The organism is Plantactinospora sp. CA-294935, from assembly GCF_050936445.1.
In the GTDB taxonomy this organism is placed as follows: domain Bacteria; phylum Actinomycetota; class Actinomycetes; order Mycobacteriales; family Micromonosporaceae; genus Plantactinospora.
The window spans coordinates 8,956,001-9,013,671 of sequence record NZ_JBNJMU010000001.1; the positions used below are offsets into that span (position 1 = coordinate 8,956,001).

The window sequence follows — 57,671 nt, forward strand, 5'->3', positions numbered from 1 at the left end:
CACCGAGGCCAGGGTCAGCACGTTGTTCACCACGGTCGGCTTGCCGAACAGGCCGGTGATCGCCGGGATCGGCGGCTTGGCCCGGACCATGCCGCGCTTGCCCTCCAGGCTCTCCAGCATCGCGGTCTCCTCACCGCAGATGTACGCACCCGCGCCCACCCGCACGTGCAGGTCGAAGCGGAGCCCGGAGCCGAGGATGTCGCCGCCGAGCCAGCCCTGCTCCCGGGCCACCGCGATGGCCTGGCGCATCGTCCGCACCGCGTCCGGATATTCCGAACGGATGTAGACGTAGCCCTCGGTGGCGCCGACCGCGTGCGCGGCGATGGTCATCCCCTCGATCAGGGTGAACGGGTCGCCCTCCATCAGCATCCGGTCGGCGAAGGTGCCGCTGTCGCCCTCGTCGGCGTTGCAGCAGACGAACTTCAGTTCGCCGGGAGTGTCCAGCACGGTCTTCCACTTGATCCCGGCCGGGAAGCCGGCACCGCCCCGGCCGCGCAGCCCGGACTCGGTGACCTGGGCGACCACCTCGGCCGGGGTCAGTTCCAGGGCGCGGCGCAGCCCGGCCAGGCCGCCGTGCGCGAGATAGTCGGACGGGGAGAGCGGGTCGGTGACTCCGACCCGGGCGAAGCAGAGCCGGGTCTGGTCGCGCAGCCAGGGCAGTTCCGCGACGACCCCCTGGCACAGCTCGTGGTCGGCGCCGTCGAGCAGCCCGGCCGCGACCAGGTCGGCGACCGCCTCCGGCTCGACCGGGCCGTACCCGATCCGGCCGCGCTCGGTGACCACCTCGACCAGCGGTTCCAGCCAGAGCATGCCGTGCGAGCCGTTCCGGACCACCCGGACCGACCGGCCCGCCTGGGCCGCGACCCGCTCGATCTCGGCGGCGACCAGGTCGGCGCCGACCGAGAGCGCGGCCGCGTCGCGGGGTACGTAGACCGTAACCGGGGCCGTCATGCGTCCACCGCCTTCGTCACCAGGGCGTCCAGCCGGGCGGGGGTGAGCCGCCCGTGCACCCGTTCGTCGATCTGACCGGCCGGGCCGAGCGCGCAGTTGCCCAGGCAGAACACCTGCTCCAGGGTGACCGAACCGTCCGATGTGGTCTGCCCGACCTTGACGCCCAGGGTCCGCTCCGCGTACGCCACGAGCTGTTCGGCGCCGACCGACTGGCAGGCCTCGGCCCGGCAGAGCTTGACCACCGTCCGCCCGGCCGGCTCGGCCCGGAAGTCGGTGTAGAAGGTGACCACGCCGTGCACGTCGGCGCGGGAGATGTTCAACTCGCTGGCCAGCACCGGCACGACGTCGGAGTCGACGTAGCCGAACTCGGCCTGGATCCGGTGCAGGATCGGCAACAGCGCACCGCGGTCACCGCGATGCGCGGCGACCAGCGCGCGCACCCGATCCGTCACCGAGGGGTCCGGACTGGCCACGGCGATCCCACCTCCACTCGTGCCGACTGGACCTCCACCATACGTCGGCTTGGATACCGTATGCAATATCGCCGCGACGGCCTCCGCGACCTGGACGCCGAACCTCTTCAACCTGAACGCGCGGCGCTCACGCGCCGCCTCCGACCCTGCGGTCCGTCGCACCGTAAGGGGAGGTTGAAGAGGTTCACCAGTTGATCAATTTCCAGTATCGCCTGCGGAGAGGCGTTCCGACAGGGGGTGTTCCACTCGGGACAGCGGTGCCGGCGTACCGGCCCGGGCCAGAATTCCGGCGGCGGCGACACAGCAGACGGCGCCGACCGTGGCGAGCATCGGCGGGTAACCCCCCGACGACCTGGAGCAGCCCCGCCGCGCCGAGCGGCGCCACCGCCCTGACCAGGGTGACCGGGGTGGCGAGCAGGCCGGCGACGCTGCCGTACGCGACGGTGCCGTACCGGTCGGCGAGCAGCGCCGGGGCGGCGAGGCTGGCCACGCCGAAGCCGAGCCCGAACGCGGTGACCGCGAGGGCGGCGCCGACCCGGGTGGCGGCGGCCAGCGGCAGGCAGAACGCGGCGGCGGCCTGGATGCCGAAGACCGCCGCCACCAACGTGGTCAGCCGGACTCCACGCTGGGCGGCGGCCAGCAGCAGCCGGCCGGTCACCGACATGACGCCGAGCAGTCCGGCCACGGTAGCCGCGAAGGTGGCGGGATGGCCGCGTTCGACGAGGAAGCCCACCAGGTGCACCGTCATGGTGCTCATCGCCCCGCTGTGCGCGACGAACGCGACCGCGAGACACCAGAACCGGCCGTCCCGTAGCGCCGCCCGGACCACCGCCGCCCGCACCGCCGGATCATCGCGCGGGGTGGGGTCTCCGGCGGAGGCGGCCAGCGCCGAGGCGCCGGACTCCGCAGAGGTCGCCGCCGACCGGGACGGCCGGCGCAACACGAGCGCGTGCAGCGGTACGGCGACCAGACCGTAGCCGCCGGCGAGCACGAGCAGCGCGGTCCGCCAGTCGTACCGGGCGACCAACTGGCCGGTCAGCGGCAGGAAGATGGTGCTGGCGAAGCCGGCCACCAGAATCATCCCGAGCAGTGCCCGGGATCGGCGAGCCGGGTCGAACCAGGAGATGATGACGGCGGTGGCCGCCTCGTACAGCACCATCGCCATGGTCAGGCCGAGGCCGATCAGCACCAGGTAGAGCTGGGCGACGGTACGTACCTGGGACCAGGCGACGAGCAGGCCGGTGGCCAGCAGCGATCCGACGGTCATCAGGCCCCGCCCGCCGTACCGGTCCAGCCACCGGCCGACCGGCACCGCCAGCACCGCCCAGCCGAGCAGGGCGCTGGTGAAGGCGCCGGTCAACACCGTGGTGGAGGCGTCCAACGACGCGGCCATCGGGTGCAACAGGACGGCGAAGGCGTAGTAGAGGGTGCCGTAGCCGACGGTCTGGGTGACGGCCAGCGCCGCGACGATCCGCCAGCCGGGGAACCCGCTCCGGCGACCGGCACGGAGCCTGCTCCGCCGACCGGTGCGCGGCAGGTCGGTGCCGGCCACCTCGCGGGATCAGCCGACCGTGGGACTGCGCCGCTCCAGCAACACCACGTCACGCCACTTGCCGTGGTGCCGCCCGACCCGCTCCCGTACGCCGACCACCCGGAAGCCGGCCCGCTCGTGCAGGGTGAGGCTGGCCGCGTTCTCCGGGAACACCCCGGACTGGATCGTCCAGATCCCGGCGGCCTCGGTCGAGGCGATCAGCGTGTCCAGCAGGGCCCGCGCCACGCCCCTGCCCTGGGCGGCGGGTTGGACGTAGATGGAATGTTCGACCACTCCGGCGTAGACGGCCCGGGCGGAGACCGCGCTGACCGCCACCCAGCCGAGCACCGTACCGTCGTCCACCGCGACCAGCCGGTGCGCGGCGATCCGGCCGGCGTCGAAGGCCGGCCAGCTCGGCGCCACGGTCTCGAAGCTGGCCTGCCCGGTGTCCAGCCCGGCCTGGTAGATCGCCAGCACCGCGGTGGCGTCGCCCGGCTCCATCGCCCGGATCCGCATCAGCATCCTCCGATCGCCGTCGGGGCGGGCCTGCCCATCACCACATCGGCGGCGGACGGGAAGCAGTCGACGCAGGTCTGGTTTATCCGGTAGTGCCGGGCGGTGCCGACCTGTTCGACCAGGACGAACCGCACCTCGGCGAGGATCTTCAGGTGCTGGGACACCGTGGACTGTGCCAGTCCCACCGCGGCGACGAGTTCGCCGACGCTCATCGGCCGGTCCTGCCGGGCCAGGTACGCCACGATCTGCACCCGGCTCGGGTCGGCCAGCGCCCGGAACCAGGACGCGTACTCGACCGCGACCGACCGGTCCAGCAACTCGGCCACCAGCCTCACCTTCATCGTCGGTCGGCGATTGACGGTGCCACTCTATCCGAGCCCGAGCCGGGCGTCAGTCGGTGAAGTGCGGATTTCCGGCGGTGAGCCGGAGGGTGAAGGCACCCTGGCTCCGGTTGAGCACCACGTGGTTGCAGGACTGGTAGGTGATCCACAGGCCGAGCCCGCCCGCGCCGCCGTCGGCCACCGGCAGCAGCCCGGCGAAGGGATCCTCCGGGCCGCCACCCCCGTCGCTGACCGCGACGACGATGCGGTCCACGCCGGCCCAGAGCCGGAACCGGACCGGCGGACGGCCGTGCCGGAGCGCGTTGGTCACCGTCTCGCTGACGGCGACGACCAGGTCCTCGACCTCGTCGGTGCGGAGCAGCCCGGAGTCGGCCTCGTAGACCGCCTGCCGGGCCCGGTTCGGGGACGGATCGACGAGTTCGACGAGCGGCGGCGTCCGCTGGAGCGGATCGGGCAGCGGCGACCGCTCCTCCGTCAGGTACGCCTTCGGCTCGGTGTACGTCTCACTCGGCCGGCGGCCGTCCGGCGTGACCACCCGGGGGTGCGTACGCAGCACGTCCGCGAGCACCGGCGCCGGAGTGATCCGGGTGTCGTACGCGCACATGCTCCAGAGCGGGAAGCTGTCGTACGCATAGTTGATCGCCGATTCGTAGCGGGCCCACCAGTCCCAGGTCGCGCCGAGCGCGGCCGGCGGCACCTCCCCGATGATCCGGATCTGCCGGGCGCCCTCGGCGACGTATCCGGCCAACATCCGCTGGTAGGAGCGGATCGCGACGGCCGGACGGGCATAGAGGTCGCCTCCGGGCAGGAAGGTGACGCCCGAGCCGGCCGGCAGCGCCGCCCGGACCAGCGCCCCCGTCCGCTCGCCGAGGGAGACCACCGTCGGCTCCCCGGCCGAGACGCCGCCGAGCAGGAACGGCAGCACGACGGCGAGCAGCTCGTCGTCGGAGCGGTACGGCACGGCCTCGTGGTAGTAGCCCTCGTGGCCGGCGGCGGCGCCTGTCCTCATCGAGCCGCCTCGACCCGCACCGCCGCGCCGTCACCGGGTCGGCAGGCGTAGAGCCGGAACAGGGCATCCGGGACGTTGCTCAGCGGGTGCGGGCGGGCCAACTCGGCGACCGTCCGGTCGATGATGCTGACGCCCACATCCGAGAGTCTAGGCCGCGCCAGCTCGCCGGTCACCCGACGGGTAACCGGCCCGTCGCCCTCGGGTCCGGCCGTGACCTGGGCCGGTCCGGGGGTTTGCCGGGGCGACGCCCGGGTAGGCGCCTGTCTCCTGTCACCGTCGCCGGTCGGAAGGGGCGTGCGATGAGCGGTCCGGGGCAAACCGTCGGAAGTCAACCGTGGCTGCACCAGCACGACGGGCGGATCCAGGAGTTCGGCACCGTACGGCAGTTTCCGCTCGGGCTCTCCTCGGACGCCCGGATGTACTCCTGCCAGCGGCTCAACCGGGTCCTGGCCGACACCCAGATCCTGTACGCGCTCTACAAGAAGCATCACTGGTTGATGCGCGGGCCCACCTTCTACCAGCTCCACCTGCTGCTCGACAAGCACGCCGGCGAGCAACTGGCGCTCGTCGACATGCTCGCCGAACGGGTGCAGACGCTCGGCGGGGTGGCGGTCGGCGACCCCCGGCACGTCGCCGAGATCACCCGGATCCCCCGGCCGCCGGACGGGGCCGAGCAGGTGCCGGTGATGCTGTCCCGGCTGCTGGAGGCACACGAGATCATCCTGATCGAGGTACGCGACGCCGCCCGGCGGGTGGCGGAGCTGGGCGACGACGGCAGCAACGACCTGCTGGTGTCGAACGTGCTGCGGACCGGCGAGCTTCAGGCGTGGTTCCTCGCCGAACACCTGGTCGAGGTGCCGCTGGCCCGGACCTGACCCCGGCGCGCTAGCTCGGATAGACCTCCAGCTCGGAGAGCTGGCCGGCGGGCCAGCCGGTGTTGCCGGTGAACTCCAGTCGGACGTACCGGGTCGGGGTGGCCGGGAAGGTGACCGTGGCGGTGTTGCCGCTGGCCGGGTTGAACTGCCGCCCAGCCGACGCCGACAGGGTGGTGAAGGAGCTGCCGTCGGCGCTGCCGCGTACCGCCAGGGTCTGGGTGCGGGTGCCCCAGGCGGGCGAGGGCGGCAGCTTCAGCACCACCCGCCCGACCGCCGTGCTGGCCCCGAGGTCGACCTGCACCCACTGCGGGAAGACGTGGTTGGGACTCTCCCAGTAGCTGTCCGGGTTGCCGTCCACGACGTTGCCCGAGCCGTAGTTCTGGGTGTGCCCGCTCTCGGCGGTCGGCCGGCCGCGCGCCAGGTTGGTGGCCGGGGCCGGGTCGGTGGTCACGGTCACCGGATTCGACGGCGCGGAGACGTTGCCGGCGCCGTCCAGGGCGACCACCGTGAGGGTGTAGCTGGTCGCGGGGGTGAGCCCGGTCACCTGGTACGACGTGCCGGCCGGCGAGCCGAGCACGGTCGAGCCCTGCCGGACCTGGTAGCCGGTCACCCCGCCGTCGTCGGTCGACGCCGCCCAGGCCAGCGAGACGCTGTTGGCCGTCTTCCCGGTGACGGTCAGGTTGCCCGGTGCGGTGGGCGGGGTGCCGGTGCCGCCGGCCACCGGCGGGGTCGGCCGGACCGGCGTCAGCGCGAGCTGGCCCTTGAGCATCCGGCCACCGTCGGCGGTGATCCGCAGGTAGTAGTCGGACGAGCAGAACGTGCCGTCCTCGTCCAGTGCCCGGATGCCGGCTCCGGCCGGGGTGGTCGCCTGGGTCTCGCTGGTCTTGGCGATCTGGTTGCCCTCGTTGAACTCGTCGAACATCGAGACGTAGAGGCCCTGGGCACCGAGCCGGATCATGTTGTAGAGGTGCCGCCAGTAGAAGTCGCCGTGCCGGCGGTGCCCGGAGGACAGGTCGCCCGGCATCACGCACGGCTGGTAGTCGATCCCCCGGGCGTTGCAGTCGGCCTGGTCCGGCTGGTTGACGTTGGTGTAGAACCAGTCCAGCCCGTCGAGGGTGCCGGTGCGGCCGACCATCCACGGCGAGATCATGTTGAACGCGTGGTAGACGTCGAGGAACCCGGGCCGGGAGTCGTTGATCCCCTCCCGCCAGTACGTCGGCACCCCGCCGATCACGTAGCAGCCCTGTGCCTTGAACCAGTTGACCACGTCCAGACAGGGTGCCGGCGGAAACGGGCGACCGGGGTCGTTGAAGCCGAAGCCCCAGACGCAGACGACCGGCTTGCCGTTCTGCCGGGCGTACGCCGCTGAGGCGGTGTGCGCCGACATCTTCGTCGACCAGTCGGTCTTGATCTCCGTCTGGAAGTTCGTCCAGCTCGTGACGTCGTACATGATGTAGTACTTCCGACCGAACCGCTCGGCCGCGTCCCGGACCTTGGCCGCCATCGCGTCCCGGGTCGGCCCCTCGTCGCCCATCGGGTTGAACCGTTGCAGCGCGGCGGTGTCGCAGTTGTGGTCCCGCATCCACCGGAAGTGCGTGTCGACGGTCTGCTGGTCGTACGAGGAGAACAGCTCGGCCGGTGCCCCGTTGCCGAGGTTCGGGTACGCCGTCGGGTAGCCCCGGCTCAGCTCGCGCATGTCCGGCCAGGAGACGATGGTGGTGTTGCTCGGCGACGGCGGCTGGAAGCGGTCGCGGCTCCAGTGCCACCAGCCGCCGATCGGCGCGCCGTCGCCGGGGCAGGCGAACCAGCCCTGGTAGCCGACCGAGATCTTGCCGACCACGTCGCCGGGCGGACTCGCCGCGCCGGCCGGGCCGGTCATCGCCACGAGCAGTTCGGTGGTGGAGACGGCGGCCAGGGCTGAACCGGCCGCTGCGGACATCAGGAATCGTCGGCGTGGTACCGCCATGGCTGCCGCTCCTCGGGGGGAAGGGATGCGGATCGATGCCTTAGCCTGCCAGGACCCGACACATTCTCGCAATACTCCGACACCTGACTGAAAGATTATGAGTCTAATGCGGAAGAAGAGAACTCGGCGCGAGCTCAGTCCCGGCCCGACCGCCGGTCCCGGCGCGGCTCGATCCGGGCCCGCGCCCGGGCCACCTTGACCGCCCGGGTCAGCGTCTCGATGTCGTACGCCCCGTAGTGCCGGCGGTCGTTGATGAAGAAGGTCGGGGTGCCGGAGACTCCGCTGACGTCGGCCGAGTCCACGTCCTTGGCGACCCGGGCCGCGTGCTCGTTGGTCATCAGGTCCGCCTGGAACTGCTCCTGGTCGAGGCCGAGTTCACCGGCGTACCCGACCAGGTCGTCGACGCGCAGCCGGTCCTGGTGGTCGAGCAGCAGGTCGTGCATCTCCCAGAAGGCGCCCTGGGCGGCGGCCGCCTCCGCCGCCTCCGCCGCGAGCTGTGCCTGCGGGTGCACGTCGGTCAGCGGCAGGTGCCGCCAGACGTAGCGCAGGTCGAGGTCGGCCAGCAGCTCGCGTACCGCGGGTTCGGCCTGGCCGCAGTACGGGCACTGGAAGTCGCCGTACTCGACCACCGTGACGGAGGCGTCCGCCGGACCCCGGACATGGTCCCGGCGGGGGTCGACCGGTGGGGCGAGGTCGAGGAGCTGCTCCGCGTCGCCGAGCAGCGCGCGGGTCCGCCGCGGCTTCGGCAGCGCCGCGGTGATCCGGAAGACGACCCAGGTGAGCAGGGAGGCGACCACCGACGCGGCCAGCACCCCGATCTTCGCCTCGGCGAGTTGGTCGCCACGGAAGGCGAGCGTGGCGATCAGCAGCGACAGGGTGAAGCCGATGCCCGAGATGGTGCCGCTGGCAAGAACTCCGGCCCAGCCGACCGACGGCCGGATCCGTCCCCCGCTGATCCGCTGCACCAGCCAGGAGACCCCGGCGACCGCGACCGGCTTGCCGACGACGTACCCGAAGAAGACGCCGAGGGTCACCGGGGCGGTGACGGCCCGGGAGAGGAACTCGGCGTCGAGCATGATGCCGGCGTTGGCCAGGCCGAAGAGCGGGACGATGAGATAGCTCGACCACGGGTGGTACATCCGCTGGAGCCGGTCGTTGGGCGACAGGGAGCGGGTCAGGCCGATCGTGGCGCTGCGGGCCAGTTCGGCGGTGGGCTGCTCCCGGAACAGCTTGAACAGGCCGCTGGCGTACTCCAGGGCACCCCGGGCCGGCGAGTACGCGGTCGCGGTGAGGCCGATGGCGAGCCCGGCCACCACCGGCTCCACCCCGCTGGCCAGCAGCGCGCCCCAGAGCGCGACGCAGAACGGGAGGTAGACCAGACCGCGCCGCACCCCCAGCGCCCGCAGCCCGAGCAGTGCCGCGAAGAGCCCGACCGCCACACCCAGCGGCAGCACGTCGACGTGCTCGGTGTAGACCACCGCGATGACGACCAGCGCCACCAGGTCGTCGACCACGAAGACGGTCAGCAGGAAGATCCGCACCTGGTCGGGTACGCCGCGGCCGAGCAGCGAGATCAGGCCGAGCGCGAGCGCGGTGTCGGTGGACATCGCCACGCCCCAGCCGTGCGCCCCGGGACCGCCCTGGTTGACCAGTAGGTAGATCCCGACCGGGACCGCCATCCCGAGCACGCCCGCCGCGAGCGGGAGCACGAACCGCCGCCGGTCCCGCAGGTCACCGAGGTCGAACTCGCGGCGCGCCTCCAGACCCACCACCAGGAAGAACAGCGTCATCAGGCCGCTGTTCACCCAGGTACGCAGGTCGTAGGCGACGCCGACGCCGTCGAGCCGGATCGACAGCTCGGTGCCCCACACCGCCTCGTACGACGAGGTGTCGATGTTCGCCCAGACCAGCGCCGCGGCGATGGCCGCCACCAGTACCCCGGCGCTGGCCGACTCGGTACGCGCGAACCGGCGCAGCGGCGCGGCGATGTCCTGAGCCCAGGCCGTCCGGCCGGAAAACCGGGACGAAGGCGGATCGGTCACCGGTATCCCCCGTCCGGTCAGCCATCTCCACCCGGGGCGCGAACCCGACACGCGGGTCTTCCGGGCGGAAACCCGGCTGCGCCTCGTCCGCGCCCGCTCCGGGTCTCGACCCCCGAGATTTACCACGTTCCGGCCGGTCGGCTGGGCCGCTCCGCCGAACCGCGTCGGGGAATCCGTACCCCGGAGCGGGCGTTGTGCCCGACGGAAACCGCGGCGAAGCCGCCGGTAGGAGACGGAGGAGGAGCAGTCATGAAGGTCCGCAGCTCGCTCCGGGCGTTGAAGCAGAAGCCGGGCTCGGTGGTCGTACGCCGGCGCGGCCGGGTGGTCGTGGTCAACCGCGCCAATCCGCAGTGGAAGAGCCGTCAGGGCTGACACCGGTCCCGTCGGGTGCCGGCGGAGTTCACCGCCGGTCGTCCGGTGGCCCGTCCGCACCCGTCAGTCGGTGCTGCGGTCCGGTGCCCGGCAGGGCGGACGCGGCGGGTCAGTGACATGGGTAGATATATTGTGACGGTCCACCGCACCGAACCTCTCAACCTGAACCGCACGGCACTCCCGCACCGCCTCCGACCTTGCGGTCCCCCGGACCGCGAGGGAGGTCGAAATACGTTCACTGCGCAGTTCGATGTCCGCGAGGCATGGAGGACGCGTGACCGACTGGTCGGGCGAACGATCGCCGGGGCTGTCGCACCGGGAGCTGGCCCGGGTGGAGACCGTCGCCGAACTGGCCGCGCTGCTGCGTCAACTCCGGCGTCGGGAGGCGCGGCTGGAGGGGGCGAGCCCGCTCACCTACCGCGATCTGGCGGCCAAGACCGGCTGGTCCCGGGGCATCCTCGGCGAGTACTTCACCGGCCGGGTGCTGCCGCCCACCGACCGGTTCGACATCCTGATCCGGCTGCTCGGCGCCACCCCTGGCGAGCAGGGCGCCCTGGCCACCGCCCGGGACCGGGTCGAGGAGCGGCGCCGCTCCGCCGGACCGGCCGATCCGGTCGCCCCGGCCGTCCCGTCCCCGCGCCAGCTCCCGCCGGCCGTGCCCGGTTTCGCGGGCCGGGCCAGCCAACTCGCCGAACTCGACCGGCTGCTGGAGGCCGATCCGGCCACGCCGGTAGCACTGATCACCGCCGTCTCCGGCACGGCCGGGGTCGGCAAGACCGCGCTGGCCCTGCACTGGGCGCACCGGGTCGCCGACCGGTTCGCCGACGGGCAGCTCTATCTCAACCTGCGCGGCTTCGACCCGACCGGAGCGCCGGTCGCCCCGGCCGAGGCGGTCCGTACGCTGCTCGACGCCCTCGGGGTGCCCCCGCAGCGGATCCCCGCGAGCCTGGACGCGCAGGCGGCCCTCTACCGGGGGCTGCTCGCCGAACGGCACGTGCTGGTGGTGCTTGACAACGCCCGGGACGCCGACCAGGTACGCCCGCTGCTGCCCGGTGGCCCCGGCTGCCGGATCCTGGTGACCAGCCGCAACCCGCTCGCCGGCCTGGTCAGCACCGGAGGCGCCCGACCGATCACCCTGGACCTGCTCACCCCCGCCGAGGCCCGGCAACTGCTGGCCGCCCGGATCGGTGCCGCCCGGGTGGCGGCCGAACCGGAGGCGGTCGACGACATCGTCACCGCCTGCACCCGGCTACCGCTGGGGCTGGCGATCGTGGCCGCCCGGGCCGCGCTGCATCCCGAGTTTCCGCTCGGCGCGCTGGCCGGGGAACTCCGTGACGCACGGGGCGGACTGGCGGCGTTCGCCGGCACCGATCCGGCCTCCGACGTACGCGCGGTCTTCTCCTGGTCGTACCGGGCGCTCAGTTCCGCCGCCGCCCGGCTGTTCCGGCTGCTCTCCCTGCACCCCGGACCCAGTGTCGGCGCACCGGCGGCGGTCAGCCTCGCCGGCCTGCCGCCGCACCGGGTCCGGCCGCTGCTCGCCGAGCTGACCGACGCCAACCTGGTCGCCGAACAGGGCCCCGGCCGGTACGCCTGTCACGACCTGCTGGTCGCGTACGCGGCCGAGCTGACCGCCGGGGTCGACCCGGAGCAGGAGCGACGGGCCGCGAGCCGCCGGGTACTCGACCACTACCTGCACACGGCGCACGCCGCGGATCGCCGGTTGGATCCGCACCGCGACCCGATCCCGCTGCTGACCGCCTCGCCCGGCGTCACACCGGGGCAGATCGCCGACCACGGCACCGCACTTGCCTGGTTCGACGCCGAACTGCCGGCACTGCTGGCGACCGCGGAGGAGGCCGCCACCGCCCGGCTCGACCGACACCTGTGCCGGCTGACCCGGACCATGGCGCACGCCCTGGAACGCCGGGGACACTGGCACCGGTGGGCCGCGGTGCAGGAACTCGCCGTGGCGGCGGCCCAGCGGCTGAACGACCCGGCCGAGGAGGCACACGCCCGACGGAGTCTCGGCCGGTCCCAGGTCCACCTCGGACGGATCGACCAGGCCACCGAGCATTTCGAGACCGCACGCCGGCTCTACCGGCTGGCCGCCGACCGGCTCGGACAGGGCCGGATCCAGTTCGACCTGAGCTGGATCGCGGTCCGGCAGAACCGCCACCCCGACGCGCTGCGGCACAGCAGGGAGGCGCTCGCGCTGTTCACCGACGCGGGAAGCCGCTCCGGACAGGGTCGGGCGCTCAACAACATCGGCTGGTGCCTGAGCTGGCTCGGGCAGCACGAGGAGGCCGTCGACTACTGCCGACGGGCCCTCGACACACTGCTGGACCTCGACGACCGGTTCGGCGCCGCCGACGGCTGGGACAGCCTCGGGCACGCCCAGCACGAACTCGGCCGGTACCGGGAGGCGGCCGAGTCGTACCAGCAGTCGTACGCCCTCTGGCGGGAGTTGGGCCACCGCTATCAGGAGGCGGACCTGCTGGCCCGGCTCGGTGACACCCAGTCGGCGATCGGTGACCTCGACGCCGCCTCGGACACCTGGCACCGGGCGCTCGACATCCTGGACGACCTCGACCATCCGGACGCGGAGCAGGTGAAGGCCCGCCTCGACCGGGTCGGCCGGGCACCGAGCCGCTGACCCCCGGCATTCGGAAGCGCCCCCTCGATCGGGCTCCGCCCGGCCCGGCACGCTCGGTGCACGGCCCGCAGCTCCGGCACGTCCGGCACGTCCGACGCGTCGGCCGGGTCGCCGGGTCCGCCGGGTCCGCCGGGTCGGCCGGGTCCGCCGGGTCGGCCGGGTCCGCCGGGTCGGCCGGGTCCGCCGGGTCGGCCGGGTCCGCCGGGTCGGCCGGGTCCGCCGGGTCGGCCGGGTCCGCCGGGTCGGCCGGGTCCGCCGGGTCGGCCGGGTCCGCCGGGTCGGCCGGGTCCGCCGGGTCGGCCGGGTCCGCCGGGTCGGCCGGGTCCGCCGGGTCGGCCGGGTGGAGCGTCCGCCGGGATGTCCGCGCGGCGGTGTCGGCAAAGAGTCGGGTGCCGGCGATCATGAGGTGGATGACGTCCCTGGTGCGGCTGCCGGGTCGACGCGTGGCCACGCCGACCCGGGCCCGCCCGGACACCCCCTCGCCGTCCGGGCGGCACCCGGGGCGGCCACCGCCGCCGGCCGGGCGCGCGGCTGGCGATGGCGAATCCGCGCCGGACAGTCCGGCCGGCGGTGCCCTCCGGGGCCGCCGACGGGTGCGCGCCACCGACTCTGCCGCCCGGCGGGACAGAACTCCCCGGGATCTTGGACCGGGTTGGACACGGTTGGACATGGCGGACGGTCAGCGGCCGGGACGGGCGAACGCCCGGGTGGGCGGCGTGCCCACCGTTCGGGGTCGCGCAGGTCGGGTCGACAACACGATCCATTGAACCCTTTCCACCTGGACCGCGCGGCGCTTACGCACCGCGTCCGGCCTTGCGGTCCGTCGGACCGCAAGGGGAGGTTGAAAAAGTTCATTCGTCGAGCGACGTGCCGAATCGGTTGTCACTCCTCGCCGGCGGAGGTCGGATCCGGCATCACCGACAGCCTTCCCCATCCCGAATCCGCCGCCACCCGGCGCCCGGAATGCAAGCCGGCGCTGTGGGACCGGCGCATTAACGCACGGAATGCGTACGCCACGACCCTGCGACGGACTTCCGTTGATGTTTGCGCGGGAGCGAGTCTTGCAGGTGGCTATTGCGTGGGCAAGCCATCGGCGCCGATGTCCGTCCCTGCGCCGGAGCACTTTCCGGCGATCACCATTTCCGGCCGGTACGCCGAGCTTGCCGACACCACCGGTACGGTCAGTACCGGCCGGACGTACGGCCAGAATCGCCTTGGTCGACAGGGCGGAGCGCCCCTCACCTGCCGCTCCATGATCGACGGTCCGAACCGGACCGAGCCGCCCGGCCGGCAGCGATCGGCGGCGGTAAGGCCCCGGTCGGCCGACCGGAACAGACTTTCGGCCAACCCGTCGTACGGACGAACGAGTCGCCCGGCCGAATCGTTCCGCGACATCGACCGGACAGCCGGAACGATGGTTTTGTGTGAAAAAAAGCAGACGGTACGCTGGCCCGCACTTGAGGCCGTGGATAAGCTGCCTCCCGATTACGCGCCACCGATTGGCGCCACCCATTGCAAGCCCGCCCGAGTGCGCCAGGGATGCCGATGGACTTCTTTTCCCGCAGACGCGTCGAGAAACGTCATGATCAATCCACTACCGGCCTGCGCCGATCCGGCGACCTCCGGAGCACACCGTTGCGCAAGGCGAGGAAGCCTCGGCACTCCGGTCTGTTCGCGGCCGTCAGCCGGCTCGACACCGAGATCGACCCGGCGGCCCGCGCCGAGTTGGCCCGCTGGGTCCGGGAGCAGTACGAGACCGAGTACGGGGACATCCCGCTGGGCTTCATGGCGCGCTGCCACCTCGGCCCGCCCTACGTCGACCACCGACTCGACCTGCTGCACGACATCGTGGAGCACTTCGCCCCCGCCGACGGAGTGCCCGAGCCGTTCGCCCAGGCCCGGATGCTCGCCCGCAACGACGCGTACGCCTTCGTCGAGGTGTACGCCAGCGGCGAGATCCGCCCCGTCTTCGCCGACGGAACCGTCGTCTCCGACGGCGGCGGATCCGCCCCCGTCTAACCGATTTGGACCGCCCATGTCTGAGATAGATCACCACCTTCGCCGCCAGGTCAACGAGGTGCAGCACGCGGTCGCCGCGCTGGACCAGACGTTGGGCCTGGTCAACCAGCAGGTCTACGACATCGGCAACAAGCAGCAGGAGTCGCACGACAAGCTGCTGGAGCTGCGCGACGAGTTCCGCCGCCATGTCGCGCGGACCGAACGGATCGCCAACCTCCAGCGCGCCGAAACCCGGGTCGGGACCCTGCAGGGCGAGCTGGAGCACCAGTTCGGCCACCACAAGGTGGTCCGGCGCACCGCGGTCGGGATGCTCCAGGCCTTCGACGTGGGGCTGGTCTCCGAGGAGACCGTCCGGGAGGTCGGCGAACAGCTCATGGTGCAGACCCCCAGGTACTGGCTCGCACCCGTCCTGGTCGGCCTCGCCGCGTGGGCCGGCGACGACCAGGACCTCTGCGGGCGCGCGATCGAGGAGGCGTTCCGCCGGTCACCGGACCGGACCTCCCTGTTCATGGCCCTGGTGCTGCGCCGCCAGGGCCGCCGGGCCAGCTCGGTGCGCTGGCTGCGGCACTACCTGGCCGCGCAGGACCCGGCGGCGCTGGGCCGGGACTTCGCGGTCATCCTGGAGGCGATCTCGCACGGCGCCTTCGGCCCGGCCGGCCTCGAACTCGTCCGGGAGTTCCTCGACCGGTGCCGCCGGCAACTGCTCTCCGACGAGTCGATGCAGCGCGCCCAGGTCGACCGGTGGCGGTACGAACTGGAAAGCCTGGTCGGCACGGTGCCGGCCGCGGCCCGGTTCCCCCGGCTCGCCGAGGTGTCGCCGCAGTGGCCGCAGATGGACGCCGCGCTGGTCCGGGCCGAGAGCCACCGGTCGGTGGTGGACAAGTACGCCGCGATGCTGGCCGAGGAGATCGTGCCGAACGAACGCCTGGAGGATGCGGTCGACGACATCCTCGACCGGCTGGTCGCCGAGTACGACACCGAGGAGCTTCCACTGCGCCGGGAACTGGCCCGCAGCCAGGCGGTCATCGCGCACGACGGCGACCTCGAAGCGGCCACCCGGACCGTCGACGCCGGGTCGGCCGCCCTGGAGAGCACCCTCGACTACCTGACGATCCAGACCACCGCCGCGCTCGACCCGGCCGCGATCGGAGTGTCCCGCTCGACCCAGCGGATAGCGGTCTCCGCCTGCCACGAGTGGTTCGGCACCGCGCATGCCGAGTTCACCCGCGACTACCGGCTGGTCGTACCGGCCGACGTGGAGGCGGCCTTCGAGGGGACGCACAACCCCGGCGCGCAGGCGTTCCAGCTACCGAGGTGGACCGGCTCGTTCACCCGGCCGTTGGAGGAGCTGGAACGGTCCCTGGTGGACCACTGGGACCGGCACGGCAAGCCGTACATCGACGGGTTCGCGTTCAACTGGGGTAGGGCACTGGTGCTGCCGATCGCGGTGCTGAGCGCCGTACTGCTGGTCTTCGGGGTGTGCGGCAGCATCGGGTTCGGCCTGCTGGCGGCCGTGCTCGGCGGCGGCATCTGGGCACTGGTGCTCTACAGCCAGTCCCAGGCCGCGCAGCGCCGGCAATCCGAGGCCGCGGAGTTGATCGCACGGGCCCGGCAGGACTCACTCGCCCAACTGCGCGGCGCGCATGCCGAACTCACCGACTGGACCAGCCAGTTCAAGGCGGCCGACGGCACGGAGGCACAGGTCCGGACGCTGGTCGCCGAACTGGCCAGCGCCGGGCAGACCGTCTCGCCGTACGAGCGGCGCACCGTCGCGGCCGCCGAGCAGAACGGAGCATGACATGACCACCTCCCCCAGCACCCGGTCCGAGCCGGTGGCGCCCGCCGTACCGTGGGCCCGCCAGCCAGCCGTGCCCGAGCAGCGCGCCACCGCCCGGACCCGGCGGATCGCCGACGGGCTGCCAGGCTGGGAGCCGCTGCCGCCCGGCGAGATCCTCGTCCAGCGTCCCCGCGGGCAGTGACGCGGTGTGGGGCGGTGGCGGACAGTACGCGGCCTGGGCCTCGTTCCTCGAACGCTGGGCCGCGGGTGAGCAGGTCGATCCGGACACGCTGCCGGCGCTGGAGCCGGCGGACTTCCCCGGCGACGGCTGGGAGCGGCTGACCAACCGGATCAGCGACGCGCTGTCCCGCCGACTCCGGTCCTGGTCACAGGCGCTCGCCCGGTCGATGACCCAGTCCCGGGACGAGTTCGAGGCGGCCCGGGCACTCGGACACGCCCGGTGGAGCCTCCAGCCGATCCGGGCACTGGCCGGGCACCCCGGCCTGCCCACCGAACTCGCCGGGAAACTGGTCGAGGCGGTGGACCGGGGAGTACGGGCGGCACAGCAGTCGCTCGTCGACGACCTCGACCTGGCCCGCCGCGCCGGCCTCGACGAGCGGATCGTCCAGGCCCGGCTGCGCACCGTCCGGGACAACCCGTTGACCGTGCTGGTCGGGCAGCCCGCCGAGGCCGGGCCGCCCGGGCCGACCGGATGGTATGCCGACCCGACCCGGACCACCCGACGCCGGATCATCGCCGACTGACCTCCGCACCCGCCCCAGTGGCCCTGACCCGTTCCGGAAGGAGCGAGCGTGTCCAACTACGCCGAGTCCCGTCGGGACCTCGACAGTTACATCGCCGCCCGGGTACCCCTGATCGGGGTACGCACCATCGAGCAGGTCAGGGCGATCCGCCTGGTCAAGGACGTGGCGGCGAACCCGAAGCGCAGCCAACTGCCGTTCTGGATCTACACCCGGGCCACCGGCATCCGCGACCTGCGCAACAACTCCTCCGCCCAGGAGGACCGCTCGCTGGTCGGGGCGATGGACTTCGCCGCCGCCCAGTTCACCAGCCGGGCCAACGCCACGGTGGTGCTCGTCGACCCGGACGACCTCGGCGACGACAACGCCGCCGCCCGGCACGTCGCCGAGTTGGCCCGGCTCGCCGACGCCAACTCCGGCAGCATCATCGTGGTCACCGACACGCCACTGTGGAGCGGCTTGCAGCGGCTGGGCATGAGCGTGACGCTCGACCTGCCGGACGCCACCGAGATGTACGAGGTGATCGTCGACTTCCTCGGCGACCACCACGGGGTGGTGCCGATCGCCTGGACCGAATCCGACGCCCGGCGCGCCGCCGAGTTCCTGGTCGGGGTTCCGGAGGGGACGGCGGTCAACGTGCTGGCGACGATCGTGACGAAGGGCTCTGTGGACCGGGAGGACGTCGAACGGCTCGCCGAGTTCAAGGACAAGCACTTCGGTGACCTGGCCGGGCTGGAACGCGTACACCTCAAGGAGGCCGACCACCAGGTGGGCGGGCTGACCAGCCTGCGGAGCTGGCTGCGGCGCCGGCACCAGATCATGGTGGCCGACCTGCGCGGCACCGAACTCCGGCCGCCGCGCGGGGTGCTGCTGGTCGGGGTACCGGGCTGCGGCAAGTCGCTGTCGGCCAAGGCCGTCGCCGCGCAGTGGCGGCTGCCGCTGTACCGGATGGACCTCGCCGCCATCCTCGGCCAGTACGTCGGACAGTCCGAGGGCCGGCTCCGGGAGGCGCTCGACACGGCCGACCGGGTGGCGCCCTGCGTGCTCTGGATCGACGAGATCGAGAAGGGGCTGGCCGGGCAGAACGACAGCACCGGCGTGGGCCGGCGGATGGTCGGCCAGTTCCTGTTCTGGCTCCAGGAATCCCGATCCCGGGTCTTCCTCGTGGCCACCTCGAACGACATCCGCTCGCTGCCACCGGAGCTGCTCCGCAAGGGCCGCTTCGACGAGCTGTTCTTCGTGGACCTGCCGGACGCCGAGGACCGGGGCGACATCGTCCGCCTCTACTACCGCCGGTACGTCCGGCAGGAGCCGCCGCCCGAACTCGTCGACAAGCTCGTCGCGCTCTCGGACGGCTTCGCCGGCTCCGACATCGAGGCCGCGCTGCACGAGGTGGGTGCCGAGGTACTGCTGAACGGCGGCACCGAGACGCTGCGCCCGGAGTTCGTGCTGGACACCTTCGCCAACACGTACCCGCTGAGCCGGACGAACCCGGAGCAGATCGAGGAGATCCGGGCCTGGGGCCGGGAGCGGGCGATCCCGGCGGGGCGGTCGATCGGGGCGCCGAGCACCGACGGCGGGTACCCGAAGCGTCGCGTGCTGGTGGTGGACGAGCCGTGACCGGCGACGACGACGGCCCGGCGCCGGGTACGCCGGCGGTCTGGGACCTGCGCAGCCTGGTAGGCGACCTGGCCGACCAGCGGCCTGCGGTGCCACCAAGGATCGAGGGCGGTGCGGCGAACGAGGACGACGCGGCGATCGACGGCGGCGCGGCGATCGACGGCGGCGCGACCGCCGTCGGCCGCGCCACGATCGGGGACGGTGCGGTGGTCGAGGCCGCGCCCCGGTCGGGAAACGGACCGGCGGTCGGTGCCGCGCCCCGGTCGGGAAACGGACCGGCGGTCGAGGCCGATCCCGGACTCGTCGCCGGTCTGCTGGCCGGAGTCGGCTCCGGAGCGGGGATCGGCCGGGGTGGCGCCCTGCCCCGGATCGCCGGACTGGCCGGCGTGATGGTGCTGGTGGCACTGGCCGTCTCCGCCGCCGTGGTGCTGGCGGCCGGTGACGGCAGCGACGGCGGTGCGGAGCCGGCAGCCGAGGTGCCCGGACCGTACGCGGCCGAGCCGACCGGGTGGCGGGCCACCGAAGCCGGCCAGGCCGAACCCGGCTGGACAGAAACACCGGCACCAGGCTGGACGGAGACGCCGGCCGGACCGGGCTGGACGGAGACGCCGGCACCGGGCTGGACCACCGCACCGGCCGGTGCGGAGTCGACCACCGGGGCCGAGGCGGCCGCCCTGGCGAGCCTGCACGAGCTGCGGCTCGGCGACCAGCCACTGATCCGGCTCGACGGCCGGTACGCCGCCCAGCTCGCCTCGAAGAGCGTCGGCATCGTGGACCCGCGCCAGGTGGCGGCGAACGGCTCGCACACGTTCTATGCGGTCGACATCCTGGCCGAGCACCGCCGGATCCGGGCCGAAGCCACCCCCGACGCGCCGGTGGTGCTGCTGCTCAGCACCGACGTCGGCAAGCGGCAGTTGTACCGGGGCCAGCCGCTCTGGATCACCGTGGCGCTGGTCGCCGCCGACCGGCCGGCCGACGTGGTGGCCTGGTGCGCCGCACGCTTTCCCGAGCTGACCGGTGCGGCGCTGACGAACCGGTGCCTCCCCCGCCGCCTGGAGCCGTGACATGCCCGACGATTCCCCGTTCTCCTGTGGCTCGGCCATGCCGCCTGGAGCCGTTAAATGAGCGACGATTCCCCGCCGCCCTGGGCCCGGCCCCGCCAGCCGGCGACGCCCGGTCCCGACCGCGACCTCCCCGCGCCGGACACCACCCCCACCGCCGTCGCCGAATCCGCAGGGCAGCGGTTCGGAGCCCCGCCGCAGGCCGGAGCCGACGAATCCCCCGCCACCGGGAACGACGCGCCGCTCTTTCCCGACCGGCCGCCCGACGGCGACCCCTACCTGTTCCCGCCCACGCCGGCCCGGAGCCGGATTTCCGAGCCCGACTCCGGGCTCGCCGGCTCGGCGGGTATCGGCTCGGCCCGGGATCGGCGGCGGCTGACCGAGGCCGGCCCGCCTTCGTCGGGGTCGGGCCCCAGCCGGACCGGCGCGCGACCGCCGTCCGGTCCGCAGCCGCCACCCGGCCCGCAGCCGCCACCCGGCTCGCAACCGGCGGCCGGCGGACCGGGTGCGGGCGCCGCCGGGCCGGACCGGTCGGGGCGGCGCTCCGGCGACGTCGTCGGCGTCGTCGAGGGCGCGGTCTCGGTCGACACCGACTACCACGAGTTCTGGGGTCCGCCCGTGCTGGTGGCCGTGACGTTCCTGGTCGGCATCCTGGCCACCGGGTACGCCCTGGTCGGCGCGGCCGACACCGCGACACTGCTCGGCCGGACCCTGCTCGGGCTCGCGGCGCTGATCGTGCTCCCCCGACTCGTCCTCGGGCGGTTCACCGGGCGGCCGCCCGCCGCCACCCCACCCCGGCCGGGCAAGCGGCATGGATCGGCCGGGAAGCCGCCGAAGGCACCGGCCGGAATACGCCGCACTATCCGCCTCCCGGCCAGTGGCCACCCGCTGACCGTACGCCGGTTCCGGATCCGGACCCTCGGCCACGAGACCCTGGCCGGGGTACTGCCCGGGGAGCTGTCCGGCGCCGAACTGCGCCCCGGAGACGTGGTCCGGATCAGGGGCCGGGCCAGCCGCGACGGTCACCTGCTGCTCCGCCGCGTCGACGTACTTGCCGGGCCCGCCGGTCCGGTGGTCAGCCGGGTCACCACCCGCCGACCGGTCGGCTACCTGCTCGCCCGGTTCGGCAACCACGCGGGACTCGGCCTGGCCGCCCTGACCGTGCTCTGGGTGGCAGCGGTCGTACTCGGGCTGGTGCCGTGAGCCCGACCGCGCCGGGATGGGCGGTGTCGAGCGCCGTGTGACGGGTGCTCCGTCCCCGCCCCGGGACACCTTCTCCGGCGACCCGCTGCCCGGCTGACCGCGACAGACGATCTCCCGCATCCAGCGACTTCACCGAACGACGGTAGTAATTTCACCAATACCCCGCGCCGGGTCGCATCGGTAGGTTCGAATCGCCCCAGGACGTGAGGAGAGGCCGTGACGGTTACTGTGCCCCAGCTCGGCGACCGCGCCGGCCCGGCACCGGCGACCCTGCGGTACACCATCGACGCCCTTGCCCGCCTGGTCGGGATGTCACCGCGCAACATCCGGGCGCACCAGGCCCGCGGCCTGCTCGCGCCACCCGCCCGGTACGGCCGGACCGCCTACTACAGCGCCGGCCACGTACGCCGGCTGGAGAGCATCAAGTCGCTGCAACGGCAGGGCTTCAACCTGGTCGCCATCGAGGCGATGCTCGGGGTACGCCACCCGGCGCCCCCGCCCGCCGAACCGCTGGCGACCGCGCTGAACCGGCTGGCCGCCGAGCACCCCGCCCTGCTGCACAGCCTCGCCCGGCACGGCGTGCTGGTACGCGCCGAGGACGGCTCGGTCAGCGCGGCCCGCCCCCGGGCCGTACAACCCGCACTCGACCTGCACCAGGCCGGCGTACCGGTGCTGGCCGCGCTGCGGCTGCTCGGCGAGGTGCTGGACCGGCTCCGCCCGGTCACCGACGAACTGGTGCCGGCCGCCGGCACCCGATTGGCGCAGCTACGCCGGACCGTTCTCCCGGCCGCCTCGGCGCAGCAGCCCGAGCACGAGACGGCGGTGCTGGCGCAGAGCCTGGCCCGGCTGCTCAGCGAGGCATTCCGGGTCGTCGCGGAGAACGCCTGCACGGCGTCCACCAGCGGAATCGACCCCGCCCGCTCCCCGGCCAGCCGCCCCGGCACCGGTCGGGGCACGGCGGCTGACCACTGACCGCCGCCGATCCCCACCGCGACCGTCACGCCCGCCCGCGACGGCCACCAGCGCCCAACCCCACGACCGTCGTCAGCCTCCGTCGGGAGACCGTGAGCTGCTGCGGAGGTGTCAGCTCGCGCCGCGTCGGCCGGCGTAGCGGGCCGGGGTGGTGCCGAGGTGCCGGACGAAGTGCCGGTGCAGGTGTGCCTGGTCGTGGAAGCCGACCGCCACGGCGACGCTGGCCGGTCGCTCCCCGGCCAGCAGCAGCCGGCGGGCCCGGTCGACCCGCCGGCCGGTCAGGTACGCGTGCGGCGGCAGGCCGTAGCTGCGGGTGAAGCACCGGATCAGGTGGCTGGGATGGGCGTCCAGGATCGCCGCCGCCTCCCGCAGGGACAGCCCGACCGCGATCCTGGAGTCCAGCAGCTCCCGCAGCCGGCCTGCCAGCCGGTCCGACCGGCCGCCCGGCGGGACGGGCGCGAGCGTGTCGAAGTGTTCGTGCAGCCGGTCCCGGATCAGGGCCAGCCGGGACTCGGCCTCGAACGCGTCGCCGGGATGGCCGAGCGAGGTGTGCAACTGGTGGATCCGGTGCCGCAGCAGTTCGTCGTCCAGGACCGGGCCGTCCACCGCGCTGCCGACCAGGTGCTCCGGCAGTACGGTCGTGTCGAGGTAGAGCACCCGCTTGCGGAAGCCGGCCGGGGTGACCGTCCGGCCGTCGTGGGTGACGCCGGGCGGGAGCAGCAGCACCGTGCTTCCGGCGGTCATCCCGTGCCGGTGCCGGTCGAGAGCGAAGTCGACCGATCCCCCGTCGAGGATCATCAGGTCCCAGGTGTCGTGGGTGTGTGCCGGATAGGCGTGCGCGGTGAAGTGCGCGTGGAAGACCTCGGCGATCCCCGGCACCTTCGGCCGCCAGGCGCTGATCGTCGTCGTACCGGGCCGCTCACCTGCCATGTCAGGAACGTACAAGACCGGCGGCGGAGGAGCGCGGGACGCTCGGCGGGGCCGGTGGTCGCCGGCCCGTACCGAACCGACCCCAACTTCCGGAGGACGTCCGCGTGCCCGAGTCTCCCGTACCTGTCAACCTGGCCGAGCGGCTCGCCCGGTTCAGCGATCTCTGGGCGCAGAAGAAGGTCGCCGACCTCAACGACTACGAGATCAAGCTCGCCAAGCTGAAGGGCGAGTTCGTCTGGCACAGCCACCCGGAGACCGACGAACTGTTCCTGGTGATCAGCGGCCGGCTCACCATCAGGTTGCGCGCCGGAGACGTGGTGCTCGACCCCGGCGAGCTGTTCGTGGTGCCCCGGGGCGTCGAACACTGCCCGGTGGCGGAGGAGGAGACCGCGATCCTGCTGGTCGAGCCGGTCGGCACGCTCAACACCGGTACGGCGGGCGGCCCGATGACCCGGGCCGCCGAAACCCTCGACGGGGCCGCCGACCGCGTCACCCCCGCGCCAGCAGGCTGACCAGAGCGGTACGGGAGGCCACCCCGACCTTCCGGTAGATCCGCATCAGGTGCGCGTCGACCGTACGCGGGCTGATCTGGAGTTGCCGGGCGATCACCCGGGACGTGGCACCGGTGACCGTCAGCTCGGCCACCTCCCGTTCCCAGGCGGTCAACAGCGCCAGGCGTCGAGTCGCTGACAACTTCCGGCGGCGGCAGCTTGAGCAGGCTCGGCAGCTCATGAACCCCGTCAGCCTCCGCTGCGTGTCCGCCAGGCTTCAATCGGTCCGCACGTCAACGCCTAGCTCTGCGATGGCCAACCGAGTGAGTTCGGAGAGTTGTTCCTGGGCGAGCGTCACCCCGCGCAGGTTGACGAGTGCACCCTTGAGATTCTGGAGGCGGTTGCCCCGAAGGTCAGCGCCTTGGAGCTGGCAGGACTCAAATTCAAGGTTCGTCAACTGGCACGACCTGATGGCGACCTTGGGTAGTCGGCAGAAGGACCACGTGGCGTTGGTGAGCGTACAGTCGTTGAAGGCCGTGGCTCCGGCGGCGACGACGCGTTGAAAGGTGGCGTAGTCGAAGCGGCAGCCGTCGAAGAGGACATCTTTGAGGCGTACATCGGTCAGCCGGGTACCGGTGAACCGCGAGCCGGTGAAAGCGCAGCGTTCGACGGTGACCCCGGACAGAGTCGCACCGGAGAGGTCGGTGCGGGTGATCTCGCTGCCCCAGATGGTTCCGGATTCCCAGGCGCTCTCGCTGAGGTCCGCGCCAGCGATCCGGCTGCTACGGATGCTGACATCGTCCAGTTGCGCGCCGCGCCAGGAGACACCCTCGATGCTGGCCTCGGAGAGGTCGCTCGCCGAATCGTGGACGTCGTCAAGATCTTCCGGGTCGAGATCCGGGAGCAGAATCCTCACGTCGCCGATGGTGGTTGTCCGCATGAGTCCTCAGTCTGTTTGGACGCGGGACGGGGCACCATCCCACGTTCGAACGCCTACTCCTGTGTCAGCAGATCACTTCTTGTTCCAGTTGTCCCAACCGGGCCGGCTGTCGAACCCTCCTTTGTTGTCCCAGGTGGGGCGGTTGTCGAACTTGGCCGCGTCGATCGACGCTATCGTCCGAAGCGGCTCGACGCCGAGCCGTGCGAGGTGCGCCGGCGTGGCGTTCACGGGGCTCGCAAGGGCGTTGGTCACGGTGATCCTTTTTCTGGCGAGGCAGTTTGCGGTGGTTCCGTAGCGACCCCAGGCGCCTGTCCGGCAGTGGGGTCTCCCCGCGTGTTGATCACACTCGTGGTGAGGGCACAATCGAGAGGTGATCGCGAGCGTGTTCTTCGATGTGGGCGAGACGATTGTCGACGAGTCCCGGGAGTACGGGACCTGGGCGGATTGGCTGGGCGTGCCTCGTCACGCGTTCTCGGCCGTCTTCGGGTCGGTGATCGCTCGTGGCCTGGACTATCGGGAGACGTTTCAGGTGTTCCGGCCGGGGTTCGACCTGGCCGAGGAGCGGGAGCGTCGGACGGCGGCGGCGCAGCCGGAGTCGTTCACGGAGGAGGACCTTTATCCGGATGCTCGGCCGTGCCTAGCCGCGCTGCGTGACTCAGGGCTGCGGGTCGGCTTGGCTGGCAACCAGACGGCGCGGGCGGAGACGATCCTGCGTGCCTTGGAACTGCCGGTGGACGTGATCGGTACGTCGGATGGCTGGGGTGTGGAGAAGCCGTCTGCGGCGTTCTTCGAACGGGTGGTCGCCGAGGCGGACTGCTCGGCTGATCACGTGCTCTATGTCGGGGACCGGTTGGACAACGACATCAGGCCGGCGCAGGAGGCGGGGATCGCAACGGCGTTACTCCGTCGCGGCCCGTGGGGTTACATCCTCGGTGACAAGGCGGTCAGTGACCGCTGCCTGTTCCATCTCGACTCGCTGGCCGAGTTGCCCGACCTCGTGCGCAAGCACAACGAGTCGGCCAGTTAACTACCTGGAAGGGCTGCCCGGCCAGCGGTAAGGGCGGCCACGCGCTCGTCGATCTGGGCGCCGTGTCGGCTGTCGCCAAGCACGGGGCGGACGGTTCGGACCCGGTCGAGGCCGGTGCCGTACCAGTCGGCGCGCAGGGCGTCGATGGCCTGGTTGAGGTAGTCGGCGGCCCGGTCACCGTCGCTGCTGTAGGCGGTGGCGAGATCCGCGAGTACGACACTGCGCTGCTTGACGCCGGCATTGTTGAGACCGGTGAGTGCCTGGGCGAGCTGAACGGCGGCCGCTATCTGGTCGCCACTGGCGAGGGCCGCGTAGCCGGCGAAGGAGTGCAGCCGCCCGGCGTCGTAGAAGTCGAGCCACGCGGGAGGGGTGCCGTCACCGGTGATCGAGTCTGCCGCGAGGTCGATGTGACGGCGGCTGGCGGCGGCAGCTCCGGCACGGGCCTCGACTTCTGAGGCGACGCAGTGCAGCCAGGAACGGATCATGGGGCTGACGCCGTGCCAGGTGTGTTGGAGGGCGGCGTCAATCAGCGGTCGAGCATTGACCGGATCGTGGCCGAAGGCAGGGATGAACGCCATGTGGCCCAAGACGGCGGCGGCCAGGGCGTGGTCGCCGGCTTCGCGGGTGGCGGTGAGGGCGACGTCGTAGCAGCGTTCGGCGATGGCGGGCTGGCTGAGGTCGAAGAACGCGAGCCGGGCGGTGAGCAGTGCGGATTCTGCGAGCGCGGTGGCGAGGCTGTTTCGGCTGGTGCCGGTGGCGGCCCGGAGGAGCCCGATGCCGAGCTGGGTGTGTGCGTAGGCGGCCTCGTAGAGCGGTCTGGGCGGGCTGGTCCAGTACAGCTCCCGCTGGCAGCGCACGATCTGCCGGTACGAGTCAGGATCGACAGTCTTGCCGTCGGCGTGTGCGGCGTCGGGGTCGAGGGACAGCAGTGGCGCGACCAGGGGCAGCATGCTGGCGCCGACGAGCGCGCGTAGTACGGACGCGCGGTCCCAGCCGTTGCCGTTGTCGTCTCCGGTGAGCATGTCCCACAACCTCCTGAACTCGTGCAGTGTTTCCGCCTCCGGGCGTACGGCCAGCTCGTCGGGTGTGAGCAGGCCGAGGTCGCTCGCTGGCTTGCCGAGGATCGCGACGAGGTGTTTGCGGTAGCGCGGGTCCGGCCACCGCTCGCCGATCTCCCAGCGTCGGACAGTGTTGGCGTTCAGCCCAGTGTCGGTCTCGCCGGCGCGGCTCATCTCACTACGGATTCGTTCGGTGATCTCCTCGTACGACCACCCGCGTTGGAGTCTCTCCCACGCGAGCCGCCGGTTCGGGGGATAGCGCCGCTCCGCCATCGGACACCTCCGGGCATCGCCAATCGACGTAGATCACGCTAGCTAGTTCGGCTAAGGCTCGTCACTACCTGGTTGCGATTGGACGGGCAGTGGACGGTACCGGCCGATGGCCACAGACGGTTCGCTATTGCCGAGCCTCGAACGGTGCCGCCCGGCGGCGGCTACGGGGCCAGTCCGAATCGCCTACAGCTCAGGGGGTAGATCGTGGACACGTTGATCAGACTCGACAAGACGATCTCGGGCCCGCGCCTGGTTGCGGCGGTGGTTCATGGCTCCAATGTCGTGAGGCTGTCTCCTCGCCTGCGTACTGCCATCGGGGCTGCGCGGGCGGGTGACCGGCGGGTTGCTCCCACCCACCGCCTTGCGGTGGCGGACCCGCTGTCCCCCCGGCGGGTCCGCCGCACCGGCCGCGAGCGGACCGCCTCCGGCAAGCACCGCCGGCACACCCCATACCACCGAGCCGGCATGCAGGCGGTACGGCGATGACCGTCTACCTCTCCCGCAACGCCGCCACGACGGCTGCCAACGGCGCTAGCGGACAGGAGTGCAGGAGCCGCCGGACCGCGATCGGTCGGGCATGCGTTCCGGCGGTCGATCCTCCCCTGCTCACCCACGCCTGGCGGCTGATCTTCCAACACAGCATACGAAAGGAGGCGTGACGATCCATGTTCCGAGTCCTGGTGACCGGGGCGGCTGGGTTCATCGGCTCGCATCTGGTCGACGCGCTACTGACCCGAGGCGTGACGGTGATCGGCCTGGACCGTCGGCGACTCGGCGAGCACGCCCTCGCGGACGAGAACCTCGCCGCTGCGGTCTCCAACCCATCGTTCACGCCATGCCACCTGGACCTGGCCACCGATCAATTCGATGACGTGGTGAAGGGCTGTGACACCGTCTTCCACCTCGCTGCTCGACCCGGCGTCCGTCAATCCTGGGGCAGCGACTTCCTCGACTACGCCGAGACCAACGTCGTCGGCACCCATCGACTCCTCGACGCGTGCGTCCGGCAGGGCGTACGACGGCTGGTCTTCGCATCGTCGTCCAGCGTCTACGGCCCGACGAACCGGCCGAGCCGGGAGGGCGACCCGACCTGTCCGATATCCCCGTACGGCGTGAGCAAGCTCGCCGCCGAGCACCTGTGCCTGGCCTACGCCCGCCGCCCCGACAGCCAACTCAGCGTCGTCGCACTCCGCTACTTCACGGTGTACGGGCCTCGGCAGCGACCCGACATGCTGATCGGTCGGATTTTGTTCTCCGCATACACCGGTTTTCCGATGACCCTCTTCGGCGACGGCAGTCAGCACCGTGAGTTCACCTATATCAGCGACGTCGTCACCGCGACCATCGCCGCGGCTCATTTCGACGTCCGGGCCGCCGTCGTCAACGTCGGCGGCGGCGCGAGCGTGTCCATGCGCGGCGTCATCGACGAAGCGTCGAAGGTCACCGGCCGGCAGGTACCGATCAAGGTTGTGAACGCCCAGCCGGGCGATGTTCCGGCGACCGCAGCCGACCTGACCCGCGCCGGCCGGCTGCTTGGCTACTGGCCCACCGTCGGCCTGCACGAGGGACTCGCCCGGCAGGCCGCCTGGCTGGTCGACCTGTCCCGCGACCGGCTCGCCACCTTCACCTCCTGAACCCCGCAACGGAGCCATTCATGATCGTTCTGACCGCCGACTCGGCCAGCGAACTCTTCACCGCCGCCTGCCAGGCCGTACTACTCAACGGTCGCGCCGTATCCCCACGCGACCACGCCACCACCGAGGTCATCGGCGCCCACCTCTGCCTGACGAATCCCCGACGACGGATCGTCCACGTACCACCGGCCCGCGTGATCAATCCGGCCTTCGCGGTCGCTGAGGCGCTGTGGATCCTCTCCGGCTCCGACGACCCGTGGATCTTCGACTACAACGACAACCTCCGCCAGTACGCAGACGATGGCGTGCTCCGTGGCGCCTACGGCCCACGGCTGCGCCGGTGGGGCGGCCGGATCGACCAGCTCGACGCCGCGGTCGACCAACTCGACGCCGTACGACGCCAACTGCACGCCGACCGGAACTCCCGGCGAGCGGTGATCCAGCTCTACGATCCGTCCCGCGATCACCGGGGCTACCAGGATGTGCCCTGCACCCTCGGCTACCGCTTCTTCCTCCGCCAGGGCCGGCTGGTGATGCACACCAGCATGCGCAGCCAGGACCTGTGGCTCGGCTTCCCCTACGACATTTTCACCACGACGTTGATTCACGAGCTGATGGCCGGCTGGCTCGGTGTCGACCTGGGCGAATACCACCACCATGTCGACTCCCTGCACCTCTATGCCGACAACAGGGACGCAGCCGCCGCCTGCCTGCACGGCCTGCCCGGCGACGCCGAACTGGCTCCGGTCACCGTGCCCTGGCCGGACCTCGACACCCTTCTCCCACGCGTCATCTCCGGCGCCGCCGATCCAGCAGACGGGCCGACGTGGGACGCATTCGGCCGAACCCTCAGCAGCTACCGGTCCTGGAAGGCAGGCGACCGCGACCAGGCGCGGAGGCTGGCGGCCGGCACCCCCGGCCCGCTCGGCCACGCCCTTTCAAACTGGTACGACCGCCTCGCCCCGGCCGTCGTCACAGCCGCGCAGGGCGCACGAGGATGAAGGCGCGACCGGACAGCCGCCCTGCCGACGTCGTGCTGGGCCTGTGCGCGTACACGCACGACTCGGCAGCAGCGCTCCTGGTCAACGGACACCTGATCGGCTTCGCCGAAGAGGAGCGACTCGACGGGACCAAGCACAGCAAGGCGTACCCAGCCAACGCCGTCGCCTGGCTTCTGGCCGAGGCTGGGCTGACCTCAGACCAGGTGACGACAGTCGCGTACAACTTCGACGGCCGCCGCTACCTGCGCGCACTCGGTCAACTGCCCGCACAACTGGCCGATTCCGTGACTCGCGCCCGGGCGGTGCCCCGTGCTCGCAGCTTCCTCACCGTCCGCCGCCGCTACCAGGCCAGGATGCGGGACCTGTCCCGACGGTTCCCGCACGCCCGACTCCGCCCGGTGCAGCACCACCGCGCGCACGCCCTCTACGCGTTCCTCTCCGCCGGGGTGGACGACGCGGGCGGTCCTGATCGTGGACAGCCTCGGCGAACTTCAGACCACCACGATCTGGCACGCCGCACAGCACGACGCCCGACCCTTCCGACTCGTCCTGCACGACGCGGTCGACGACCCCGCGTCGCTCGGCTACGCCTACGGCGCCGTCACCGAGCACCTGGGCTGGCGTCGGGGCGACGAGGAAGGCACGGTGATGGCACTGGCCGCGCTCGGCAACCCGGAACGTTTCCACGGCCTGATGAGCCGAGCGATCCGCCTCACCCAGAACGGCTTCACCCTCGATCCGACCCTGCTGCCGTTACGGGTGCTGTCCAGCCGGTACGGCCGGACCACACCGGCGTTTACCGCCGCCACCTGCCCGCCCCGCCTGCCGGGCGCACCGGTCGAGGTCGTGCACGCCGACCTGGCCGCCGCACTCCAGGAACGGACCGAGCAGGTGATGCTGCACCTGGCCCGGCGAGCCGCCCGGCTCACCGGGTCCGGCCTGCTCTGCCTCGGCGGCGGCGTGGCGATGAACTGCGTCGCCGCCGGACTCATCACCCAAGCCGGCATGCTCGACGAGGTGCACGTACCGCCCGCGCCTGGAGACTCCGGCACCGCCATCGGCGCCGCAGCAGCCGCCTGGCTCGACACCACCGGTCAGCCACCCACCGGCATCGAACAGCGCTGCTACCTCGGCCCGGCGTACCCGAAGCTGACCCTGCACACCGAACCGCGTCCCGGCCTGGCCGCCGAACGCCTGGACGATCCGGTCCACCACCTTGCCCAGCGGCTCGCCAGTGGGGCGATCGTCGGGCTCTTCGCCGGCCCGCTGGAGGCCGGGCCACGCGCGTTGGGCAACCGGTCCATCCTCGCCTCGCCCCTCTCGCCCGGCGTCGTGGACCGGCTCAACGCCACCGTGAAGTTCCGCGAACCGTTCCGGCCGTTCGCCCCGGTCATCCTCGCTGACAAGGCGGCCGACTACGTCCAGCTGCGTCAACCCTCGCCGTACATGTCCATCGCAGCCCCCGTCACCGACCTGACCCGCACCTGCCTACCCGCGATCGTCCACGCCAACGGCACCGCCCGGGTGCAGACCGTCACCCACGCACAACATCCGTTCCTCGCCAACGTCCTGACCGCCTTCGGCGCAATCACCCGACACCCCGTCCTGATCAACACCTCGCTGAACGTCAAGGGCAAACCAATCGGCGGTACTCCCGACATGGCGCTGGCCTGCCTCACCGCGACCGGCCTGGACGCCCTGCTCATCGAAGGCTGGTGGGTGACCAAGTGCTGATCGGCTACAGCTTCTGGGGATTCCTCGGTCCCGGCATCCTCGACACCCCCGACGGCGGACGCAGCCACCGCCGCAACCTCATCGACGGACTACGCCACACCGGCCACGACATCCTGTTCCTCCAGCGCAACCGCGACCTGGACGAAGCCGGCAACGACCTCACCGAGCACTATCGGTGGGACATCGGCCTGCCCGACATCGACGTCCTGTTCCTCGAATGGCGCTGGCCCATCCCCGGCCGCAACACCACCCCCTGCAGCCGGCCCGGCCACACCTGCGACCTACACCGGCAAACCGAACTCCTCACCCACTACACCCGCAAACTCAGCATCCCGACGATCATCTGGGACAAGGACCGACAGCTCGACCCGCACGACCCACTCCGCCAGCTCAACCACGTCACGGTCTGCGAGCCCGCGCTGCACCCGAGCCCAGGGGCGGTGCCGCTGCTCTTCCCCGTCGCCGACGCTGCCATCGACACCGCCAGTCCCACCGCACTCGCAGCCCACCCCCGGCCGACCTCACTCGTATATGTCGGCAACCAGTACGACCGCGACGATGCGTTCGAGACCTTCTTCGCTCCCGCCGCCGCGCAGCTACCCCACCTGATCGCCGGCAGGTGGCCCGACACCAACCGCTGGCCCGGCCTCAACTTCATCGGCCGGGTCCCGTTCCCGCAGGTCACCGAGATCCACGCCAACGCCCTCGCCACCGTGCTGCTGCTACCCGACCGCTACGCCCGTGTCGGCCAGATCACCCAACGGATCTTCGAAGCGATCCTCGCCGGCTGCGCCCCGCTCCTGCCCACCACCATCCGAAGCGCCGCCGGACTCGTACCAGCGAGCCTGCACATCACCAACGCCACCGACGTACGAGACCGAGTCGGCTGGCTCGCCGAGATCGCCGGCACCAACGACCACACCAACCTGATCGCGAACTGCCTGCGCCGCCTCGCCCCGTTCCGGCTCTCCACCCAACTCGACGTACTCGATCGTCTTCTGCACCGATCGGACCGGGTGCCGTCATGAGCCGCCGTGTCCGCCCGACCTCACCCCGTCCCGCCCCTACTCTGGAGGACCATGGACAGGATCGCCATCATCGGCTGCGGCGGCAGCGGCAAATCCACCGTCGCCCGGCGGTTGGCTCGCATCCTCGACGCGCCGCTGACCCACCTCGACGCGATCTACTACGACGAGCAGTGGAATCCGTTGCCCCAGGACGAGTTCGCTGCCCAGCAGGAGAAACTCGTGGCCAGCGAGCGATGGGTCATCGAGGGCAACTACGCCGGCACCCTACCCATCCGGCTGGCCACCGCCGACACCGTAATCTTCCTCGACCTACCCGCCCTGACCTGCCTCTGGGGCATCGCCAACGACGCTGGCGCTACCGGGGCGGCCAGCACCAGACCGACGGCGTCTACGACCGAATCACCTGGAACTTCGTCCGCTACATCCTCGGCTACCGACGCACCATGCGGCCCCGAGTCGAGGCCCTCATCCGGGAACACGGGCCGCACGTCCGACTGATCTCACTGCGCAGCCGCCGGCAAGCCAACCGACTGGTCGACCGGCTACGACAACAGGCCCAGCCGATGACGTAACCGGGCCGGAACGGGAGGCGGCCGGTGTCGGCTAACCCGTTCCTCGACCCCGCGCTGGTCCACGGCGACCTGTACTACACCGACGACCGGCTCGCGGAACGCACCCGCGCGCTACGCCAAGCCAAGATCGTTGGGCAAAACGCCGCCCAAGTCGTCGTCGACCTGCTCGCCCAGCGGACCCCGCCCGGTGCGGTCGTGCTCGACATCGGCTGCGGACGGGGCACCACCACGCTCCGGATCGCTGCCGGCCTCCGCCCTCGACGGCTTATCGCGGTCGACGCCTCGGCCGCGCTGCTGGACACCGTCCATACCCGGCTGGCCCAGGCCGACGAGGTCGGCTCGGCGGTCTGCGCCGATTTCCACCACCTGCCGTTGCCCGATGCGATGGCCGACGCGGCGGTGGCCGCGTTCTGTCTCTATCACTCGACCACACCGGCCGCCGTAGTCGCGGAGATCGCCCGCTGTCTCCGTCCCGGAGGTGTCGCCGTCCTGGTGACCAAGTCGCTGGACAGCTACGCCGAACTCGATCATCTCGTCCAAGCAGCGAACCTCGACCCCGACGCTGCCAGCCGCCCGAGCCTCTACGAGAGCTTCCACAGCGGCAACCTGGTCAACATCGCCGCCACCCATCTCACCGTGCTCGATGTCCTGCACGAGCAGCACTTCTTCGAGTTCGCCGACGCCACGCACCTCGCCCGATACCTCGCCACGACCCCGAAATACCGGATTCACCCGGCGGGTGGGCCAGCTGACCTGGCCGCGATCCTCCGGGAACGGCTGCCGGCGCCGCCGCATCCGACCCGGTCCACCGTCAGCTACGCCGTCGCGGCACGGCCATGACCAGTGATCTCTTCATCAAGCGTTACGACGATCCGCAGCGCTGCTCGGTAGCGGCGGCCCACCACGACTGGCTCACCGGGCTCGAATCCGGGGTCCGCATCCCGCACCTGATCACGCGGACAAGTCACCACCTGGCTTTCGAGCGGCTACCGGGCCGGACACCCAGGGTCGCGGACCTGCCCCGCGTCGCCTCTGCGCTGGGCCGGCTGCATGACGCCGCGTACTGGAAAGAGCTGCACTCCGCACGCCTCGACCAACCCCACGCCACGTCAATCGGACTGGTGCTCCCCGACTTCGCCGGCCCGCGCCGGGATGCGCTCCACCGTGCCACCCGTCTAACTGGCGTCGACCTGGCCGCGCTCGACACCGTCCTCGACCGGACTGGCAGCCTGACGTCCTTCTACAAGGACCCGAACCTCCGCAACTACCTCGTTGACGAGGAGAAGAATGTCGCCGTCGTCGACTTTGACGACCTCACCCTCGCTCCCTTCGGCTACGACCTGGCGGGCCTGCTCGTCACCGCTTCGATGACGTACGGCCGCCTCGAACAGCGGATCCTCACGAACTGCGCCGACGCCTACCGAGCCGCCATCGCGCCGAGCCTCTGTGACCTGGAGGAACTGCGGCAGTACGCCGAACTGCACCACCTCTTGACGCTCCGGTACCTCGGCACCAACGGATACCGGCATCCGTGGCCCACCGTCCGTCCCTGGCCCAACCCGTTCGCGTCAACCTGACCGCTCCAAGGAGACCGCCGATGACCTCAACCACCGAACTCGTCATCGCCCGCCACGGCGAGGCCGCCTGCAACCTCGCCGGTATCGTCGGCGGCGAACACGGCTGTACTGGGCTAACCGACCGGGGTCGCCAACAGGTCGCCCAGCTCGCTGCTCGGCTGGCTGCCGAGCACACAGCGCGACCGTATGCGGTCTTCTACTCCACGCCCCGACTCCGGGTAGTTCAGAGCGCCGAGATCATCGCGCAGGCTCTCCACCTGCCGCCCACCGTCGAGCCGGAACTCCGCGGGCCTGATCACGGCGACGCCGACGGCCGACCGTGGGCGGACGTCAAGACGGCCTTCCAGGGTCCGCCGCAACACGTTCCCGACATCCCGTACGCCAACGGCTCCGAAACCTGGAGCCAGTACCTTCGCCGGGCAACCAAAACTCTACGGGGGATCCTCGCCCGGCATTACGGCGAGCGAATCCTCGTCGTCGCCCACGGCGAGACCATCGAAGCGGCCAACAACCTGCTCCTCGCACTGCCACAGGACGCCTGCCTGCGGCTCGGCTTCGTCACCGATCACGCCTCGGTCACCCGATGGCAGCGACCAACCAACCGATTCGGCCGCACCATCTGGCAACTGGCCGCGCACAACGACACCCGCCACCTCGAACCGGGCGATGAGCAGCTCTGATCTCCTCCAACTCTGCCGGCGTCTTCTCGACACCGACGCGACACCGGTGACCCGGCACCCGGGCCACGCGGGCACCCAGGTACTCCGCGCCTCGACCGCCGAGTACGGGGAGGTGATCGTCAAACCACACCGCAGCCAAGAACGGCACACGCAGGAGGTACACGCCTACCGGACCTGCGTCCTGGCCCTCGGCGACCGGGCGCCCCGCCTACTCGCGGCAACCAACAATCCGCCTACAATCGTCATCACCGCCGTGCCAGGTGTCCCGCTCGACCAGCCAGAACTCATCCCCGAGGCCGAGCAGGGGGCCTACCGCCAAGCGGGGCAGCTGCTGCGAGCGCTCCACGCCGCCGGGCCGCCAAGGCTAAAACCGGACTGGACAGCCTGGCTCGCCGATCGCGCCGAGTACTGGATCCACCAGGCCGGAGACCGCATCGCGCCCAGCTACCGAGCCGAGGTACGCACCCACATGCGAGCCCTCCAAGACCTCGCCCCGCTACCGGCCCTGCCGTGCCACCTCGACTTCATGCCCCGCAACATGATCTACGGTGACGACGGCATTGTTCGCCTGATCGACTTCGAGCACAGCCGGTACGACCTGCCCGCCCGCGACCTCGTACGCCTCGCCACCCGCGTCTGGCCCCTCCGCCCCGACCTACGCGACACCTTCCTCGACGAGTACGGCCAACTCAGCGGAGCCGACGACGAGGTCCTGGAACACTGTGCCCGCCTCGATGCCCTGACGAGTTGTGCCCGACGGCCCTGAATGGCGTCAAGCGTGGCGACGGCCGATGAGCGCCAACTCTGTAATCTTGGTCGCCATCGACAAGCCGACACAGAGAGGGCCGCGACGTTCATCTTCGACGAGACGGGTCAACTCCGCGACGAGTTCAGCCCGAAGCTCAGCGGGTGTGGCCGCCCAGGTGTCCTTGATCAAATTGAAGTATCCCTCGTAGGTGAGCGGGGCCGACCGGCCTCGTGCGCCCCGGCTCCGCGATGCGCCTACGGCCGCATTGTCGAAGACCGGGAAGATCCGTGGGAGCAGGAAGTGGCAGAACTTCGACGGGAACACCGGCGACCCCGACTTCGTCGGCTTCAGCCGGGCGGCAACTTCGGGAAACGCCCGCACCTGCTCCCAGCAGACGCCCGTGATGTCCATGTCCCGCGCTGGCGCACATGCCTGATCCCAGGCGCCGGCCAGGTCGTCCCTGTTGGAAACCAACAGAGCTGTCACGGCGGCTTTGGAGAACGGTCGCACCGCCCTCCAGATGGTCAACCGTCGAAGGAAAGCCGGCCACCAGTCGTCCAGAAATTCTCCATCCGGGTTCTGATTGGCCAGCTCCACGTAGGTGCGGTTGTGAAAGTCGTTCGGCCAGCGTGTCCTCGTCTGCCACCACCGGACGCCGGCAGCAAACTCTCCCCCGTCGATCGGTTGCACGCGCGCATCGTATGACCGGACCGCAAGCATCGATACCAAACGAATAACAGCAGGTCACGTCGTGGCGGTCCGCCGACGTCCACGTCTGCGGCACCGGATACCGGCGCCGCAGACCCTGTCCAACGGCTCCAGAGCACCCACCGAGCGACCACCGGACGCGAAAAGGCCCCGACCGGCACAGTAGTGCCAGGTCAGGGCATTGATCGTTGGTGCGCCGCCAGGGACTCGAACCCCGAACCCGCGGATTAAGAGACCGCCACCGAACCGGTCGGGACACTCAACACCGGTACGGCGGGCGGCCCGATGACCCGGGCCGCCGAAACCCTCGACGGGGCCGCCGACCGCGTCACCCCCGCGCCAGCAGGCTGACCAGAGCGGTACGGGAGGCCACCCCGACCTTCCGGTAGATCCGCATCAGGTGCGCGTCGACCGTACGCGGGCTGATCTGGAGTTGCCGGGCGATCACCCGGGACGTGGCACCGGTGACCGTCAGCTCGGCCACCTCCCGTTCCCGGGCGGTCAGCAGCGCCAACGGGTGCGCCTCGTCCGGCGCCGCCCCCGGCTGGTCGGCCGGCACGGCACGCCGGGACAGCCGGGCGGCCAGTCGGCGCTGGGCGCGGTCCGTCCGCCCGGCCAGCCATCGCGCGCCGCTGGCCGTGAAGAGCTGCTTCGCCCGGCCGAGCTGCTCGCGGGCCGATTGCGGATCCCCGGTCGCCACCCGCGCCTCGGCGAGCACCATCCGGGCCTGCCCCTCCGCCACCGGCATGCCGGCCGCGCCGAGCTGCCCGATCGCCGGCGCCACCTCCGCCACGGCGTCGCCCGGGGCGCCGTGCGCCAGGGCCAGCGTCGCGCCGGCCAGCCCGACCAGCCCGAGCCGCCCCGGCAGGTCACCGGCGACAGCGGCGGCCCGGGTCAGCCAACGCCGGGCCTGCGGTGGTATCCCACCCGGCCCGTCACCCGCCGATCCGGCCCGACCGGCTCCGGCTGCGGTAAGCGCCCGTACGACGAGGACGCCCGCCTCGGCCGGTCCGAGGCAGCGGTACGTCTCCGCGTCGGCCAGCAACTCCTGGCAGCCGGCGTCGTCGCCGACCGCCGCACTCGCCTCGGCCAGGTGCGTCCGCACCACCGCCCGGTACAGCGTGGACCGGGGGGCCGCGCTGCCACGCAGCCGGTCCAGGGCCGGGCGTACGGCGTCCGGCCCGGCGAGCCAGAGCAGCGGCCGGAGTCGTACCGCCGCCGCCAGTGTCGCCGCCTCGGCGCCTCCCTGCCACCGGGCGATCTCCTCCGCCTCCTCGGCGTCCCGCAGCGCGTCGTCGACCCGGCCCACCGTGCCGTACAGCACGGACCGGGCCGCGTAGAGCAGCGGATGGACGTGGATCCGCCCGTACCGCAGCCCCACCTCGATGCCCCGCTCCGCGTGCGCCAGCCCGTCGTCGACCCGGTCCAGCATCGCCTCGATCCAGGCGAGCAGGGCGATCGCGCCGAGTTCGTCCCGGAGCGCGACGTCGCCGAGCGCGTCGATCATCCGGGCGGCGTACGCGACCCGCAGCCGCGCGGTGGCCAGCGGCTCCCGGGCGACCGCGCAGGCGGCCAGTACGCTGCTCGCGGCAGCCTCGATCCCCCGGTGCCCACCCTGCCGCGCGCGGTCCATGGTCTTGCCGGCGTGCCTGGCGCCGGCCCGCCAGCGGCCGGCCAGCATCTCCGTCACCGCGAGTTCCAGCCGCAGCATCGCCTGCGGCGTGCCGGTGGCGCCGAGCCGTTCCAGTTCGGTGCTGAGCAGCGCGCTGGCCACGTCGAGCCGACCGGCCAGCCGCTCCAGCACGGCGAGTTGCTCGACCGCGGCGTGCCGGTACGGGCCGGCGACCGCGACGAGATCGTGCAGCACGGTCCGCGCCTCGTCGAACTGGCCGGTCACCCCGAGTGCCTTGGCGAACAACAGTCGCAGCTCGGCCCGGCGATCGGCCCGACCGGGGCCGTCCGGCAGCACCGACAGCGCGACGCGCAGCCAGCCGGCGCTGGTGCTCGGTGCCGTACCCATGGTGGTCATCGCGGCCGTGGCCAGCACCTCGGCGCCAGCCTCATCACCCGGCTGGATCGCCTTGGCCAGGTGGTGGGCCCGGAGCGTCAACGGGGCGGCACAGCGTTCGAGGTGGACCGCGGCCCGGCGGTGGGCGGCCAGCCGCCAGGCCGGACCGGCCAGCCAGTACGCCACCGCCCGCACCAGCGAGTGCCGGAAGTCCAACTCCGCGCCGACCGGACGGAGCAGGTTCCGGGCGACCAGCGCGTCGAGCGCGGTGCTGGTGCGGTGCGGGTCGATCCCGGCCGCGGCGGCGACCGTGCCGATGTCGAGGCCGGGTCCGACCACGGCGGTGGCCTGGAGCACCAGCCGTTCGGTCGGGCCCAGCCCACGGATCTCGATCGCCATCGCACCGTGCAGCGCGCTGGTCACCGGCTCGTCGGGAAAGTCGCCGCGACGCAGCGCGCCGAGGACCTGCGTCGAGGTGCCGGCGAGCAGTTCCAGGTAGAGCGGGTTGCCACCACTGACCTGGTGCAGCAGCCGGCGCCGGGACGCCGGCTCGGCCGGCAGCAACTGGTCGACGTCGGCACCGGTCAGCGGGGCCAGCCGGAGCCGGTCGGGCAGCGGCGCCAGGTGGGCGAGTTCCTCGGTCAGTCTCGGCGGGCACTGCTCGGACCGGAACGCCAGCACCACCGTGATCCGGGCCTCCGGCGGATGCCGCAGCAGATAGCCGAGAAACTCGACGGAGGCGTCGTCGGCCCACTGCACGTCGTCGAAGACGAGCAGCGCACCGGCGGGACGGGCGGCGGCGGCGACCAGAGCACGCAGCCGCCGGTGCCGCTGGTGCCGCTCGACCGCGGCGGTGGCCGGCCCGGTGCCGTCGGGGTCGCGCACCGCGAGGGTGTCGAGCGAGGCGTGCAGGTCGGCCCGGTGATCGGGTACGCCGGCCAGCGCGTCCAGCAGCACGCCGTACGGGAGGGAGCGCTCGAACTCGGTCGCCCGACCGAGCAGCACGGTACGCCCCCGGCTGCCGGCCACCCGCGCCAGCTCGGCGACGAGTCGACTCTTGCCGATGCCCGGTTCGCCGTCCAGCACCAGGAACCGGGGTCGTGACCTGTCCTCGTCGAGCAGCGCGACCATCCGGGCCAGTTCGGTACCGCGACCGACCAGGGCGGCGACGGTCTGCGCCGCCGCCGCACGCGGTACGGCCGTCGGCTCCGACGGCGATGTGACCGGCACCTGCGTACCTCCAGGACATGGTCGATCCTGATCCGAGGTAACCGCGTTGACCGTCGTCCATGCCAGAGACGATCGGGCCGAACTATAGGCAGTCATCAGTCCATTGACACCACAGCACCGAGAACCTATGGCCGACCGCTCCGGGACGCCCCCGGCTTCCGGGGACGTTTCCGCAGTTCAAACCGGCCGGACGGGCCGCCCGTCTGGCCCGGCCGCCGTGGTCACGGGGACCGCAGACGGCGACAACGGAGCCGGGTGTAGTCGCGGATGGTGCCCGCTCCCGGGCCCGGTGTCGGGCGTGGACTTCCCGCACTGCGGGACACTTCGGTCCCGCGGGTAGGACCCTCGGCAATCGGCGACACGCCGTACCGGAGATGGGTCCGGACGCTCTTCCCCGGAGTCCGTTCCGGGTCGGCGGACGCCGCCGTGCCCGGCCGTCAGTGCCGTAGTTTCGCGACCGCCTGCCGGGCGATCCGCATCCCCACCATCCCCGGCATCGCCCTGGTCGCCATCCCGCGCAGGTTCCTGACGGCCATGCCCTTGTCGGCCATCCCGCGCATGCCCCTGGCCACCGCCATTCCGCCCAGGCCCTTGCCGGCCATGCCCCGGAGCTGCTTGCCGGCCATCCCGCGCATGCTCCTGGTCCGGTACGTGATCCCGTTCATCCGGTTCAGCATGCCCTGCACCACCTGGCCGGGTTTCTGCTGCTCACCGGCGAGCGCGGTGACCACGATCAGTCCGCCGGTCAGGGCCGGAATCACCCACTGCAGCACCCGCAACTGCCGCTGCCGGGCCGCGACACCCGGCGGTGTGCCGTTCTCCGGGGCCGTCGTCGCCACCACCGGCGCCTCGGTGGTCTTCTCCAACTGCATCCCGAGCATCCGGCTGTAGCCGGTCGCCGCCAGCGCCGCCACCGTCAGCCCGGTCTTGACGGCGCTCATCCGGCCCACCCCGGACTGGACGAGCATCCGTGGACTCTCGGTGATCAGCTCACCGGCGGCACCGGCGACATGGGTGCCGATCGCCGCCGCGTTCACCGGGGTCCACCTGGCCCAGCCGGCCGAGGCGACCCCCAGCCGCTGTCTCGAGTCGCTCACCTTCGCCGCCGCGCCGTTGACCCCGATCGCCCCCATCAAGGCGCCGCCGAACCAGGCAGCCAGGCCGAGATCGTGCATCGAGCGCAGTACCGTATGCCGCTCCGACATCTGCCAACCTCCGTCGTAGGAGATCCGCCGGGTACCCGCGCGGCCGGCTTCCAATCCCGCTGCGAGGACTATTCCAGGACGGTGTCGTCGTCGGGTACGCCCAGGTCCTGGACCTGGTAGTCGATGCTGTGCAGCGGCAGGTTCCGGACGAAGAAGACCCGCGACGGCAGCCCCGTCGACCGCCGGGTCCCCTGGGTGATCCCGGTACCGGTGAAGCAGAGCCAACTGATCCCGAGCACCTCCCGGATGAAGTAGTCCGTGCCCCACGGGGTGTACCTGCGCTCCCGGATGGTGCAGCTCGAATACCACGCCTGCTGGTCGTCGGAGTAGTAGTTCCGGGGCGGGCGGCCGAGCAGCGTGCGCTCCTCGTCGGTCGGCTCGAAGCACCCCGCCCGGGTCGGGTCGGAGAGGATCCGGAACGCCGCCTTCCAGGTCGCCGGCAGCAGGTCCATCTTGCGGCGGTTCAGCTCGCCCAGGTCGAAGGTGAGGGCCAGCCAGGGCCCGTTGGAGTTGTCGACCTGCTCGAAGGCGTCCCCGATCCAGAGGTTGGAGAGGATCTGCCGCAGGGTGCGGTGCCGCTGCTCCTGGTAGTCGCCGACGAAGACGTACTTGCGGGTGCTCAGGCCGAGCTGGCCGGTGGGGTCGAAGCCGTCCCGGGGTACCAGCCGGACGGCGCGCTCGACCACCGTCCGCTCCTCGTAGCGGCGCAGCAGTTCGTCCGGGGGCAGCGCCAGGCGCGGCCGGAGGGTGTCCCGGAGCCGCTCGGCGACCTGCCGCAGACCACCCGCGCCGGTGACCGGGACAGCCTGCTTGAGCCGCAGACCGTAGGGAAGGTGGGCGGCTCCGGCGGACTCGTCCAGCAGGATCGGCACGACCCGGTGCAGGCCGTCCTCCCGGCGGGACAGCTCGACGGCCTGGGCTATCTCCTCCCGCTGGTAGTAGGCGCGGTCCACTCCGCCGGAGATCAGCACCAGGGTGACGACCGCGCTTCGCTGCGCGGCCGGCAGCCGGCTGTCCCAGTCGTCGCCGGGCAGCAGGCTCCGCTGGTCGAGGAAGACCCGGAAGGGCGGACTGAGCAGGTCGTACAGTTCCTCGGCGGCGGCGCGGTCCGCGGTCGCGTACGCGATGAAGAAGTCCCAACGGTCCTCTCGGGTCATTCTCCTGCTCCCTCTCCACGGCCCCATCGCCGATCGGGATCGCACCGACGCCCCATCCAAGCAGCCCGCCCGGCGTCCGTCGATGCGAACCACTGGCCCGATGAACCTTTTTCGACCTGGACCCGCGGCGCTCACACACCGCGTCCGACTCCTGCCGTCCGGCGGACCGCAGGGGAGCCGGATCCCCGCCGGCCGGACCGAACCTGTTCCGCCGGCGCCGTACCGTTCCGGGGAATACGTGCGGAATTACCGACGGCACGATCCGTTCGGCGTACCCGTCGATGCCGCCGACCGGTGCGACGCTCCATTCGGGCATTAGCGTCGGGTAGATCAGTCAGGAGAGCGGAATCGATCTGGACCCGCTCCGGCGCCGCCATTTACGGTTCGGATCGTCACCGTCAGGTCGAATAGGTTCGCTGGTTTACCCGTGTCGAACAACGTCGCAGCGGAAGCCGGTGACTCATCCGGACCAGAGGTCGTCGAAGGACCGCCGCTCCGGTCGGGGCCGGCGGTGACGGAAGGCGTGCGTACGAGATGACTCCGCTCGGTATCGACCTGGGCAGCACCCGATCCGCGGTGGCCATGGTGGACAGCGGCGGACGGCCGGTGATCCTGCCGAACCCGCTCGGCGCGGAGACCACCCCGTCGGTGGTGTGCTTCGAGTCGCGTCGCTCGGTGCTGGTCGGTGCCGCCGCGCACGTCGCCGGCCAGTCGACGCCGGACCGGATGGTCGCACTGGTCAAACGGGATCTGGGCGGCAGCCGGTCACACTGCTTCGACGACGTCGAGTACCCGCCGGAGGCGGTCTGCGCGCTGATCCTGCGTACCCTGGTCCGGGGTGCGGTGCCGGGGCCGTGGTCGGGGCGGAGCGTGCCGGCGGTGGTGACGGTGCCGGCCTGCTTCGGCCCCCGGCAGCGCGAGGTGACGCGGCGGTCCTGCCTGCTGGCCGGGGTACGCCCGCTCGCGCTGGTCAGCGAGGCCGTCGCCGCCGCCCTGCACTACGGCTTCGCCTCGGGCGTGTGCGGCGGCACCGCCCTGGTGTACGACCTCGGCGGCGGCGTCTTCGACGGCACCGTGCTGCGGCTGGGACGGCGGATCCAGGTGCTGGCCACCGACGGCGACCCCGGACTGGGCGGCGTGGACTGGGACCGCCGGCTGATGGCGTTGCTGCTGGAGCAGTTCGTCGCCCGGGCAGCGCCGGACGACGATCCGGCCGCCGACGAGGTCTTCATGGCCGGGCTGGCGCTGACCGCCGAACGGGTCAAGCGGGCGCTGTCCGGCTTCCCGGTCCACCGGGTCCCGATCCGGTACGCCGGGCACAGCGTCACCGTCACGGTGAGCCGGGACGACTTCGAGGCGGCCACCCGGGATCTGGTGGACCGTTCGGTGGTCCTGCTGCGCGGGCTGCTCGCCGCGGCCGCCCGGGCCGGCGTGTCGGACGTCGACCGCTGTCTCCTGGTCGGCGGGGCGAGCCGGATGCCGATGATCGCCGCCGCGCTCTCCGCCGAGTTCGGCTGGCGTCCCCGGTTGTTCGCGCCCGACCTCGGCGTGGTCAAGGGCGCGGCGTTGCACGCACACCGGATGACCCGACTCGACACCGAGCAGGTCACCGACGCGGACACCGGCGGGCACGGCACGGCCGGGGGCGACGTCAGGCGCGGCAGCGGGACCGGGCCGGTCCGGGCAACGGAACCGGTCCGGGCAACGGAACCGGTCCGGGCAACGGAACCGGTCCGGGCAACGGAACCGGTCCGGGCAACGGAACCGGTCCGGGCGGCCGGGCCGAGTCCGGCCGGCGGAGGTCCCGCCCGGGATCCGATCGGGAGGCCATGATGGCCGCGACGAGCACCGACGCACCCGGCCCGGACGCGCGGGATCCGGACCCCGGGTCGGAGCTGGCCGAGCTGACCCGGGAACTCGCCGACCTGCGCGCGGAGCTGGCCGCCTTCGACACCGACCCGGAGTACCGGGCCCACGTGCTGGCCCAGCACCGCGCCGGACTCCGCTACGAGGTGGCCCGGGTCTGTTGGCAGCGCTACCTCTCCCTGGCCGATCAGCCGGGCTCCGAACCCACCGGCCCAGGCGGCCAGCCGAGCGACCCGGAACGCGGCGCCGAGGAGGTCGCTGCCGCACTGCGGACGGCGATGGTGGCGCTCCAGGAGGCCAGGGAGGCGCTGCCGAGGGAGTCCGAACTCGCCGTCGACGTGGCCTGGTGGCTCGGCGGCGCCTGGATCGACCGTTACGTCACCGACGCCGATCCGACCGCCCTGGACCAGGTGATCGAGTTTTCCGCCGAGGTGGCCGGCGCGGAGGAATGCGCCCCGGAACTCGTCGGGCCGGCCCGGCACCGGCTCGGCAAGGCCCTGGTCGAACGGTACGGGCTGGCCGCCGCCCCGGCCGATCTGGACCGGGCGGTCAGCGAGCTGGAGGTGGTCGCCGGACGCGATCCCCGGGACGACCCGGACGCGGCGGTGGACTGGTGGTACGACGCCCGGCTGGCGGCCGGGACGGCCCGGTTCGAGCGCTGGCGGCGTACCCAGCAGCGGGGGGACCTGGACGCCGCCGTCGACCACCTCGACGGGCTGGCGGCCGAGGACCTCGACGGGCTGGCGGCCGAGGACGCGCCGGACGACCCCTACCTCTCGGTGGAACTGCTCGACGGCCTGGCCCGGCTGCACCACGACCGGGCGGCGCTGCTGCTCGCCGCCGGCGACCGTACGGCCGCAGCCGCCGACGTCGCCGCCGGGCGGCGCTGGGTGCACGTGGCGCTGGACCGGTGCGCCGCCGACGACCCGGCCCGACCCGGCCCGCTGGCCGCCCGGGCGATGCTCGGCTGGACGCGCTACCGGTACAGCGGGCAGGTCGACGACCTGGCCAGCGCAGAGACCGAGCTGGCCGAGGCGATCGCGGCGCTGGACGGCAACGGGGCCGAGCGCGAGAACCTCACGACGATCCGGGGCATGCTGGTCGCCGAGCGGCTGACCCGTGGCCTGCCGGCGCGACCCGACGACGGGACGGTACTCGGCGAGGCGTACGCCGGGATGCGGGCGGAGGTCGACCGCGCCGCGACGGCGGAGTCCGGGCCGGACGGAGAACCGGCCGAGCCGCTCGTCGTTCCGCCGCTGCCCCGGCCGGACGCGGCACCAACGTCCCGGGAGGAGTCCCTGCGTCTGCTGGACCGGGCGCTCGACGCCTGGCGCAGCCTTCCGGTCACCGCACCGGAGCGGGCCCGGTTCGCCAACATGCTGCTCACCGTCCTCCCCACCGGCCCGGACGGCCTCACGCAACACCCCGGCACCGCCGAACTGATCGCCGCCGCGCGGACGGCGTATCCGGACGATCCGCGGTTCCGGCAGCGGATGCTGGTCCTGGACGGCATGCACGGGCTGCTCGCCGCCCGGCCGGGCGACCCCGGCCCGCTGGAGGACGCGCTCACCGCGCTCACCGAGGCCCGGCAGACGGCCACCGGCGGCACCGTCAACGACCTCGACATGGTACTCAGCGGGCTGCGGCAGCTCGGCGCCCAGCTCGGTGACGACCTGGGCGGGCTGACCCGGGCGATGGCGGAGCATGCGGAGATCGCCGACCGCGCCGACCTGACCGAACGGCAGCGGGCGCTGCTGCGGTTGCAGGACGCCGCCATCCGGCTGATGCACGGTTTCCAGTTCCGCGACTGGTCCGAGATGGACGCGGCGGCGGCCGAACTCCGCGCCGGGCTGGCCGGTGTACCGGCGGAAGACGCCCGGCGCAGGGCACTGGAACCGTTGCTGGTGCTGACCGACCGGTGGCGCCGCATCGCCACCTCGGAGGATCCCGATCCACGCCTGCTGGAGGAGGTCGCCGAGCAGATCTCGACGGTGACCGGGACCGACGGCGGCCCGTCCGACCCGACCCTGGACGTCTACGCCATGCTGGCCCGGGCCGGCAGCGCGGTGGCCGGTTACGACGCGGCGGCGCTCGACCGGCAGATCACCCGGTTGCGGGAACGGATCGACCCGATGCCGGCCGGCGAGCAGAGCGCGCTGACCCTGCGGGTCCTGCTGGCCGGCTTGTACATGACCAGGCTGGAGGCGTGGCGCAGCTTCGACGACGCCGACCGGGCCATCGAGGTGCTGGAACGGGTCCGGCCGTACGTGACGGACCCGGCCCACCCGCTCTGGTCGGCGAGCATGTCCTGGCTGAGCCGGGCGCACCGGGCCCGGGACGACCGTGGCCGGGACGACCGGGCGGCCAGCCGGGAGGCCGGGTTGCAGGCGCTGCGCGGGTACGCCTGGCGGACGCTGGTGCAGACCGGTACCGCCGAGGCGGCGCTGGCCGGCCGGGACGCCCTCGACGACGCGACCGAGGTGTTCGGCTGGTGCGTGACGGACGGGGAGCCGGGGCAGGCGGTTCGGGCCCTGGACGCCTGCCGGGGCCGGGTGTTGCAGGCCGCCTCACGCAGCCGGGACGTACCGGAGCTGCTGGCCGCGGCCGGTCGGTCGGACCTCGCCACCGAGTGGCGCTCCGGAGCGGCCGGCGGGACGCCGATCCCGGCCCGGCTGCGCCAGCGGGTGATGCGGGCGCTGCTCGACCACGAGCAGTCGATCGGTGCCGGCGGCCGGATCGAGCTGCTCGATCCCCCGGAGCCGGCGGAGATCGCCGAGGCGCTCCGCTCGGCCGGCGCGGACGCGCTGGTGTACCTGGTGCCGGCGACGAGCGAGCGGGCCCCGGTCGTGGTGGTGGTGCCGGCGCGCGGCGAACCGGAGCTGACCGTGCTGACGATGCTCGGGGCACGGTTCAGCGCCCTCGACGACTACCTCGGCACCCGGCTCGCCGGCCGGCGGACCACGGCCGGCACCCGGGACGCGGGGCCGGCCGACCCGGTCGACGTGCCGGCGGCCGAGCCGGAGGCCGCCGGTGCGCTGCGCCGACTCTCCGACTGGGCCTGGTACGCGGCGATGGAGGCGGTCCTGCAACACTGCGCCGACCGGCAGTTCTCCCGGCCGTACCGGCTGGTGCTGGTGCCGATGGGGGCGTTCGGGCTGGTGCCGTGGCACGCCGCCCGGTCACCCGGCGGCCGGTACGTCCTGCAGGACGCGGTGGTCTCGTACGCGGCGTCGGCGCGGATGTTCTGCGGCACCGTGCAGCGTGAACCGGTGCCGATCGACACGGCCGGCCTGGTGGTCGGCAACCCGACCGACGACCTCGCGCACGCCGGGGCGGAGGCGACCGCGATCCGGAACAGGTTCTATCCCGCCGCGCCCTACCTGGGCAGGGCTGCCGAGGGTACGGCGACCGGGTCGGGTACCCCGGACGAGGTGCTGGACTGGCTCGGCTCGGCCCTGACCGCCGACCGGGGCGTACTGCACCTGGCCTGTCACGGTGCCGTGGTGCCGGACGGGCCGGAGCAGTCGTACCTGGTGCTGGCCGGGCCGGGTGGACCCACGCCGCTGACCGCCGAGCGGATCACCGACGCGGCGCAGCGGTCGGCGGGCGGCTTCCGACTCGGCACGGTGGTGCTGGCGGCCTGCTCCAGTGCGGTACCCGGACGCGCCTACGACGAGGCGTACTCGCTCGCCACGGTCTTCCTGATGGCCGGTGCCCGCTCGGTGGTCGGCTCGCTCTGGCCGGTCCCCGACGACGCCACCTCGCTGTTGATGTACATGCTGCACCACTACCTGGCGGTGGATCGGCAGGGTCCGGCCCAGGCGCTGCGGCTGGCCCAGCTCTGGATGCTCGACCCGCACCGCCGGATGCCGCCGGGGATGCCGAGGGCGCTGCGCGACCGGATGCCGGCGATCGACCCGGCGGACCTGGCCGGCTGGGCCGGCTTCAACCACTTCGGCCAGTGAACCTCCCCGGCCTCGCCTCGCGGCAATGCGCGGGCAGGTGGAGTCGGGCGCCAGCACCCGATTCCCGGGCGGGGAAGCTCAGCGGCGACCATCCATCCCTGCGGGCAGCGGGCCGGGGAAGCTCAGCCGCGACCGTCCATCCCTGCGGGCAGCGGGCCGGGGAAGCTCAGCCGCGACCGTCCACCCTTGCGGGCAGCGGGCCGGGCCGGGTCCGGTCGTCCGGTCGGACCCGGGGACGCGGCGGATCCTCGGCCGCCGGTACCTCGGTCAGCACCGGCAGGGTGCTCGCCGTCCAGTCGTACGCGGCGGGCGTGTCCGGCACGGCGTCCCGGTGCACCAGTTGCCGGCCCAGCCGGTCGAGGACGCCGAGCAGGGCCGTCGGGGCGCGGGAGTCGGCCGGCCACGGCTCGTGCAGCGGTGGCATCTGGAATGGCCGGGCGGCGAACGCCTCCTCGGCGACCAGCAGCTTCAGCCAGTCCCGGGTGCGCCCGCCGGGTGTCGCCGGTCGTCCGGCCGGCAGGCTGAACCGGATCGGCCGGCCGTCGAGTGCGGCGGCGGTGCCACCGGGGGCGACGAAGCCTCCGGGAAAGAGGTCGGGATGGATCCGGTACCCCTCGGTCAGGTCGAGCAGTGCACAGTAGAGCCGCCGGTCGGTGCCGTTGTGGATCCGGACGAAGGCGGTCGGCGGCCACCAGCGGCCGTCGACGTACCGGTAGCGGAGCCGGACCGCGCCGTCCCCGCCGGCCGGCAGCCCCGGCCGGTGCAGCGGCACCACCCCGTCCCCGGGACGGGTGGGCACGAGTTCCAGGGTCACCCCGCCGGCCAGCCCGGACAGCGGGTTGGCCAGCGCACGGACCTGCCGCCAGCGGGCGATGTGCTCCAGCGCCCGGGCCGCCCGCTCGACCAGTTCGGCACCCGCACCGACCAGGTCACCGGCGAGCGGTACGCCGTCGTCGCCGCAGATCCGGATCCGGTCCGGCACGGGCAGGACGACCCGCAGTTCCGGCGGCGGCCCGGCGGCCGGATCGACGACCCGCAGTTCCGGCGGCGGCCCGGCGGCCGGATCGACGACCCGCAGGTGCGGGGAGGGCCCGCCGCCCGGGCCGGCCCGCTCCAGCGCGGCGACCAGCCGAGCCGCCGCGGCCCGGTCGGTGTCCTCGATCGCCACCGTGGTCGGCGGCAGCGGCACCGAACTGACCACCACCGGGTACTGCCGCTCCCGGTCCGGCTGCCAGCCCACCGGACTTACGAGGCTTCGCTCGGTCAGCACCCGGGTCACCCGGGCCTCCCGGACCGGCAGTACACCGCGCTGCGCGACCCGGAGCGCCCCGTCCGGATCGGTGCCGGGCAGCCCGTGACAGGTCCCGGCGTCCAGCTCCCAGTAGCCCCGGACGAACCGCATCGTCATGCTGGCGCCGACGGTCCGCACCCGGCCACCCAGGAACGGCTGGTCGGCCAGGGTGCCGGCCACCGGGAAAAGCTGCGGCACCTGGTGCCCGACCAGGTTCTCCACCTCGCACCGGGCCGCGGTCAACAGTTCCCGGTACGTCGCCCCCGAGCCGAGCCGCCCGGCCACGGTGAGCAGTGCCGCGCTGAACACGCCGCGGGCCCGATCGCTGTAGTGCAGGGTCTCGACGGCCTGCTCGTCGTGCCGGCAGGCGGCCAGCGCGACGTGCTCGGCCCGTCCGGCGTAGACGCCGCTGACCGTCCCGTCGGCCTCCCGGGTCACCAGCTCGGGCAGCAGCGACTCCAGCGGCGGTGGCTCCTCGACCCGGGGCACCGCCCGGGTGGCCACCCCGAACCGGTTCGCCCCGCCCGAGTGGCAGGAATCCAGCACCAGCACCACGTGCGCGCCGCTCGCCGCCACCTCGTCGGTGAGTACCGCGATCTCCTTGTCGTAGAGGTCGGGTACGCCGTCGTGCCGGCTGTCCACGCAGAGCAGCGTCTGCAACTCGCCGCTCGGTTCCAGATGCCAGACCGACGGCCAGACCGGGGCGTACGACCCGTGGCCGCTGAACCAGAACAGTGCGGTGTCGCCCCGGCCGGCCCGGCACAGGTGCGAGCGGAAGCCGTCGATCACGGCCGCCCGGGTGGCCTCCTCGTCGCAGAGTTGCCGGATCACCGGTTCGGTGCCCGGGTCGACCCGGTGTCGCAGGAACTCCGCCGCCGCGGTCACGTCGTTGCGGCATCCGGCAAGCGGCGTCGCCACCCTCCGGTACCGGTCGATCCCGACCAGCAGCGCGTACAGCGCGGGCATGGGTCCCCCTCAGCCGGACAGGTCGCAGACCCGCAGCCAGCCGCGGGCGACGAAGTTCTTCTCCGGCAACTCGACGGTGATGTCCCGGAAGTCGTCGGCCGGCATCGGGCCGGGCAGCACGACGTCCTGATAGAGGAAGTCGGGGAGCACGACGACGAAACCGGGGCCGGGATGCTCGCGGAGCGCGGCGCGTACCGGTGCCGAGTCGAGCAGCCGGTGCACGGCGATCGCGGCGCTGCCCACCCACCCGTTGGCGCCCGGCTCGACCAGCCCCCGGTGTAGCGCCACCCGCAGCCGGATCGCGTCGTCACCGAGTTGCCGGTTCGCCTCGGCCAGCGCCGACGGCAGCCCGGCCAGGAACCCCGGCACCACCACGGACTCGTCGATCCCGGCCGGCAGTACGGCGAACTGGCCGTCACCCTGCGGCTGGAGGTCCACGGTGGACTCGTCCACCCCGGCCCGACGCCGGGCACTGGCCAGCAGCCGGACCAGGTGCTGCTGGATCCGGGCCGCCGAGGCGTTGCCGCGCCGGCTGTACCCCTCGACGTCGGCGGCGACGCAGAGCCGTACCGCCGCACCGGTCGGTCCGGTGGCGACGATCGGCAGCGGCTCGGTGAACGGCACCGCCTCGCGCAGGTCGCCGGGGAGCGGATGCCGCCGCCCGCGCAGCGAGCGCACCACCTCGACCTGCACCGCGAGCGTGCCGGTCAGCTCCGCCGTGCCGGCCGGCGCCGCGACCAGGGCATGCAGCACGAGGTGGTGCGGCACCGGGTGGTCGCCTTCCGGGTCGTGGTAGACCCAGCCGAAGCGGTGACTCTGGGTACCGGTGGGCCAGGGCCGGGCCTCACCCGAGCGGGGCAGCAGCCGGCCCAGCCAGCCGGGGCGGTCCCGGCCGGCGAGCAGTGCCCGGGCGGCGGGCCCGGAGGCCGGAAACATCCCGTCCGGCCCGTACCCGAGGCCGAGGGTGTCGGCGTCCTGGTCGAGGCGGACGGCGATGACCCGGGGGTCGGCCAGCCGTACCTGGAGCCGGGCGCTGCTGTACCGGTGGCCGGGCGGCAGCGCGGCGAGGTCGAACGCGAACAGCACTCCGAAGCACCGCTCCCCGGTCGCGACGATCCGCTGCCGCAGCGCCGCCGGCAGGTCCCGGGCCGGCACCGGATAGCTGAGCGGGCGTCCACAACGGACCGTGGCGGTCGGCTCGGCCGCCGGGTCCGGGCTGCCCCGCCCGTCGGTCGGATGGAGCGTGACCGAGGCGAGCAGGTCCGCCGGACGGATCGGGGCCCGGTCCAGATCCGTCGCGTCCTCCGAGGTGTGGGCCATGGCATCACTTTCTGGCTCGGGTGGACAGACCCGGTTCGTGCGACCATCCGGGATCTCGTCCCGAGGTGGAGCGCGGAGTTCGTGCGGTGCCCAGATCCGGGAATGGGACCGGCCTCGGCACGGACGAGCGTCGCACCGCCGGTACCGGCGATTCAACAATCGAATGGGTACTGCGACAAGCGGGCCGGACCAGTCACTCCAGAGATCGGCGCCATTCCGGGGAATTCAGCCGTCGGATGGAACGCACCGGCCGGAAACTGTTGGCCCATCGGTACATTGTGATCGCGGTGTCCGGTGCGGTATACCGAATTCGGCCGGCGCGACGCCGTCCCTTTCCGGCCGCACCCGATCCGGTTCCGATCGCCGGTGACGAATTCCCCGAGGAAACCGATGATCAATACCCCTGGCACCGACGAACGGATCGGCCGACTCAGGGCCGCACTGTCGGGCGTCTCCGGCACCGCCCGGATCGGACCGCTGCTCGAGTTGGGTCGGGCGTACGCCGATCGTTACGGGCGGGCGACGCAGCACAACCTGCCGAGCGCCGCCACCGACCTCGACGACTCGGTGACGGCGCTGCGGGAGGCGTACGGGCTGCTCGCCGAGCGGGACCCGTGGCGGCCCCAGGTCGCCACCGTACTGGCCCGGCTGCTGGGGATGAGGTTCGTCGGCGGCGGAAGGCCCGACACCGACCGGGACGAGGCGATCGATCTGTTCGTCGAGTCGATGGCCCATCCGGACCTGCCCGCCGCCGACCTGGAGGTGGGCCGGTACTTCTGCGGCACCCTGCTGCAACTGCGGGCGATGCCGCAGGCCGGGATGTTGGACGGCGCCCGGACGGTCGACATCAGTGACGCCTTCGCCATGGTCACCGCGATGCAGCGCGGCGACAAGGAGTCCCGGCGCCGCGACCTCGACCTCGCGGCCAGCCTGTTCCGGCAACTTGTCGACGCGCCGCCGGTGCAGCCGCAGATCCACCGGATGGGAGCGCTGATGCTCTCGCAGATCGACCTGATCCGCAGCCTCTCCGGGCTGGGCGGCCCGGCCGCGAGCTTCGACCTCGACGGCATGATGCGGACGCTCCGGCAGGCCATGGACGTCGGCGGCCCCGGCGCCCCGGGCCACGACCAGCTCGCCGCCATGCAGGTCGGGATGTTCACCCAGCGCTTCGGCGACCCGGCCGAGCCGGGCTCGCTGGGCAACACCATGCAGCAGTTGATCGAGCAGCACTCCGGGGTCCGGATGATGCTGCCGGCCCTGGTGCAGGAGCTCGCCCGGCTCACCGGCGAGGGCGGCGACCCCGGCAGCGCCGAGCACCTGTCCCGGATGTCCCGGCTGCGGGAGCTGGGCGGGGACGGCAGCCTGCCGGACGCCACCGCCGTACTGCTGGTCGACGCCACCCTGGCGGCGCTGGCCTACCGGCCGGCCGAACCGGCGGACCGGGTCGTCGCGCTGGCCGAGTCGGTGTTGAGCGACGCCGGGGCGGAGCCCTCGGGCCGGGGCGGTGAGCACCTGCTGGCCACGCTGGCCCTGGCCCTGCGGGGACACTGGGTTGGACGGCCGGACGACCTCCGCCGCGCCGCCGGCCACCTGCGGGAGTCGGTCTCCGGGCTCACCCCCGGCTCCCCGGTGGCCGCGGCCGGGCTCGGACTGCTCGGCGTGCTGGTCGACCACCGGTACGCCCTCGGTGGACCGGCCCACGCCCGGCTCCACCCCGGGCAACTCGTCGAGCTGACCGGCCAGGTGCTGGCGGCGCAGCAGCACGCCGCCGGGGCAGACCACCGCCGACTGTCGGTGGTACGTGCGCTGCGCTGCCTCGGCCAGCTCGCCGAGGCGGTCCGGGACGGCGACCGGGCGGGGCTCGGGACGGCGGTCGACGCCCTGCACGACGCCCTCGACGCGGTGCCGGAGGCGTACCCCTGGCGGAGCCGGCTGTCCGCCGGGCTCGCCCTCGGCCACCTGGTGCGGGCCGGTGCCGACGGTCCGGCGCGCGCCGCCGACCTGCTGGCCGCGGCGGTACCCGCGGTGCCCGGTTACCACACCGACCGCCCCGGGCTGGTGGCGTTGGCCGGGCTCGCGGCGCTGCCACCGGCCCGGGCCGGCGACCCGGCCGCCGCCGATCGGGCGGTGGAGCTGCTGACCGGCAGCCTCGATGTCGCCGGGGAACGCCTGCCGGTCGGCCGTACCGTGCTGCTCGCCGCGCTCGGCTCCGCGCACCTGACCCGGGCCGTCTCCGGCGCCGCCACGTCCGATCTGGAGCTCGCCGTCCGCCACCTCGGGCAGGCGCGGGAGGAACTGGCCGACCGTCCGGGAAACCTGACCCACCCGGTGCTGCGCGAACTGGCGGTCGCGTACCGGCGGTGGGCGGAGACGGGGCACGGCGGCCACGAGCGGGCCACCCGGACCGGGCTGGCCGCGCTGCGGGCCGCCGCCGAGGCACTGCCGACGGAGCCCGGCGCGCAACGGCGGTTGGCCGTGGCCCGGGCCGCGTCGGCGTTCGGGCTGACCGTTGCCGACTGGTGCGCCGCCGACGGCTGGCGGGACGGGCTCGCCGAGGCGGTGGAACTGGCCCGCGCCCTGACCACGCTCGCGGCGACCACCGCCGGCGAGGTACCGGACCGGCTGGCCGAGGCCGGGCAGCCGGACCTCGCGGCCGAGTGGCGCCGGGCCGAGCCCACCCCGCTGCTGCCGGCCGCCCTGTGCGACCTGTTCGACCTGGCCCCGCCGCCGGCACTGCACCAGCGGGTACGCGACGCGCTCGGCCTCGCGGCACCTGCGGTACCGACGGTGCCGGAGACCGCCGCCGCGCTCAGGGACGTCGGCGCGGACCTGCTGGCCTACCTGCTCCCCGGCCGGCTGGTCTGGGTCAGCGCCGCCGGCCAGGTCGGCACGCTCTCCCCGCCCGGCCTGGCGGTCCCGCCGGACGGTCCGGTCGCCCGCTTCCTCGCCGGCACCGATCCCGGGCCGGCGCTGCCCGAGGTCTGCGACTGGGCCTGGCCCGCCGTCATCGGGCCGCTGCTGGACAGCCTGCCGGAGGGCACCGGAGCGGACCGCCCGGCTCGGCTGGTGCTCGTGCCGCACGGCCCGCTCGGCCGGGTGCCGTGGCACGCCGCCCGCGAGTCCACCGGCCCGGCGACACACCGGTACGCCGGGGCCACACTGGTGCTCAGCTACGCCAGCTCGGCCGGCGAACTCGTCGCGGCCAGCGGTCGAATCCCGCCGCCGGTGACCCGGGACCCGGTGTTCCTGGTCAACCCGCTCGGCCACGACGGCGCCGCCGCGTACGCGACGCTGGCGGTGCGCCGGCTGCTCTACCCGAGGTCGTCCGGGCTCGGCCACACCGGCGACCCGGCCGACCGGCCGGCCACCCCGGACGGCCTGTGCGAGACCCTCTCCCGGGCCTCCGCCGGCCCGTCGATGGTGCATCTGGCCTGCCGAGCCGTGCTGGCCGCGCCACCCACCGGCCCGTGGTTCGAGCTGGCCGGTGCCGAGCCCGGGCAGCCACCGGAGGCCCTGCCGGCGGGACGCCTGCTCCGGCACCCGGCCGGCAAACCGACCGGTGGGCTGGTCACCGCATCCCTGGACGGCACCGATCTGCTCGGCGAGGGCTACGACATCGCGCTGACCCCGGCCACCGCCCTGATCGCGAGCGGTGCGGCCGGGGTCGCCGGATCGGGTTGGACCGGTGGACCGGCCGGGCATCCGGCGCTGCTGGCGATGGTGCACCACTTCCTCGCCGACCGCGGTATGGCACCGGCGGAGGCGGTGCACGCCGGCTACCGCTGGCTGCTCGACCCGGACCGGGTCCCACCGCCGCACCTGGCCCCGGTGTTGCCCGGCCCGGTCGGCGAGGTCGGCCCCGCCGCCTGGGCCGGATTCCGCTATCAGGGCCGGTAGCGACCGGCTCCGGTAGACCCTGCCGTCCGACACCCGACGGGCAGACCCCTTACTGGTACGTGATCTGCCCGTCCGTGCCCTGCCACGCTCGGCCCAGCCGAGAGGAGAGTCGGATGCATCTGTCGTCGACCCCGGTGCCGTACGGGCTGGCCGACACGGTGAGCGGGCGCTGGCGCCGGCGGCTGGCCGGTACGGACAGCACCGAACGCGCCCACTGGCGTACCCGGACCGTCTACTACCGCGCCGTCGCCGAACTGCTGGCCGTGCCCCGGACCACCGCGCCGACCTGGCGGGAGATCGTCGCCGCCGTCCGACCGAAGGGCAGCCGGAGCACGTTCTACGAGGTGACCGGCCGCAAGGCCCGGCACACCCTGGTCGAGGAGGTGCTGCGGGTGGACACGTCCCCGGCCCATCAGCTCGCCCTCTGCTACCTGCGGGACACCGCCGTGGACCAGCTCGTCGACGAGACCAAGGTGTGGTCGTACTGGCCGTACCGGGAGGGGTGGCTGGACCAGCTCCAGCCCGGTGCCGGACGGGCCGCCGCCGAGTCGCTGGTCGCCGTACTGGTCGAGTGGGCCCGGCACAACCCGGGGCTGGCCGGCGCGCTCGGGTACGCGCCACCGCTCTGCGCGGTCGAGGACCTGGTGTCGATCCAGCGGGGCCGGATCAGCCCGAACCGGGCCTTCGCCGTGTTGACCAGCGCACTGCGCGCCGCCGCCGGTCCGCTCGCCGAGGTCGGCGGCGGAGTACTGGCCGTGGTGCGCGACGGTCTCGGCACCGTCTCCGGGCGTGCCGCGAGCCCGGACCGGCTGCTGGTCGGGCTGGCCGAGCAGATCTACGGGTTGCGCGAGGAACTGCGTACCCTGCGTCCGGAGCAGTCGGCGCCGGTGCGCGAGCTGGCCACGGCGCTGATCCGGGACGCGGTGGAACTGCTGGTGGAGGAGGCGGACGACCGGTCCGCCCGGGACCCGCGGCGGCTGCGGTGACCGGCGGCACCGGCCGCGTGCCGGACGGGGACCCGGTGGCCGGGGCGGCGGTGCCGGCCGACGCCGAACTGGTGGCCAGGACGACCGACGCCGAACTGGTGGCCAGGACGACCGACGCCGAACTGGTGGCCAGCACGACCGACGCCGAACTGGTGGCCAGCACGACCGACGCCGAACTGGTGGCCCGGTTCGAGGCGCGGCTGCACACCGTGTTGTTGCACGGCGCCGACCCGACCCGGCTCGCCGTGCTGCACCGGGCCGCGACCGAGCAGCTCGGCGAGTCGGTCGAGCTGACGCTGCGGGCCGAGTGCGCCCTGGAACGGGCGTCGAGTCCCGGCCGACCGGTCCTGGACTCCCTCGCCGCCTGGCTGGACCTGCGGGAACGTGCCGGGGCGGCGCTGCCGGAACACCATCCGACGCTGCTCGCGATCCGCCGGGAGTACGTGCACACGCTGCGTCGGCGGGGCGAACCCGGCGACCTCGACCTGGTGGTGCAGCTCCGGCGGGACGAGGTCGAGTTGCGCCGCCGACGGCCGGTCAACCCGCACCGGCTCGGCGTCGCGGTCGCCGACCACGCCGTGGCGCTGCTCGACCGGGCCCGGTACGGCGCCTTCGACCCGCACCTGAAGCGGCACGAACCGGCGGCGGACCTGGCCGAGGCGCACCGGCTGATCGGGGCCGAGATCGAGCGGCGCGGCTCCGGCTACGGCGCCGGGCACGAGGTGACCTGGCAGGCCCGGTTGGTCCTCGCCGAGGTGCTGTGCGCTCGGCTGCGGCCGGCGGCCGGTGATCCCGACCCCGCCCGCGCCCAACCGGCGCTGGACGAGGCGGACGCGATCCGCCGGTACGACTGGTGGCGGCACGGCCGGCACGGCCGCGCGGCACTGCGGGCCCAACTCGTCCGGGCCGAGGTGCTCACCGCGCTCGGCCGGGCCCGACCGGCAGAACGGGAGGCGCGGCTCGCCGCCGTGCTGGCCCGCCGCTACCCGGACCTCGACCTCGGCCGCCCGCTGCTGGTGCTGGCCCGGGCACAGGCGTACCGGGATCCGGCGGGCGCGCTGCGGACGGCCCGGGCGGCGCTGCGGGAACGGCGGCTGCGCTACCTGCCGGCGGCGCACCGGGTGGTGGAGGCGGAACGGCAGGTGCAGGCACTGAGTACTCTTCCGCCTCCGCACGCGGCACGTCCTCGGCACAGGTGAAAGACGGTTCGCTCGGCCGGCCGGCGGCGCGCACGCGG

General features: G+C 72.7%; 48 protein-coding genes and 1 pseudogene (1 of these 49 cut by a window edge). 29 read left to right on the plus strand and 20 right to left on the minus strand.

The annotated features are described in order from the left end of the window. The 7 genes from ACQEVC_RS39015 to ACQEVC_RS39045 all read right to left on the minus strand — a co-directional run. Positions 1 to 951, minus strand: the 5' portion of a protein-coding gene (locus tag ACQEVC_RS39015) for a formate dehydrogenase beta subunit (protein ID WP_432888485.1). 633 nt of this gene lie to the left of the window's left edge; only the first 951 of its 1,584 coding nucleotides appear in the window; it begins with the start codon at positions 949 to 951; its stop codon lies off the left edge, out of view. Beyond that, a complete protein-coding gene (locus tag ACQEVC_RS39020) occupies positions 948 to 1,424 on the minus strand; it encodes a formate dehydrogenase subunit gamma (protein WP_318399196.1) in 477 nt (158 codons plus the stop codon). The genes ACQEVC_RS39015 and ACQEVC_RS39020 overlap by 4 nt, the downstream gene beginning before the upstream one ends. A 184-nt stretch (positions 1,425 to 1,608) precedes the next feature. Further along, a complete protein-coding gene (locus tag ACQEVC_RS39025; protein WP_432888488.1) occupies positions 1,609 to 2,976 on the minus strand; it encodes an MFS transporter in 1,368 nt (455 codons plus the stop codon). Positions 2,977 to 2,985: 9 nt separating this feature from the next. Further along, the gene (locus ACQEVC_RS39030) at positions 2,986 to 3,477 is read right to left on the minus strand and encodes an N-acetyltransferase family protein (RefSeq protein WP_432888490.1); all 492 of its coding nucleotides are present in this window, start codon (positions 3,475 to 3,477) and stop codon (positions 2,986 to 2,988) included. Beyond that, positions 3,471 to 3,812, minus strand: coding sequence for an ArsR/SmtB family transcription factor (locus ACQEVC_RS39035; RefSeq protein ID WP_432888492.1), 342 nt, complete (start codon positions 3,810 to 3,812; stop codon positions 3,471 to 3,473). Before ACQEVC_RS39035 ends, ACQEVC_RS39030 begins: the two co-directional genes overlap by 7 nt. A 49-nt stretch (positions 3,813 to 3,861) precedes the next feature. Next, positions 3,862 to 4,821, minus strand: coding sequence for an anti-sigma factor RsbA family regulatory protein (locus ACQEVC_RS39040; RefSeq protein ID WP_432888494.1), 960 nt, complete (start codon positions 4,819 to 4,821; stop codon positions 3,862 to 3,864). Beyond that, positions 4,818 to 4,958 (minus strand): hypothetical protein, encoded by a 141-nt coding sequence (locus ACQEVC_RS39045; protein ID WP_432888496.1) that lies wholly within the window; start codon positions 4,956 to 4,958, stop codon positions 4,818 to 4,820. Before ACQEVC_RS39045 ends, ACQEVC_RS39040 begins: the two co-directional genes overlap by 4 nt. A 162-nt stretch (positions 4,959 to 5,120) precedes the next feature. Here ACQEVC_RS39045 and ACQEVC_RS39050 point away from each other — a divergent pair, with 162 nt between their 5' ends. Next, complete coding sequence (locus ACQEVC_RS39050; protein ID WP_432888498.1) at positions 5,121 to 5,696, plus strand: Dps family protein; 576 nt, start codon at positions 5,121 to 5,123, stop codon at positions 5,694 to 5,696. Positions 5,697 to 5,706: 10 nt separating this feature from the next. Here ACQEVC_RS39050 and ACQEVC_RS39055 read toward each other — a convergent pair whose 3' ends face one another. Together ACQEVC_RS39055 and nhaA are read right to left on the minus strand one after the other, a co-directional pair. Beyond that, positions 5,707 to 7,662 carry a galactose-binding domain-containing protein gene (locus ACQEVC_RS39055; RefSeq protein ID WP_432888500.1) on the minus strand — a complete coding sequence of 652 codons (1,956 nt, stop codon included), beginning with the start codon at positions 7,660 to 7,662 and terminating at the stop codon, positions 5,707 to 5,709. A gap of 134 nt (positions 7,663 to 7,796) precedes the next feature. Beyond that, on the minus strand, positions 7,797 to 9,704 hold the full coding sequence (nhaA, locus tag ACQEVC_RS39060) for a Na+/H+ antiporter NhaA (RefSeq protein ID WP_432888502.1): 1,908 nt from the start codon (positions 9,702 to 9,704) through the stop codon (positions 7,797 to 7,799). Between the two features lie 249 nt (positions 9,705 to 9,953). On the opposite strand from nhaA, the gene ACQEVC_RS39065 reads away from it, so the two are divergent. The 10 genes from ACQEVC_RS39065 to ACQEVC_RS39110 all read left to right on the plus strand — a co-directional run bounded on the left by ACQEVC_RS39065 (position 9,954) and on the right by ACQEVC_RS39110 (position 22,142). Next, on the plus strand, positions 9,954 to 10,076 hold the full coding sequence (locus tag ACQEVC_RS39065; protein WP_030490864.1) for a 50S ribosomal protein L36: 123 nt from the start codon (positions 9,954 to 9,956) through the stop codon (positions 10,074 to 10,076). Between the two features lie 274 nt (positions 10,077 to 10,350). After that, complete coding sequence (locus ACQEVC_RS39070) at positions 10,351 to 12,729, plus strand: ATP-binding protein (protein WP_432888506.1); 2,379 nt, start codon at positions 10,351 to 10,353, stop codon at positions 12,727 to 12,729. Between the two features lie 1,635 nt (positions 12,730 to 14,364). Then, complete coding sequence (locus ACQEVC_RS39075; protein ID WP_432888508.1) at positions 14,365 to 14,748, plus strand: hypothetical protein; 384 nt, start codon at positions 14,365 to 14,367, stop codon at positions 14,746 to 14,748. 16 nt (positions 14,749 to 14,764) lie between these two features. Beyond that, positions 14,765 to 16,546: a hypothetical protein gene (locus tag ACQEVC_RS39080; RefSeq protein WP_432888510.1), complete on the plus strand. Its 1,782-nt coding sequence runs from the start codon at positions 14,765 to 14,767 to the stop codon at positions 16,544 to 16,546. Between the two features lies 1 nt (position 16,547). Continuing rightward, positions 16,548 to 16,727 carry a hypothetical protein gene (locus ACQEVC_RS39085; RefSeq protein WP_432888512.1) on the plus strand — a complete coding sequence of 60 codons (180 nt, stop codon included), beginning with the start codon at positions 16,548 to 16,550 and terminating at the stop codon, positions 16,725 to 16,727. Positions 16,728 to 16,731: 4 nt separating this feature from the next. Continuing rightward, positions 16,732 to 17,289, plus strand: coding sequence for a hypothetical protein (locus tag ACQEVC_RS39090; RefSeq protein ID WP_432888514.1), 558 nt, complete (start codon positions 16,732 to 16,734; stop codon positions 17,287 to 17,289). 48 nt (positions 17,290 to 17,337) lie between these two features. After that, positions 17,338 to 18,906: an AAA family ATPase gene (locus ACQEVC_RS39095; protein WP_432888516.1), complete on the plus strand. Its 1,569-nt coding sequence runs from the start codon at positions 17,338 to 17,340 to the stop codon at positions 18,904 to 18,906. Then, the gene (locus ACQEVC_RS39100) at positions 18,903 to 19,970 is read left to right on the plus strand and encodes a hypothetical protein (protein WP_432888518.1); all 1,068 of its coding nucleotides are present in this window, start codon (positions 18,903 to 18,905) and stop codon (positions 19,968 to 19,970) included. Before ACQEVC_RS39095 ends, ACQEVC_RS39100 begins: the two co-directional genes overlap by 4 nt. Positions 19,971 to 20,027: 57 nt before the next feature. Then, entirely contained in the window at positions 20,028 to 21,170 is a 1,143-nt protein-coding gene (locus ACQEVC_RS39105) for a hypothetical protein (protein ID WP_432888520.1), read from the plus strand. A gap of 216 nt (positions 21,171 to 21,386) precedes the next feature. Beyond that, complete coding sequence (locus tag ACQEVC_RS39110; RefSeq protein ID WP_432888522.1) at positions 21,387 to 22,142, plus strand: MerR family transcriptional regulator; 756 nt, start codon at positions 21,387 to 21,389, stop codon at positions 22,140 to 22,142. A 111-nt stretch (positions 22,143 to 22,253) separates the two neighbouring features. Here the strand turns inward: ACQEVC_RS39110 and ACQEVC_RS39115 are convergent, their stop codons facing one another. After that, positions 22,254 to 23,072: an AraC family transcriptional regulator gene (locus tag ACQEVC_RS39115; protein ID WP_432888524.1), complete on the minus strand. Its 819-nt coding sequence runs from the start codon at positions 23,070 to 23,072 to the stop codon at positions 22,254 to 22,256. 104 nt (positions 23,073 to 23,176) lie between these two features. On the opposite strand from ACQEVC_RS39115, the gene ACQEVC_RS39120 reads away from it, so the two are divergent. Continuing rightward, entirely contained in the window at positions 23,177 to 23,584 is a 408-nt protein-coding gene (locus ACQEVC_RS39120) for a cupin domain-containing protein (protein WP_432888526.1), read from the plus strand. Here the strand turns inward: ACQEVC_RS39120 and ACQEVC_RS39125 are convergent. The 3 genes from ACQEVC_RS39125 to amcA (ACQEVC_RS39135) form a co-directional block, all read right to left on the minus strand. Beyond that, positions 23,562 to 23,738 carry a LuxR C-terminal-related transcriptional regulator gene (locus ACQEVC_RS39125; protein ID WP_432888528.1) on the minus strand — a complete coding sequence of 59 codons (177 nt, stop codon included), beginning with the start codon at positions 23,736 to 23,738 and terminating at the stop codon, positions 23,562 to 23,564. The two genes, ACQEVC_RS39120 and ACQEVC_RS39125, sit on opposite strands and share 23 nt — an antisense overlap. 102 nt (positions 23,739 to 23,840) lie before the next feature. Beyond that, the gene (locus ACQEVC_RS39130; RefSeq protein ID WP_432888530.1) at positions 23,841 to 24,503 is read right to left on the minus strand and encodes a pentapeptide repeat-containing protein; all 663 of its coding nucleotides are present in this window, start codon (positions 24,501 to 24,503) and stop codon (positions 23,841 to 23,843) included. Positions 24,504 to 24,575: 72 nt separating this feature from the next. Then, positions 24,576 to 24,755, minus strand: a complete 180-nt coding sequence (gene amcA / locus ACQEVC_RS39135; protein WP_432888532.1) for a multiple cyclophane-containing RiPP AmcA — start codon at positions 24,753 to 24,755, stop codon at positions 24,576 to 24,578. 118 nt (positions 24,756 to 24,873) lie between these two features. Between amcA (ACQEVC_RS39135) and ACQEVC_RS39140 the strand changes: the two genes are divergently transcribed. Next, positions 24,874 to 25,530: an HAD family hydrolase gene (locus tag ACQEVC_RS39140; RefSeq protein ID WP_432888534.1), complete on the plus strand. Its 657-nt coding sequence runs from the start codon at positions 24,874 to 24,876 to the stop codon at positions 25,528 to 25,530. Here the strand turns inward: ACQEVC_RS39140 and ACQEVC_RS39145 are convergent. Beyond that, positions 25,527 to 26,861 (minus strand): helix-turn-helix domain-containing protein, encoded by a 1,335-nt coding sequence (locus ACQEVC_RS39145; protein WP_432888536.1) that lies wholly within the window; start codon positions 26,859 to 26,861, stop codon positions 25,527 to 25,529. The genes ACQEVC_RS39140 and ACQEVC_RS39145 overlap by 4 nt on opposite strands. 482 nt (positions 26,862 to 27,343) lie before the next feature. Between ACQEVC_RS39145 and amcA (ACQEVC_RS39150) the strand changes: the two genes are divergently transcribed. From amcA (ACQEVC_RS39150) to ACQEVC_RS39200, 11 genes and pseudogenes are all read left to right on the plus strand, one after another. Then, positions 27,344 to 27,520 carry a multiple cyclophane-containing RiPP AmcA gene (gene amcA, locus ACQEVC_RS39150; protein WP_432888538.1) on the plus strand — a complete coding sequence of 59 codons (177 nt, stop codon included), beginning with the start codon at positions 27,344 to 27,346 and terminating at the stop codon, positions 27,518 to 27,520. A 6-nt stretch (positions 27,521 to 27,526) separates the two neighbouring features. Beyond that, the gene (locus ACQEVC_RS39155; RefSeq protein ID WP_432888540.1) at positions 27,527 to 28,495 is read left to right on the plus strand and encodes an NAD-dependent epimerase/dehydratase family protein; all 969 of its coding nucleotides are present in this window, start codon (positions 27,527 to 27,529) and stop codon (positions 28,493 to 28,495) included. A 20-nt stretch (positions 28,496 to 28,515) separates the two neighbouring features. Next, on the plus strand, positions 28,516 to 29,496 hold the full coding sequence (locus tag ACQEVC_RS39160; RefSeq protein ID WP_432888542.1) for a thymidylate synthase: 981 nt from the start codon (positions 28,516 to 28,518) through the stop codon (positions 29,494 to 29,496). Next, positions 29,493 to 29,672 (plus strand): annotated as a pseudogene (locus tag ACQEVC_RS39165) (hypothetical protein); the annotation flags it as partial. The gene ACQEVC_RS39160 and the pseudogene ACQEVC_RS39165, both read left to right, overlap by 4 nt. A gap of 295 nt (positions 29,673 to 29,967) precedes the next feature. Continuing rightward, on the plus strand, positions 29,968 to 31,230 hold the full coding sequence (locus ACQEVC_RS39170; RefSeq protein ID WP_432888544.1) for a carbamoyltransferase C-terminal domain-containing protein: 1,263 nt from the start codon (positions 29,968 to 29,970) through the stop codon (positions 31,228 to 31,230). Further along, a complete protein-coding gene (locus ACQEVC_RS39175) occupies positions 31,212 to 32,258 on the plus strand; it encodes a hypothetical protein (RefSeq protein ID WP_432888546.1) in 1,047 nt (348 codons plus the stop codon). The genes ACQEVC_RS39170 and ACQEVC_RS39175 overlap by 19 nt, the downstream gene beginning before the upstream one ends. Before the next feature lie 51 nt (positions 32,259 to 32,309). After that, complete coding sequence (locus ACQEVC_RS39180; protein WP_432888548.1) at positions 32,310 to 32,756, plus strand: hypothetical protein; 447 nt, start codon at positions 32,310 to 32,312, stop codon at positions 32,754 to 32,756. A 98-nt stretch (positions 32,757 to 32,854) separates the two neighbouring features. Next, positions 32,855 to 33,670, plus strand: coding sequence for a class I SAM-dependent methyltransferase (locus tag ACQEVC_RS39185; RefSeq protein ID WP_432888550.1), 816 nt, complete (start codon positions 32,855 to 32,857; stop codon positions 33,668 to 33,670). Continuing rightward, positions 33,667 to 34,407 carry a phosphotransferase gene (locus tag ACQEVC_RS39190; RefSeq protein ID WP_432888552.1) on the plus strand — a complete coding sequence of 247 codons (741 nt, stop codon included), beginning with the start codon at positions 33,667 to 33,669 and terminating at the stop codon, positions 34,405 to 34,407. The genes ACQEVC_RS39185 and ACQEVC_RS39190 overlap by 4 nt, the downstream gene beginning before the upstream one ends. Positions 34,408 to 34,427: 20 nt before the next feature. After that, positions 34,428 to 35,087: a histidine phosphatase family protein gene (locus ACQEVC_RS39195; protein WP_432888554.1), complete on the plus strand. Its 660-nt coding sequence runs from the start codon at positions 34,428 to 34,430 to the stop codon at positions 35,085 to 35,087. Further along, a complete protein-coding gene (locus tag ACQEVC_RS39200) occupies positions 35,074 to 35,853 on the plus strand; it encodes a phosphotransferase enzyme family protein (RefSeq protein WP_432888556.1) in 780 nt (259 codons plus the stop codon). The genes ACQEVC_RS39195 and ACQEVC_RS39200 overlap by 14 nt, the downstream gene beginning before the upstream one ends. Before the next feature lie 6 nt (positions 35,854 to 35,859). Here the strand turns inward: ACQEVC_RS39200 and ACQEVC_RS39205 are convergent, their stop codons facing one another. The 4 genes from ACQEVC_RS39205 to ACQEVC_RS39220 all read right to left on the minus strand — a co-directional run bounded on the left by ACQEVC_RS39205 (position 35,860) and on the right by ACQEVC_RS39220 (position 42,143). After that, entirely contained in the window at positions 35,860 to 36,525 is a 666-nt protein-coding gene (locus ACQEVC_RS39205) for a hypothetical protein (RefSeq protein ID WP_432888558.1), read from the minus strand. A gap of 346 nt (positions 36,526 to 36,871) precedes the next feature. After that, positions 36,872 to 39,781, minus strand: a complete 2,910-nt coding sequence (locus ACQEVC_RS39210; protein WP_432888560.1) for a helix-turn-helix transcriptional regulator — start codon at positions 39,779 to 39,781, stop codon at positions 36,872 to 36,874. A 437-nt stretch (positions 39,782 to 40,218) separates the two neighbouring features. After that, the gene (locus ACQEVC_RS39215) at positions 40,219 to 40,986 is read right to left on the minus strand and encodes a hypothetical protein (protein ID WP_432888562.1); all 768 of its coding nucleotides are present in this window, start codon (positions 40,984 to 40,986) and stop codon (positions 40,219 to 40,221) included. A 68-nt stretch (positions 40,987 to 41,054) separates the two neighbouring features. Beyond that, positions 41,055 to 42,143 (minus strand): toll/interleukin-1 receptor domain-containing protein, encoded by a 1,089-nt coding sequence (locus tag ACQEVC_RS39220; protein ID WP_432888564.1) that lies wholly within the window; start codon positions 42,141 to 42,143, stop codon positions 41,055 to 41,057. A gap of 534 nt (positions 42,144 to 42,677) precedes the next feature. Here ACQEVC_RS39220 and ACQEVC_RS39225 point away from each other — a divergent pair. Together ACQEVC_RS39225 and ACQEVC_RS39230 are read left to right on the plus strand one after the other, a co-directional pair. Next, positions 42,678 to 43,976 (plus strand): Hsp70 family protein, encoded by a 1,299-nt coding sequence (locus ACQEVC_RS39225; protein ID WP_432888566.1) that lies wholly within the window; start codon positions 42,678 to 42,680, stop codon positions 43,974 to 43,976. Then, the gene (locus ACQEVC_RS39230; protein WP_432888568.1) at positions 43,976 to 47,974 is read left to right on the plus strand and encodes a CHAT domain-containing protein; all 3,999 of its coding nucleotides are present in this window, start codon (positions 43,976 to 43,978) and stop codon (positions 47,972 to 47,974) included. Before ACQEVC_RS39225 ends, ACQEVC_RS39230 begins: the two co-directional genes overlap by 1 nt. Positions 47,975 to 48,140: 166 nt before the next feature. Here ACQEVC_RS39230 and ACQEVC_RS39235 read toward each other — a convergent pair whose 3' ends face one another. Both ACQEVC_RS39235 and ACQEVC_RS39240 read right to left on the minus strand, forming a co-directional pair. Next, positions 48,141 to 50,231 (minus strand): caspase family protein, encoded by a 2,091-nt coding sequence (locus ACQEVC_RS39235; RefSeq protein WP_432888570.1) that lies wholly within the window; start codon positions 50,229 to 50,231, stop codon positions 48,141 to 48,143. A gap of 9 nt (positions 50,232 to 50,240) precedes the next feature. Further along, on the minus strand, positions 50,241 to 51,551 hold the full coding sequence (locus ACQEVC_RS39240; protein ID WP_432888572.1) for a hypothetical protein: 1,311 nt from the start codon (positions 51,549 to 51,551) through the stop codon (positions 50,241 to 50,243). A gap of 390 nt (positions 51,552 to 51,941) precedes the next feature. Here ACQEVC_RS39240 and ACQEVC_RS39245 point away from each other — a divergent pair, with 390 nt between their 5' ends. The 3 genes from ACQEVC_RS39245 (at position 51,942) to ACQEVC_RS39255 (ending at position 57,633) form a co-directional block, all read left to right on the plus strand. Continuing rightward, entirely contained in the window at positions 51,942 to 55,448 is a 3,507-nt protein-coding gene (locus ACQEVC_RS39245; protein WP_432888574.1) for a CHAT domain-containing protein, read from the plus strand. A gap of 113 nt (positions 55,449 to 55,561) precedes the next feature. Beyond that, positions 55,562 to 56,434 (plus strand): hypothetical protein, encoded by an 873-nt coding sequence (locus ACQEVC_RS39250; protein ID WP_432888576.1) that lies wholly within the window; start codon positions 55,562 to 55,564, stop codon positions 56,432 to 56,434. Then, positions 56,431 to 57,633: a hypothetical protein gene (locus ACQEVC_RS39255; RefSeq protein WP_432888578.1), complete on the plus strand. Its 1,203-nt coding sequence runs from the start codon at positions 56,431 to 56,433 to the stop codon at positions 57,631 to 57,633. Before ACQEVC_RS39250 ends, ACQEVC_RS39255 begins: the two co-directional genes overlap by 4 nt. The last annotated feature ends 38 nt before the right edge of the window (positions 57,634 to 57,671 follow it).

Excerpts from the sequence above, each read along its gene's own strand:
- ACQEVC_RS39065 (WP_030490864.1), top strand. The coding sequence starts at position 9,954 with ATGAAGGTCCGCAGCTCGCTCCGGGCGTTGAAGCAGAAGCCGGGCTCG.
- ACQEVC_RS39240 (WP_432888572.1), bottom strand. The coding sequence starts at position 51,551 with ATGGCCCACACCTCGGAGGACGCGACGGATCTGGACCGGGCCCCGATC.
- ACQEVC_RS39040 (WP_432888494.1), bottom strand. The coding sequence starts at position 4,821 with ATGAGGACAGGCGCCGCCGCCGGCCACGAGGGCTACTACCACGAGGCC.
- ACQEVC_RS39195 (WP_432888554.1), top strand. The coding sequence starts at position 34,428 with ATGACCTCAACCACCGAACTCGTCATCGCCCGCCACGGCGAGGCCGCC.
- ACQEVC_RS39035 (WP_432888492.1), bottom strand. The coding sequence starts at position 3,812 with ATGAAGGTGAGGCTGGTGGCCGAGTTGCTGGACCGGTCGGTCGCGGTC.
- ACQEVC_RS39145 (WP_432888536.1), bottom strand. The coding sequence starts at position 26,861 with ATGGCGGAGCGGCGCTATCCCCCGAACCGGCGGCTCGCGTGGGAGAGA.
- ACQEVC_RS39130 (WP_432888530.1), bottom strand. The coding sequence starts at position 24,503 with ATGCGGACAACCACCATCGGCGACGTGAGGATTCTGCTCCCGGATCTC.
- ACQEVC_RS39230 (WP_432888568.1), top strand. The coding sequence starts at position 43,976 with ATGGCCGCGACGAGCACCGACGCACCCGGCCCGGACGCGCGGGATCCG.
- ACQEVC_RS39055 (WP_432888500.1), bottom strand. The coding sequence starts at position 7,662 with ATGGCGGTACCACGCCGACGATTCCTGATGTCCGCAGCGGCCGGTTCA.
- ACQEVC_RS39155 (WP_432888540.1), top strand. The coding sequence starts at position 27,527 with ATGTTCCGAGTCCTGGTGACCGGGGCGGCTGGGTTCATCGGCTCGCAT.
- ACQEVC_RS39050 (WP_432888498.1), top strand. The coding sequence starts at position 5,121 with ATGAGCGGTCCGGGGCAAACCGTCGGAAGTCAACCGTGGCTGCACCAG.
- ACQEVC_RS39160 (WP_432888542.1), top strand. The coding sequence starts at position 28,516 with ATGATCGTTCTGACCGCCGACTCGGCCAGCGAACTCTTCACCGCCGCC.
- ACQEVC_RS39225 (WP_432888566.1), top strand. The coding sequence starts at position 42,678 with ATGACTCCGCTCGGTATCGACCTGGGCAGCACCCGATCCGCGGTGGCC.
- ACQEVC_RS39190 (WP_432888552.1), top strand. The coding sequence starts at position 33,667 with ATGACCAGTGATCTCTTCATCAAGCGTTACGACGATCCGCAGCGCTGC.
- ACQEVC_RS39180 (WP_432888548.1), top strand. The coding sequence starts at position 32,310 with ATGGACAGGATCGCCATCATCGGCTGCGGCGGCAGCGGCAAATCCACC.
- ACQEVC_RS39030 (WP_432888490.1), bottom strand. The coding sequence starts at position 3,477 with ATGCTGATGCGGATCCGGGCGATGGAGCCGGGCGACGCCACCGCGGTG.
- ACQEVC_RS39250 (WP_432888576.1), top strand. The coding sequence starts at position 55,562 with ATGCATCTGTCGTCGACCCCGGTGCCGTACGGGCTGGCCGACACGGTG.
- ACQEVC_RS39215 (WP_432888562.1), bottom strand. The coding sequence starts at position 40,986 with ATGTCGGAGCGGCATACGGTACTGCGCTCGATGCACGATCTCGGCCTG.
- ACQEVC_RS39105 (WP_432888520.1), top strand. The coding sequence starts at position 20,028 with ATGAGCGACGATTCCCCGCCGCCCTGGGCCCGGCCCCGCCAGCCGGCG.
- ACQEVC_RS39245 (WP_432888574.1), top strand. The coding sequence starts at position 51,942 with ATGATCAATACCCCTGGCACCGACGAACGGATCGGCCGACTCAGGGCC.
- ACQEVC_RS39080 (WP_432888510.1), top strand. The coding sequence starts at position 14,765 with ATGTCTGAGATAGATCACCACCTTCGCCGCCAGGTCAACGAGGTGCAG.
- ACQEVC_RS39220 (WP_432888564.1), bottom strand. The coding sequence starts at position 42,143 with ATGACCCGAGAGGACCGTTGGGACTTCTTCATCGCGTACGCGACCGCG.
- ACQEVC_RS39235 (WP_432888570.1), bottom strand. The coding sequence starts at position 50,231 with ATGCCCGCGCTGTACGCGCTGCTGGTCGGGATCGACCGGTACCGGAGG.
- amcA (WP_432888538.1), top strand. The coding sequence starts at position 27,344 with ATGACCGTCTACCTCTCCCGCAACGCCGCCACGACGGCTGCCAACGGC.
- ACQEVC_RS39085 (WP_432888512.1), top strand. The coding sequence starts at position 16,548 with ATGACCACCTCCCCCAGCACCCGGTCCGAGCCGGTGGCGCCCGCCGTA.
- ACQEVC_RS39200 (WP_432888556.1), top strand. The coding sequence starts at position 35,074 with ATGAGCAGCTCTGATCTCCTCCAACTCTGCCGGCGTCTTCTCGACACC.
- ACQEVC_RS39115 (WP_432888524.1), bottom strand. The coding sequence starts at position 23,072 with ATGGCAGGTGAGCGGCCCGGTACGACGACGATCAGCGCCTGGCGGCCG.